Annotated in this window: 50 protein-coding genes and 1 pseudogene; 47 read left to right on the top strand and 4 right to left on the bottom strand. The window is 46.5% G+C overall.

Annotation, left to right across the window (positions count from 1 at the left end; translation table 11 throughout):
• Positions 1-186: 186 nt before the first annotated feature.
• The 10 genes from rimP to DWZ56_RS21585 all read left to right on the top strand — a co-directional run bounded on the left by rimP (position 187) and on the right by DWZ56_RS21585 (position 10,632).
• A complete protein-coding gene (rimP, locus tag DWZ56_RS21630) occupies positions 187-627 on the top strand; it encodes a ribosome maturation factor RimP (RefSeq protein WP_442911456.1) in 441 nt (146 codons plus the stop codon).
• A 55-nt stretch (positions 628-682) separates the two neighbouring features.
• A complete protein-coding gene (gene nusA, locus DWZ56_RS21625; RefSeq protein WP_118558703.1) occupies positions 683-1,909 on the top strand; it encodes a transcription termination factor NusA in 1,227 nt (408 codons plus the stop codon).
• A gap of 21 nt (positions 1,910-1,930) precedes the next feature.
• Complete coding sequence (gene rnpM / locus DWZ56_RS21620; protein ID WP_118558708.1) at positions 1,931-2,209, top strand: RNase P modulator RnpM; 279 nt, start codon at positions 1,931-1,933, stop codon at positions 2,207-2,209.
• The gene (locus DWZ56_RS21615) at positions 2,196-2,510 is read left to right on the top strand and encodes a L7Ae/L30e/S12e/Gadd45 family ribosomal protein (protein WP_118558702.1); all 315 of its coding nucleotides are present in this window, start codon (positions 2,196-2,198) and stop codon (positions 2,508-2,510) included. The genes rnpM and DWZ56_RS21615 overlap by 14 nt, the downstream gene beginning before the upstream one ends.
• 20 nt (positions 2,511-2,530) lie before the next feature.
• Complete coding sequence (gene infB, locus DWZ56_RS21610) at positions 2,531-5,962, top strand: translation initiation factor IF-2 (RefSeq protein WP_118558701.1); 3,432 nt, start codon at positions 2,531-2,533, stop codon at positions 5,960-5,962.
• Between the two features lie 35 nt (positions 5,963-5,997).
• Positions 5,998-6,390, top strand: coding sequence for a 30S ribosome-binding factor RbfA (rbfA, locus tag DWZ56_RS21605; RefSeq protein ID WP_118558700.1), 393 nt, complete (start codon positions 5,998-6,000; stop codon positions 6,388-6,390).
• A gap of 106 nt (positions 6,391-6,496) precedes the next feature.
• Positions 6,497-7,462 (top strand): DHH family phosphoesterase, encoded by a 966-nt coding sequence (locus tag DWZ56_RS21600; RefSeq protein WP_118558699.1) that lies wholly within the window; start codon positions 6,497-6,499, stop codon positions 7,460-7,462.
• Positions 7,463-7,464: 2 nt separating this feature from the next.
• Positions 7,465-8,343 carry a tRNA pseudouridine(55) synthase TruB gene (truB, locus tag DWZ56_RS21595; protein WP_118558698.1) on the top strand — a complete coding sequence of 293 codons (879 nt, stop codon included), beginning with the start codon at positions 7,465-7,467 and terminating at the stop codon, positions 8,341-8,343.
• An 18-nt stretch (positions 8,344-8,361) separates the two neighbouring features.
• Positions 8,362-9,282 carry a bifunctional riboflavin kinase/FAD synthetase gene (locus DWZ56_RS21590; RefSeq protein WP_118558697.1) on the top strand — a complete coding sequence of 307 codons (921 nt, stop codon included), beginning with the start codon at positions 8,362-8,364 and terminating at the stop codon, positions 9,280-9,282.
• A gap of 162 nt (positions 9,283-9,444) precedes the next feature.
• Complete coding sequence (locus tag DWZ56_RS21585) at positions 9,445-10,632, top strand: C40 family peptidase (protein ID WP_118558696.1); 1,188 nt, start codon at positions 9,445-9,447, stop codon at positions 10,630-10,632.
• 77 nt (positions 10,633-10,709) lie between these two features.
• Here DWZ56_RS21585 and DWZ56_RS21580 read toward each other — a convergent pair whose 3' ends face one another.
• Complete coding sequence (locus DWZ56_RS21580; protein WP_118558695.1) at positions 10,710-11,555, bottom strand: PHP domain-containing protein; 846 nt, start codon at positions 11,553-11,555, stop codon at positions 10,710-10,712.
• A 279-nt stretch (positions 11,556-11,834) separates the two neighbouring features.
• Positions 11,835-12,041: an alpha/beta-type small acid-soluble spore protein gene (locus tag DWZ56_RS21575; protein WP_118558694.1), complete on the bottom strand. Its 207-nt coding sequence runs from the start codon at positions 12,039-12,041 to the stop codon at positions 11,835-11,837.
• 330 nt (positions 12,042-12,371) lie between these two features.
• On the opposite strand from DWZ56_RS21575, the gene rsmD reads away from it, so the two are divergent.
• The 3 genes from rsmD (at position 12,372) to DWZ56_RS21560 (ending at position 14,121) form a co-directional block, all read left to right on the top strand.
• Positions 12,372-12,929 (top strand): 16S rRNA (guanine(966)-N(2))-methyltransferase RsmD, encoded by a 558-nt coding sequence (gene rsmD / locus DWZ56_RS21570; protein WP_118558693.1) that lies wholly within the window; start codon positions 12,372-12,374, stop codon positions 12,927-12,929.
• Between the two features lie 26 nt (positions 12,930-12,955).
• Positions 12,956-13,432, top strand: coding sequence for a pantetheine-phosphate adenylyltransferase (coaD, locus tag DWZ56_RS21565; protein WP_118558692.1), 477 nt, complete (start codon positions 12,956-12,958; stop codon positions 13,430-13,432).
• An 80-nt stretch (positions 13,433-13,512) separates the two neighbouring features.
• Positions 13,513-14,121 (top strand): vacuolar family H+-ATPase subunit H, encoded by a 609-nt coding sequence (locus tag DWZ56_RS21560; RefSeq protein WP_118558691.1) that lies wholly within the window; start codon positions 13,513-13,515, stop codon positions 14,119-14,121.
• 12 nt (positions 14,122-14,133) lie between these two features.
• On the opposite strand, the gene DWZ56_RS21555 is transcribed toward DWZ56_RS21560, so the two are convergent.
• The gene (locus DWZ56_RS21555) at positions 14,134-15,033 is read right to left on the bottom strand and encodes a nucleoside recognition protein (RefSeq protein WP_118558690.1); all 900 of its coding nucleotides are present in this window, start codon (positions 15,031-15,033) and stop codon (positions 14,134-14,136) included.
• A 343-nt stretch (positions 15,034-15,376) separates the two neighbouring features.
• On the opposite strand from DWZ56_RS21555, the gene DWZ56_RS21550 reads away from it, so the two are divergent.
• From DWZ56_RS21550 to DWZ56_RS21465, 18 genes are all read left to right on the top strand, one after another.
• Positions 15,377-16,831, top strand: a complete 1,455-nt coding sequence (locus tag DWZ56_RS21550; protein ID WP_118558689.1) for an aminoacyl-histidine dipeptidase — start codon at positions 15,377-15,379, stop codon at positions 16,829-16,831.
• A 72-nt stretch (positions 16,832-16,903) separates the two neighbouring features.
• The gene (locus DWZ56_RS21545) at positions 16,904-17,773 is read left to right on the top strand and encodes a M23 family metallopeptidase (protein WP_118558688.1); all 870 of its coding nucleotides are present in this window, start codon (positions 16,904-16,906) and stop codon (positions 17,771-17,773) included.
• 139 nt (positions 17,774-17,912) lie between these two features.
• Entirely contained in the window at positions 17,913-18,716 is an 804-nt protein-coding gene (locus DWZ56_RS21540; protein WP_118558687.1) for a GTP pyrophosphokinase, read from the top strand.
• Positions 18,717-18,733: 17 nt separating this feature from the next.
• Positions 18,734-20,137, top strand: coding sequence for an RsmB/NOP family class I SAM-dependent RNA methyltransferase (locus DWZ56_RS21535; RefSeq protein WP_279220330.1), 1,404 nt, complete (start codon positions 18,734-18,736; stop codon positions 20,135-20,137).
• 23 nt (positions 20,138-20,160) lie between these two features.
• On the top strand, positions 20,161-20,832 hold the full coding sequence (locus tag DWZ56_RS21530) for an HAD family hydrolase (protein ID WP_118558706.1): 672 nt from the start codon (positions 20,161-20,163) through the stop codon (positions 20,830-20,832).
• 19 nt (positions 20,833-20,851) lie between these two features.
• A complete protein-coding gene (locus DWZ56_RS21525; RefSeq protein ID WP_118558686.1) occupies positions 20,852-22,786 on the top strand; it encodes a YgiQ family radical SAM protein in 1,935 nt (644 codons plus the stop codon).
• A gap of 72 nt (positions 22,787-22,858) precedes the next feature.
• Positions 22,859-23,611, top strand: a complete 753-nt coding sequence (locus DWZ56_RS21520; RefSeq protein ID WP_118558685.1) for an SDR family NAD(P)-dependent oxidoreductase — start codon at positions 22,859-22,861, stop codon at positions 23,609-23,611.
• A gap of 45 nt (positions 23,612-23,656) precedes the next feature.
• The gene (locus tag DWZ56_RS21515) at positions 23,657-24,232 is read left to right on the top strand and encodes a hypothetical protein (protein ID WP_118558684.1); all 576 of its coding nucleotides are present in this window, start codon (positions 23,657-23,659) and stop codon (positions 24,230-24,232) included.
• Positions 24,233-24,306: 74 nt separating this feature from the next.
• The gene (locus DWZ56_RS21510) at positions 24,307-25,254 is read left to right on the top strand and encodes an RluA family pseudouridine synthase (protein ID WP_118558683.1); all 948 of its coding nucleotides are present in this window, start codon (positions 24,307-24,309) and stop codon (positions 25,252-25,254) included.
• Positions 25,255-25,256: 2 nt separating this feature from the next.
• Positions 25,257-25,790, top strand: coding sequence for a Holliday junction resolvase RecU (locus tag DWZ56_RS21505; RefSeq protein ID WP_118558682.1), 534 nt, complete (start codon positions 25,257-25,259; stop codon positions 25,788-25,790).
• A 188-nt stretch (positions 25,791-25,978) separates the two neighbouring features.
• Positions 25,979-27,241: an ATP phosphoribosyltransferase regulatory subunit gene (gene hisZ, locus DWZ56_RS21500; protein WP_243095417.1), complete on the top strand. Its 1,263-nt coding sequence runs from the start codon at positions 25,979-25,981 to the stop codon at positions 27,239-27,241.
• Between the two features lie 32 nt (positions 27,242-27,273).
• Positions 27,274-27,933, top strand: coding sequence for an ATP phosphoribosyltransferase (gene hisG, locus DWZ56_RS21495; RefSeq protein ID WP_118558680.1), 660 nt, complete (start codon positions 27,274-27,276; stop codon positions 27,931-27,933).
• Entirely contained in the window at positions 27,930-29,219 is a 1,290-nt protein-coding gene (gene hisD / locus DWZ56_RS21490) for a histidinol dehydrogenase (protein WP_118558679.1), read from the top strand. The genes hisG and hisD overlap by 4 nt, the downstream gene beginning before the upstream one ends.
• 39 nt (positions 29,220-29,258) lie before the next feature.
• Positions 29,259-29,846, top strand: a complete 588-nt coding sequence (gene hisB / locus DWZ56_RS21485) for an imidazoleglycerol-phosphate dehydratase HisB (RefSeq protein ID WP_118558678.1) — start codon at positions 29,259-29,261, stop codon at positions 29,844-29,846.
• Between the two features lies 1 nt (position 29,847).
• Positions 29,848-30,582 carry a 1-(5-phosphoribosyl)-5-[(5-phosphoribosylamino)methylideneamino]imidazole-4-carboxamide isomerase gene (gene hisA, locus DWZ56_RS21480; RefSeq protein ID WP_118558677.1) on the top strand — a complete coding sequence of 245 codons (735 nt, stop codon included), beginning with the start codon at positions 29,848-29,850 and terminating at the stop codon, positions 30,580-30,582.
• Between the two features lie 38 nt (positions 30,583-30,620).
• Positions 30,621-31,889 (top strand): bifunctional phosphoribosyl-AMP cyclohydrolase/phosphoribosyl-ATP diphosphatase HisIE, encoded by a 1,269-nt coding sequence (gene hisIE / locus DWZ56_RS21475; RefSeq protein WP_118558676.1) that lies wholly within the window; start codon positions 30,621-30,623, stop codon positions 31,887-31,889.
• 42 nt (positions 31,890-31,931) lie between these two features.
• On the top strand, positions 31,932-33,200 hold the full coding sequence (gene pepT, locus DWZ56_RS21470) for a peptidase T (RefSeq protein WP_118558675.1): 1,269 nt from the start codon (positions 31,932-31,934) through the stop codon (positions 33,198-33,200).
• Positions 33,201-33,208: 8 nt separating this feature from the next.
• Positions 33,209-34,279: an LCP family protein gene (locus DWZ56_RS21465; RefSeq protein ID WP_118558674.1), complete on the top strand. Its 1,071-nt coding sequence runs from the start codon at positions 33,209-33,211 to the stop codon at positions 34,277-34,279.
• 56 nt (positions 34,280-34,335) lie between these two features.
• Here DWZ56_RS21465 and DWZ56_RS21460 read toward each other — a convergent pair whose 3' ends face one another.
• Positions 34,336-34,740 (bottom strand): helix-turn-helix domain-containing protein, encoded by a 405-nt coding sequence (locus DWZ56_RS21460; protein WP_118558673.1) that lies wholly within the window; start codon positions 34,738-34,740, stop codon positions 34,336-34,338.
• Positions 34,741-35,049: 309 nt separating this feature from the next.
• Between DWZ56_RS21460 and DWZ56_RS21455 the strand changes: the two genes are divergently transcribed.
• The 16 genes and pseudogenes from DWZ56_RS21455 to DWZ56_RS21380 all read left to right on the top strand — a co-directional run bounded on the left by DWZ56_RS21455 (position 35,050) and on the right by DWZ56_RS21380 (position 52,383).
• Positions 35,050-35,775: a CpsB/CapC family capsule biosynthesis tyrosine phosphatase gene (locus DWZ56_RS21455; RefSeq protein WP_147369461.1), complete on the top strand. Its 726-nt coding sequence runs from the start codon at positions 35,050-35,052 to the stop codon at positions 35,773-35,775.
• A 95-nt stretch (positions 35,776-35,870) separates the two neighbouring features.
• Positions 35,871-36,623, top strand: coding sequence for a YveK family protein (locus DWZ56_RS21450; protein WP_158584687.1), 753 nt, complete (start codon positions 35,871-35,873; stop codon positions 36,621-36,623).
• Positions 36,624-36,638: 15 nt separating this feature from the next.
• The gene (locus DWZ56_RS21445; protein ID WP_118558670.1) at positions 36,639-37,355 is read left to right on the top strand and encodes a CpsD/CapB family tyrosine-protein kinase; all 717 of its coding nucleotides are present in this window, start codon (positions 36,639-36,641) and stop codon (positions 37,353-37,355) included.
• Positions 37,356-37,396: 41 nt separating this feature from the next.
• Entirely contained in the window at positions 37,397-38,191 is a 795-nt protein-coding gene (locus DWZ56_RS21440; RefSeq protein ID WP_118558669.1) for a hypothetical protein, read from the top strand.
• Between the two features lie 96 nt (positions 38,192-38,287).
• The gene (locus DWZ56_RS21435; protein WP_118558705.1) at positions 38,288-40,264 is read left to right on the top strand and encodes a polysaccharide biosynthesis protein; all 1,977 of its coding nucleotides are present in this window, start codon (positions 38,288-38,290) and stop codon (positions 40,262-40,264) included.
• A 73-nt stretch (positions 40,265-40,337) separates the two neighbouring features.
• Complete coding sequence (srtB, locus tag DWZ56_RS21430) at positions 40,338-41,198, top strand: class B sortase (RefSeq protein ID WP_118558668.1); 861 nt, start codon at positions 40,338-40,340, stop codon at positions 41,196-41,198.
• 154 nt (positions 41,199-41,352) lie between these two features.
• Positions 41,353-42,480 (top strand): LCP family protein, encoded by a 1,128-nt coding sequence (locus DWZ56_RS21425; RefSeq protein WP_118558667.1) that lies wholly within the window; start codon positions 41,353-41,355, stop codon positions 42,478-42,480.
• 71 nt (positions 42,481-42,551) lie between these two features.
• Positions 42,552-43,127: a hypothetical protein gene (locus DWZ56_RS21420; protein WP_118558666.1), complete on the top strand. Its 576-nt coding sequence runs from the start codon at positions 42,552-42,554 to the stop codon at positions 43,125-43,127.
• 938 nt (positions 43,128-44,065) lie between these two features.
• A complete protein-coding gene (locus DWZ56_RS21415; RefSeq protein WP_118558665.1) occupies positions 44,066-45,337 on the top strand; it encodes a DegT/DnrJ/EryC1/StrS family aminotransferase in 1,272 nt (423 codons plus the stop codon).
• A gap of 13 nt (positions 45,338-45,350) precedes the next feature.
• Complete coding sequence (locus tag DWZ56_RS21410; protein ID WP_118558664.1) at positions 45,351-46,040, top strand: sugar transferase; 690 nt, start codon at positions 45,351-45,353, stop codon at positions 46,038-46,040.
• The gene (locus DWZ56_RS21405; RefSeq protein ID WP_118558663.1) at positions 46,037-46,810 is read left to right on the top strand and encodes a glycosyltransferase family 2 protein; all 774 of its coding nucleotides are present in this window, start codon (positions 46,037-46,039) and stop codon (positions 46,808-46,810) included. Before DWZ56_RS21410 ends, DWZ56_RS21405 begins: the two co-directional genes overlap by 4 nt.
• Before the next feature lie 323 nt (positions 46,811-47,133).
• Positions 47,134-47,299: pseudogene (locus DWZ56_RS23875) on the top strand (DapH/DapD/GlmU-related protein); the annotation flags it as partial.
• 96 nt (positions 47,300-47,395) lie between these two features.
• Entirely contained in the window at positions 47,396-48,538 is a 1,143-nt protein-coding gene (locus DWZ56_RS21395; RefSeq protein WP_118558661.1) for a hypothetical protein, read from the top strand.
• Positions 48,531-50,006: a hypothetical protein gene (locus DWZ56_RS21390; RefSeq protein WP_118558660.1), complete on the top strand. Its 1,476-nt coding sequence runs from the start codon at positions 48,531-48,533 to the stop codon at positions 50,004-50,006. Before DWZ56_RS21395 ends, DWZ56_RS21390 begins: the two co-directional genes overlap by 8 nt.
• Positions 50,007-50,059: 53 nt before the next feature.
• Positions 50,060-51,505 (top strand): lipopolysaccharide biosynthesis protein, encoded by a 1,446-nt coding sequence (locus DWZ56_RS21385; protein ID WP_118558659.1) that lies wholly within the window; start codon positions 50,060-50,062, stop codon positions 51,503-51,505.
• A gap of 5 nt (positions 51,506-51,510) precedes the next feature.
• Positions 51,511-52,383, top strand: a complete 873-nt coding sequence (locus tag DWZ56_RS21380; protein ID WP_199679631.1) for an acylneuraminate cytidylyltransferase family protein — start codon at positions 51,511-51,513, stop codon at positions 52,381-52,383.
• Positions 52,384-52,402 lie beyond the last annotated feature (19 nt).

Raw genomic sequence — 52,402 nt, 5'->3', positions numbered from 1 at the left:
AATTTCCTATTGAATAAAAAAGTGCTTGCAATTTGATTATGATGTGTTATACTATATAGGATGAATATGAAATTTTATTAGAAAGAGTGGGCGAGAGTCCACTCTTTCAATATGTTTGGACGGATGTCGTGTGTTTTGACACTAAGAAAGGAAGATACCGTGACAAAGAAAGAGGATATTGAAAAAATGGCGGAGGAGCTCCTGCTTCCGATTATTGACGAAAACCATTTTGAACTGGTGGATGTGGAGTTCGTGAAAGAAGGAGGCAACAAGTATTTAAGAGCTTATATTGATAAACCTGGCGGGATCACGGTGGACGATTGTGAAACGGTCAGCCGCAAGTTCGGTGATCTGCTGGATGAAAAAGATTTTATTGAAGAAAGCTATATCCTGGAGGTGAGCTCACCGGGGCTGGGGAGACCTTTAAAAAAAGAAAAGGACTTTAAACGCAGTATCGGCGAAGAAGTGGAGATCCATCTGTATAAGCCATTAAACAGGCAGAAAGAATATTTTGGTATCCTTAGTTCCTATGATGAGGTAACTGTCACGATTGAATTGGAAGATGATACAAAACTGCAACTGAACAGAAAAGAAATCGCACTGATACGCCTCGCATTTGATTTCTGATTTCATAAGTGTACGGTTCAAAACGATAAACGATAATAAGGAGGATAACAGAAAAATGAATAAGGAGTTAATGGAAGCGTTAAACATATTGGAAAAGGAAAAAGACATAAGCAAGGATACGATGCTTGAAGCGATCGAAAATTCCCTTCTCACCGCATGCAAAAACCACTTCGGCAAGGCGGATAACGTTAAGGTGGTGATAGACAGGAACACCTGTGATTTTGAGGTGTATGCGGAGAAAGAAGTTACGGAGAATGTGGAAGACGATCTGCTGCAGATCAGCCTGGAAAAAGCGCGTGATATTGACGCGCACGCAAATCTGGGCGATACGGTTCATGTGGAGATTAAATCGAAGGAGTTCGGCCGTATCGCTACACAGAATGCGAAAAACGTGATCCTGCAGAAAATCCGTGAGGAAGAGAGAAAGGTGCTGTTCAACCAGTTCTATGGCAAGGAAAAGGAAGTGGTGACCGGTATCGTACAGAGATATGTAGGCAAAAATGTCAGCATAAATCTTGGAAAATGCGATGCGATGCTCAATGAAAATGAACAGGTGAAAGGGGAAGTATTCCGTCCTACGGAGAGAATTAAAGTATATATCCTGGAAGTAAAGGATACCACCAAGGGACCGAGAATACTGGTTTCAAGAACCCATCCGGAACTGGTAAAACGTCTGTTTGAATCAGAGGTGGCGGAAGTGAAAGACGGCATTGTTGAGATTAAGGGAATTGCGAGAGAGGCCGGGTCCAGGACCAAGCTGGCTGTGTACTCCAATGACCCTAACGTGGATCCTGTGGGCGCCTGTGTCGGCGTGAACGGTTCCAGAGTGAATGCCATTGTAGAGGAACTGCGCGGTGAGAAAATCGATATCATTAACTGGGATGAGAACCCCGCGCTTTTAATAGAGAATGCGCTGAGCCCGGCAAAGGTAATCTGTGTGGTTGCGGATGAGGATGAGAAGACGGCTCAGGTCATAGTGCCTGATTATCAGCTGTCCCTGGCAATCGGAAAGGTGGGGCAGAACGCACGGCTCGCAGCCCGTCTGACCGGATATAAGATTGATATCAAGAGCGAGACCCAGGCGAGAGAGTCCGGCCTGTTTGAGGAAATCGGCTATAATGAAGACATGGATGAAGAATATGCCGGTTATGAGGAATATGAAACCTATGAGGAGTATCCTGAAGGAGAAACTGAATACTCCGATGAGGATGAATACGACGAGGAAGGTTACGATGAGCAGGACGAAAACGGAGCCGACCGCGATGAGGAAACTGAAGAATAAGAATCTGTGGGAGTGACGCCGGTGAGTGTGAAGAAAAAGGTTCCTGTAAGACAGTGTGTCGGCTGTCAGGAGATGAAGAATAAGCGTGATATGCTCCGCGTAATAAAAACTGCGGATGGCGATATATTACTGGATGCTACCGGAAAGAAGAACGGAAGGGGCGCATATATATGCTTCTGCCGTGAATGTCTGGAGAAAGCAATCAAAAACAAGGGGTTGGAACGTTCCTTCAAGATGGCGATACCGAGGGAAATATATGACCAGCTTCGGGAGGAGATGACAGAAATTGAAAACGGATAGGGTGTTGTCTTTGCTCGGTCTTGCCATGAAAGCAGGCAGGATTGAGAGCGGCGAATTTTCCACGGAGAAGGCCGTAAAATCCCAACAGGCAGCATTGGTTATAGTCGCTTCAGATGCATCAGATAATACAAAGAAAATGTTTACCAATATGTGTACTTACTATCAGGTGCCTTTCTGCTGTTATGGTACGAAGGACGAACTGGGGCCGGCCATTGGTAAAGAAATAAGGGCTTCTTTGGCGGTGACAGATGAAGGATTCCGGGATGCAATCATTAAGGAAATGGATAACATTAACAGGTAGAATAGTCGGAGGTAGTAAGTATGGCAAAAACAAGAATACATGAATTAGCGAAAGAATTGGATAAATCAAGCAGTGAGATTGTGGATATGCTCGCATCCCGAGGAATTGCGGATAAGACTCCGCAGAGTTCCTTGGAGGATGATCAGGTGGCCATGGTGAAAAAGGCACTTGCTCCGGACCAGGCAGGACAGCCGGTACAAAAAAAACGTTCTGTGGTATTTCGTCCGCAGAACAGCGCTTCTAACAGAAATAAGCCGTCCGGCGGAAGAACATCAGGCGGTCAGGGCGGGCAGCGCAGACCTGCTCCGGGCCAGACGCCTGTTAAACCTGTGGGCCAGAGACCTGCACCTGTTAAACCTGCCGCTCCATCGCAGGCTCCTAAAGCTCCCGAACAGGTAAAGGTTCCGGAAACAAAAGCTGCGGCCGTTCCTAAAACTGAAGAAAAAAAGCCAGTAGTTACAGAAACGGTTAAGCCGGTGGTAACGGAGAACAAATTGAACACGGAAAAGAAGAATGTTGCAGCGCCGGCAGCGCCCGCACCGAAGACTGTAGAAACTCCGGCATCAGCCGCTGTTCCCGAAAAGACTGCAAATGAGAATACACTGTCAGCCCAGAGCACGGACAGACCGGTGAGAACTCAGGGCGACAGACCGGCTGCACAGCAGGAACGCGGCCAGAACCGTCCGCAGGGCGACCGCGCACAGAGCGGCTATAATAATAACCGGAATCAGGACGGCAGCTACAACAGCAACCGTCAGGGCGGCTATAACAATAACCGGAACCAGGACGGCAGCTATAACAACAACCGTCAGGGCGGCGGCTACAATAACAACCGTAACCAGGACGGAAGCTACAACAATAACCGTCAGGGCGGCTACAATAACAACCGTAACCAGGACGGAAGCTACAGCAACAACCGCCAGGGCGGCGGCTACAATAACAACCATAACCAGGACGGAAGCTACAACAACAACCGTCAGGGCGGCGGCTACAATAACAACCGCAATCAGGACGGAAGCTATAACAATAACCGCCAGGGCGGCGGCTACAATAACAACCGCAATCAGGACGGAAGCTATAACAATAATCGTCAGGGCGGCGGCTACAATAACAACCGCAATCAGGACGGAAGCTATAACAATAACCGCCAGGGCGGCGGCTACAATAACAACCGCAATCAGGACGGAAGCTATAACAATAACCGCCAGGGCGGCGGCTACAACAATAACCGAAACCAGGACGGCAGCTACAATAATAACCGTCAGGGCAGCGGCTACAACAATAACCGAAACCAGGACGGAAGCTACAACAATAACCGTCAGGGCGGCAGTTTTAACAACAACCGCCAGGGCGGCTATGCCGGCCGCAGTCAGAGCGGTCAGGGCGGTCAGGGCGGTTACAGCAATAACCGTCAGGGCGGCGGTTATAACAATACCAGAAGCCAGGATGGACGCAGTCAGGGTCAGGGCGGCCCCAGGACACAGGGACGCAGCGGCCAGAGCAGCGTGATCAAACAGGATTCTTATGTTAAGCCCAGTGTGATTCAGAACCAGAAGCAGACAAGTAAAAAGCTGGATAACAAGCAGAAGGACCGCTTTGATAAGCGTGAAAGAGACGATTTTAATAAGAAGGCAGATAAACTGGCTCCATCCGCAAGAAAGGCGATCAAGCAGGAACCTGTAAAACCTGCGGAGCCGGAAATCAAGAGCATCATTCTGCCTGAAGTGCTGACGATTAAGGAACTGGCGGATAAGATGAAGCTTCAGCCTTCTGCGATCGTGAAGAAACTGTTCCTGCAGGGAAAAATCGTGACGATCAACCAGGAAGTGGATTACGAAACTGCTGAATCCATCGCGCTTGAATTTGAGTATCTGTGTGAAAAAGAAATCAAGATAGATGTAATCGAAGAACTGCTGAAAGATGTGGAAGATCCGGAAGACACCCTTGTGACCAGGCCGCCTGTGGTCTGTGTTATGGGCCATGTAGACCACGGTAAGACATCCCTGCTGGATGCGATCAGGGAAACCAATGTGATCGCGAAAGAGGCGGGAGGAATTACACAGCATATCGGTGCATATGTGGTGGATGTGGACGGTCAGAAGATCACTTTCCTGGATACGCCCGGACACGAGGCCTTTACCGCTATGCGTATGAGAGGCGCCCAGTCCACCGATATCGCCATCTTGGTTGTGGCAGCGGATGACGGTGTTATGCCGCAGACGATTGAGGCGATCAGCCATGCCAAGGCTGCCGGTGTGGAAATTATTGTGGCCATCAATAAGATTGATAAGCCCAGCGCGAATGTTGAGAGAGTGAAGCAGGAGCTGACGGAATATGAGCTGGTTCCGGAGGATTGGGGCGGAAGCACAATCTTCGTTCCGGTATCCGCCCATACGAAAGAGGGCATCCAGACTCTTCTGGAAATGATACTGCTGGTGGCGGAAGTGAAGGAACTGAAGGCAAATCCTGACCGGAGCGCCCGAGGTCTGGTAATTGAGGCGGAACTTGATAAAGGCAAAGGCCCTGTAGCCACTGTACTGGTTCAAAAGGGTACGCTCCATGTGGGAGATTCCATCGCGGCCGGCGCATGTTTCGGCAAGGTAAGGGCAATGATAGATGACAGGGGAAGAAGAGTGAAGGAAGCGAAGCCTTCCGTACCGGTGGAGATTCTGGGCTTAAATGACGTGCCCAATGCCGGGGAGATCTTCGTCTCCACGAAGACAGAGAAAGAAGCCCGTACATTTGCGGATACCTTTATTAAAGAAGGACGTGAAAAGCTTCTGGAGGATACTAAGGCGAAGATGTCGCTGGACGATCTGTTCAGCCAGATCAAGGCGGGTAATCTGAAGGAACTCAATATCATCATAAAAGCGGATGTACAGGGCTCGGTAGAAGCTGTTAAACAGAGTCTGGTGAAGCTTTCCAATGAAGAGGTTGTCGTTAAGGTGATCCACGGAGGCGTAGGCGCCATCAATGAGTCCGATGTCAGCCTGGCAAGCGCGTCTAATGCAATTATCATCGGTTTTAACGTGCGTCCGGACGCAACCGCCCGTTCCATAGCGGAACGTGAAAAAGTGGATCTTAGGCTGTACCGCGTGATCTATCAGGCGATTGCCGATGTGGAGGCGGCTATGAAGGGAATGCTTGATCCTGTATTTGAGGAACAGGTGATCGGCCATGCGGTTGTAAGACAGACCTTTAAAGCTTCCGGCGTAGGAACCATTGCGGGTTCTTATGTAACAGACGGAAAATTTGTCAGAGGCTGCAGCTGCAGAATCACCCGGGATAAAGATCTGATCTTCGAAGGCTCGCTGGCTTCCTTAAAGAGATTTAAGGACGATGTAAAAGAAGTGAAGGAAGGCTATGAATGCGGTCTGGTATTTGAAAAATTCAACGATCTTTTAGAGGACGACCAGATAGAGGCCTATACGATGGTAGAAGTACCGCGCTAGAGGCAGATCTGTACCGAATCGCAGATAGGAGCAGAATGAGAAAAAACAGTATAAAGAATATCAGAATCAACAGTGAGGTTCAAAGGGAACTCTCCAACATTATCCGCAGCGAGGTCAAGGATCCGAGGATTCATCCCATGACCAGCGTGGTAGCGGTAGAAGTGGCTCCGGACCTGAAATACTGCAAGGCATATATCAGTGTTCTGGGGACTGAGGAAGAGGCGAAGGCAACCATAAGCGGCCTTAGGAATGCGGTTGGCTATATCAGAACCCAGCTGGCTAAAACGGTGAATCTTAGAAATACTCCGGAAATCACTTTCGTTCTTGATCAGTCCATCGAATACGGCGTGCACATGACACGTCTGATCGATGAGGTAAATCATGAAGACGGAACGGAAATCGGCGAAGAATTGTCCGAAGAAGAATAATGAAATGAATAAGAAACTGCTGAAAGTGCGCGTGGGCCATCAGCGGGCTGGTGGCCTTTAAAGGGGATGGATTGGCGCTAAGAGCGGCGCAGAAATGAGGGTAAGTATGGACAGAATCAATGAACTGATAAAAAATGCGTCTTCCGTAGCAGTGATCGGCCATGTGCGGCCGGATGGGGACTGTGTAGGTTCCTGTCTGGCTTTGCAAAATTATCTGAAGGATACCAACCCGGATCTTAGGACGGATGTATTTTTGGGCGCATTTTCCGATGTGTTCCGTTTCCTGAAGGGAGCGGATGAAATCCGCTCCGATTTTGAAACAAAGGAGACCTATGATCTCTGCATCAGCTTAGATGCCAGCGATTTGGAAAGGCTTGGCGAAGGAAGACAGATTTTTGAGGCGGCAAAGCGCACGGTCTGCCTGGACCACCATGTGACAAATCCCGGCTTTGCACAGACAAATCATGTGGAGCCGGACACCAGTTCCACCAGCGAAGTGCTGTTTTATCTGTTTGACTATGACAAAATCAGCATTGCGGCTGCAGAGTGCCTTTATGTGGGCATTATACACGATACCGGAGTCTTTAAACATTCCAATACCACCCAACGCACGATGCAGGCGGGCGGCATGCTGATAGACAAGGGAATAAACCATTCTCAGATTATTGATGACACCTTTTATAAAAAGTCTTATGTTCAAAATCAGATACTGGGAAGAGCGCTGATGGAAAGTGTGGTATTCCTGGAAAAGAAGTGTATTTTTTCCGTAATCAAACAGAAAGATATGGTTTTTTACGGGGTGAATGCCACGGATCTGGATGGAATTGTGGACCAGCTTCGCATCACGGAAGGAATAGAAGTAGCAATATTCCTTTATGAAATGGAAGCACACGTGTATAAGGTGAGCATGCGTTCCAACCATACGGTTGATGTCAGCAGGGTGGCATCTTATTTCGGCGGCGGTGGGCATAAAAAGGCCGCAGGCTGTACGATTACCGGCAGCGTATACGATGTAATAAACAATCTCTCACAACAGATTGTACTGCAGCTGCCGCTTGAAAGCGGGTCTTAAGTATGACGGACGGAATTATCAATGTATATAAAGAAAAAGGATATACCTCTCATGATGTTGTTGCCAGAATGAGAGGTATATTAAAAATGAAAAAAATCGGTCACACGGGCACGCTGGACCCGGAGGCGGAAGGCGTGCTGCCGGTCTGCCTGGGGAAGGGGACCAAGCTGTGTGATTTGTTTACAGATAAAGATAAAACTTATGAAGCGGTACTTCTGCTTGGATGCTCAACGGATACCCAGGATATGACGGGGAATATACTGTCCCGGCAGGAGGTTAGCATACAGGAGGAGCGGGTGCGGGAAGTGATCCGAGGTTTTGCAGGAGAATATATGCAGATCCCTCCGATGTATTCCGCGCTGAAGGTGAATGGGAAAAAGCTCTACGAGCTGGCCAGACAGGGCCGGGAGGTTGAACGGCAGCCGCGGCCGGTTCATATTTATGAGATAGAAGTGCTTAAGATGGAGCTGCCAAGAGTGCATATGCGAATTACCTGCTCAAAGGGAACCTATATCCGCACGCTTTGCCATGATATAGGCAGTGAGTTGGGCTGCGGAGGCTGCATGGAGAGCCTGCTGCGCACGAGGGTGGGACGTTTCAGGCTGGAGGAATCGCTGAAGCTGGACGCAATCGAAGAACTGGTCAGATCGGGTATATTGGAAAACGCTGTAACACCGGTGGATGCTGTCTTTGCTGATTATCCTAAGATTACTGCGGATGAAAGTCATGACAGACTGCTTCATAACGGCAACGCTGTGCCGGTGCAGTATGCCGGGCAGACTGTGCGCATGTATGACAGCTTTGGGCAGTTTATCGGGTTATATGCTGCATATGAGGATAAATCCGGATATAAACCGCTGAAAATGTTTTACAGCAGATAGGGCCGGACGGGTGTAAAAATGAAATATATATATGATACTGAGAACGTCCATTTAAACGCTCCCAGCGCGGTGACGCTGGGCAAATTTGACGGAGTGCACCGCGGGCATCAGAAACTGATGGAGCGGATCCTTAAAGCGAAGGACGAAGGGCTGTGCAGCGTGGTGTTTACGTTTGATCTGCCGCCGTCGGCGTCTTTAAGCGGCCAGCCGGCCAGCATGCTCTTAACGAACCGTGAACGCAGGTGTTTTCTGGAGAAAATGGGTATTGATGTACTGATAGAATACCCTTTTACAGAGCCGGTCAGCCATATGGAACCGGAGGTATTTGTGCGCCGTATTCTGTCCGAATCTCTGGACGCGAAAAAGATTGTGATCGGAGAGGACTTCCATTTCGGATACCGGCGCAGAGGTGACGGTGCCCTCCTAAAAAAAATGCAGGAGGAATGCGGCTATGACCTTGAAGTTTTGGAAAAGGAACGGATTGACGGCAGGATTGTGAGCAGCACATATATTAAGGAAGAGCTTCAGAAGGGAAATATGGAAACGGTCAACCGACTGCTGGGCTATCCTTATACAGTGCAGGGAGAGATTATACACGGTTTTCATATGGGCAGGTCCTTTGGATGGCCGACTATCAATCAGAGACCTTCCCAGACGAAAAAGCTGCCTCCGAACGGAGTCTATGTGAGCAGAACCAATATCGACGGCATTCTGTACCGGGGTGTGACAAATGTGGGAAATAAACCCACCATCGAAGGCGGTCTGCCAAAAGGGGTAGAAACCTTTCTTTTTGATGTGAATCAGGATTTTTACGGCAAAACTGCGGATGTCAGCCTGCTGTCCTTTTTACGTCCTGAGACAAAATTTGGGTCAAAAGATGAGCTGATGGCGCAGGTGGAGCGCGATAAAGCGGCCGCGGAAGCATATTTTCATAAATAACCTGTTGACAAAGAAATTGAAGCTTGTTATAATTGGTTTGTAATAAATTTAATAATTATGTAACAATTGTGGAGAGGGTATAAAACCGTGTTCCACCCCCAATTATGATGAGCAGATTATGGCGAATGCCACAAGAATTTGTCTATAGGAGAGAAAATTATTATGGAGAAAAGAAGCGTTAAAAAAGCGGCTATGGTTTCGTTATGCGCAGCGTTGGCAGCTGGACAAGTTGTTTACGCAGCTCCTGATGCTCCGGAAGATGTATATACACCTGACGAGAGCACCTCAGTTGCGGATGTCGCAGTAGCCGGTGTTGCCGCCACCCTGGATCAGTATTATCAGGCGCAGGCTTCCATGGTCGATTTATCGGACGGCACAGGCGTAGCCGGTGTGTCCGTAGCGCTGGACGGTTATTATAATGCATATGCCACAGGTGCTGTATCCAAATCTGTAGCGCTTGCCCTGACTACGATGACTTCTGCAGAGGCCGCATCCGTTTTGGACAACTACACCAATCTCGGTATTGCAAACGTAAACAGTTACCTCAATGTGCGCAAAGAGCCCAAGAAGAACGGTGAGATTATCGGTAAGATGATCCGTTTCAGCGGCTGTGAGATATTGGAGGATGCAGGAGACTGGTATAAGATCAAATCCGGTCCGGTTACCGGCTATGTGTCTAAGGAATATATTCTGACCGGCGAAGACGCGGAACTGATCGCAGTACAGGAAGCAAGGCTTAGGGCCATCGTGACGACGGAGTCCAATCTGAATGTCAGAAAGGAGCCTTCCGCCGATTCCAAGAAGATTACCAAGATCACTACCGATGAGAGATATGATGTGCTAAACCAGGTGAACGGATGGATTGAGATTTCCCTGGAGGGTAATGACGACGGCAAAGACATGAGCTCCGGATTTATATCCGCAGATTATGCAGAAGTGAAATACGCGCTGATTGAGGCATATGAGTTCTCGCCGGTAACGAGTTCCTCATCCTTGAGAAATTCGGTTGTAAATTATGCGCTGCAGTTTTTGGGCAACCGTTATGTATGGGGCGGTACAAGCCTGACTAAAGGAGCGGACTGTTCCGGATTTACGATGTCCGTATATAAGAATTTCGGAATCAGCCTGACGCATTCTTCCAGAGCACAGGCGAATCAGGGTAAGAAGATCAGCTCTTCAGAGATGAAGCCCGGAGATCTGATTTTCTACGGAAGCGGCCGGATCAATCATGTTGCCATGTATATCGGCAACGGACAGATCGTTCATGCGGCTAATCCCAGCGCCGGTATCAAAATTTCCAGATGGAATTATACGACTCCTGTTAAGATTGTGAATGTAATTGGCGACTGATGGGTCAGCCCTATGAATATCAAAAAGCAACGCAGATTCCTGCGTTGCTTTTTGATATTCATAGAAAAGTTTTTTCATTACATATATTTCAGACGACGAAGGTCATTCAGTATTTCTTCCGGAATGCACAGACTGCCGCAGCCGGTTCCCATATCGATGTGAGGTTTATTTGAGCCGTGAAAATCCGAACCGCCGGAAACGGCCAGGTGATAGCGGGAAGCCAGCCTGCGCACATAGCTTTCTTCCGCCTGGCTGTAGGTGGAGTATATGGCTTCAATCGCCAGGAGCCCGTCCGCCTTCAGATCCCTGACCATTTCTTCCAGAGCTGCATCCTTCATATGATAGAGCATTGGATGGGCGAGTACAGGCACACCCTTTGCCTTAAGTATATAACCTATGGCGGTGGCCGGTGTGATATATTTTCTGGGCACATAACAGCATTTACCGGGATTTAAATATCGGACAAAGGCCTGCTGGATGGAGGTGACATACCCGCAATCCAGCAGATAGCGGGCAAAATGTGCTCTGGTGATAATCGCATCCGGAAAGGCATCGGCGATCGCTTCCTCATCCATAGGTATTCCGTTTTCATTAAATCTGCGGATGATTTCCAGATTTCTCTGATGCCGGGTGTCCTGGCAGACATTCAGATACTGCAGCAGATCCCGGTTTTGTTCATCGATCATGAGCCCGACGATATGGACCTCCACACCGCGATAGGCGGTGGAAAGTTCAATACCGGGTATCACCTTCAAAGATTTCCCCTTGGCCGCTTTCCGTGCCGCGGCTATTCCGGCGGTCGTATCATGATCTGTCAGCGCATAGGCGCTTAACCCCTTCTCAATAGCATAGGCGGTACATTCTTCCGGCGATAGTGTTCCGTCGGACATGTTTGAGTGTACGTGTAAATCAACTGTATTCATAGATTCTCCTTTAATACAAATCAGCGCATGTATAATGTCTGTCGACATTATGCCATGTCAGCGAGCTGACATGTCCCCGCTGGGGGGGATGCGCATGATTTTCAATGGTAATTGTCTGCTTTGCAGACAAAAATCAGCGCACGTATAATGTCTGTCGACATTATACAATAGGATCGCGGATATTTCTATCGGATTTGAGTTTTGAAAGAAGTATTACAGTAAATGTAAAGAACAAAAAATTCCCCCGGCGCATAACGCCGGGGGAACGCAGGTTAAAACTTATTTGCCAGCCATCTGTTTCTCTTGGGCTTCGATCATCTTCTTAACCATATATCCGCCAACGGAACCGTTCTGGTAAGAAGTCAGGTTACCATTGTAACCGTTGCTTAACGGAACACCCAGTTCTCCTGCTACTTCCATTTTAAATCTGTCCAGAGCTTCTTTTGCTTCAGGAACTTCAATTCTGTTTGAGCTATTGCTTGCCATTGTAATGTCCTCCTTGAGTATTATTTGCATCTCACTTACCGGCTGGTGCCGGGCGCCTTGTGGCTTTGTAAGATGTTACGCTGATAGTATATGCCGGGAGGAGGATAATACACTGGTAATTTTTGTGCTCTTTAACAGGAATTTCATTCAATTGGAAAAACGATTTTTGGGGGCAGGAGCCGGCTGCTCAAAAACATTTTTAAAGCATTTAGACGGGAAATGCGATAAATAGACAGAATTCGACTCATATTTTTGTGAATTTTATCTTGTGGAAATTTAGGAAGCATACTATAATAATTAGGAATAGTATGTGCATATAAGGAGTATAAAATGAGAGTAATTGCAGGAACGGCAAGAAGTCTTCCTTTAAAAACGATAGACGGCCCGGAAACGAGGCCGACAACGGACCGAATTAAGGAAACATTGTTTAATATGCTGCAGATGGATGTGCCGGGATGCCGTTTTCTGGATCTATATGCTGGCAGCGGTGCGATTGGAATTGAAGCATTGAGCAGAGGCGCCAGGCAGAGTGTGTTTGTTGAGCATAATCCCAAGGCAGCGCAATGTATACGCGAAAATCTGGAATTTACCAAATTAGCGGACAGGGCGGTGGTGATGAATACGGAGGTGCTGACAGCTTTGCAGCGTCTGAAGGGAAAAAACGATGTCTTCGATATTGTTTTTATGGACCCTCCCTATCAGGACGGTGCGGAACCGGAAGTGCTAAGGCTTCTAAAGGATGCCGGGATTGCGGATGCCGGGACGCTGATCGTGATCGAGGCTTCTCTGGATAACCGCTTTTTGTGGCTTGAGGAAAGTGGGTATCACATGGAACGGGCCAAAAAGTATAAGACGAACCAGCATGTACTTATCCGCATGACAGAGTAAGAGCGAAAGCATAGGAGGAGAATAGGATGCAGGTGGCGATTTATCCGGGCAGCTTTGATCCTGTAACATACGGGCATTTGGATATTATTCACAGAAGTGCCAAAATTTTTGAGCATTTAATCATCGGTGTACTGCGCAACAGTGCAAAAAATCCTTTGTTTTCTGTAGAGGAACGTGTTACAATGTTAGAGGAAACCACAAAGGATCTGTCGAATGTGGAAGTCAGGGCATTCAGCGGCCTGCTGGCGGATTTTGCCGGCGAGTGCGGCTGCCATGTGGTGGTGAGGGGATTGAGAGCGATTACTGATTTCGAATATGAACTTCAGCTCTCCCAGACAAACCGCATAATTAATAAGGAACTGGATACGGTGTTCTTAAATACCGATCTAAGGTATTCGTATTTGAGTTCCACTACGGTCAGAGAAATAGCAATGTATCATGGAGAACTGAAAGAATTCGTTCCGGAGTATGTGGCGGAAAGGCTTCAGGAAAAGTTTCGGTGAGGAGTACATCCACACTGCTCACATGATCATGTATATACAAAGGACAGACAGATTGAAGAAAAGCATGGAGGATCAGTTTTATGAGCAAAATCGAACAGTTAATCAGCGAAATTGAAGCATACATAGACGAATGTAAGCCGCAGCCCTTCACAAACAATAAAAAGATTATAGTGGAAAAGGATGTGATCGATGAGCTCCTGGTGGAGCTTCGCATGCGCACGCCTGATGAAATTAAAAAATATCAGAAAATCATCAGCAATAAGGATGCCATACTCTCCGATGCCAAGATGCAGGCGGACAGCATGTTAAGCGAAGCGAGCAAGCAGACAACGGAACTGATCAATGAGCATGAGATCATGAGAAGAGCATATGAACAGGCCAATCAGCTGATGGAACAGGCGTCTGCACAGGCGCAGGCTATTGTGGACAATGCGGTGAAGGATGCCAACAATATCCGGGAAGGCGCAGTGAGATATACGGATGAGATGTTAAAGAGCCTGCAGACTATCATCAGCCATACGATGGAAAATACTCAGAGCAAATTCCAGTCCTATATGACTTCCATGCAGGGAACCTATGATATAGTGACCGCCAACCGCCGTGAGCTGCGCGGAGATGAAACAGCAGAGGCGGCGGCAACCACAGAGTCCATACAGATGGAGCCGCAGACCGCTTCCGAAGAGCAGTAGCAGTGATGCCGGCTACCAGAGAAAATACATGAGCACGCAGCTTAGCAGCACGTGGCACAGTTTCCAGCCGGTATAGTGAAGCAGTGAGAAACCGGCCTTGTTCATGACGCTGTTTGTCTGCGCTAATCCGGAGCATCCTCCGAACACGCTGATACCGGTACAGAGAATAGCTTTTAGCTTCGCGCTGCAGGCCATGCCGGACGCATAGTGGATGCCGGTGGTGATTTCAATCGTGCCCAGCAATATTCCTTTTGGAAGCTGGTGTGCGAAAGGAACAGTCTGTATGTAAGCGGACAGGATGGAAAAGAGGATGATATAACCGCCGATCTTTGCGATCAGCTCCAGCCCGTCCATAATGGAAGATTCGAATATATACATGAGTGTGGGAGCCTTTTTTGGAGTCTGTTCCAAAAGAGGCTTCTTAGTTTCCTCTGTGGATGTTTTGTAAAAGCCTCCGGACAGCAGCGCCAAAACGAGTACCGGCAGATAAACGGCTGCGGCAATATGATTTACCGCAACAAAACCGATCAGGAACATAGGGCTTGGAAGATTGCAGAACGAGATCAGCCACTGCCCTTCTTTTTTACTGATCTGACCGCTTTCCACCAGATCCGCGGCGGCCTTTGCGCCCATGGGATAACCGCAGAGCAGGCCCACCACGACAGCATAGGCGCAGCTGCCGCTCTTATGGAATATGCCGGATATTAAAGGTGCTAAAAGCCTGCGGAAATATTTCACACATCCGGATGATACAAGAATATTGGATAAAATAATAAACGGAAGCAAAGTGGGCACAATTGTCTGGAACCATAGAACGAGTCCTGCGCTGGCGCCCGCCACGCTGGTTTTGGGATTTAGCAGGGATAAGATCAGAAACACTATAGCAAAAGCGCGGAATAAACGAAGTTTCATATTCGGAGTCCTCAAGGGTATTTGGCCAAGGTGCACAGGCGGCTGCAAACTTTCATACCTGTGTTTAGCCGCTAGTTATATGTATGAAATTGATATCACGATTATTACAGACCCCGCACTCTTTGATTTTGAATGGGGATGTGGTATAATATCGACAGATATTATACCCGCGTTGATTTCCTTCCGCGAAGCGGACAATTTCCTTAGGAAATCATGCGCATCCCCCGAAGGGGTCATGTCAGCCTGCTGACATGGTATAATGTCGACAGCATTATACCTGCGCTGATTTTCGTCTGCGCAGCGGACAATTTATTGCGTAAAATTACTTTAGGAGGATTTATTTATGAATAACAGGTTAGAGGGGTTACAGCCTGAGCGCGTATTTTATTACTTTGAGGAGCTCACCAGGATTCCTCACGGTTCAGGGAACACTAAAAAGATCAGCGATTACTGCGCTGATATGGCCAAAGCGCACGGGCTGGAATATTATCAGGATGAGCTGAACAATCTCATCATTATAAAGCCGGCGTCCGCAGGGTATGCAGAAAGTCCGGCTGTCATGCTGCAGGGACATCTGGATATGGTGAATGAAAAAACAGATGAATCTGCGCACGATTTCTCAAAGGATCCGCTGGATATCGATGTGGATGGGGATTGGATCTATGCCCATGATACCACGCTGGGCGGTGATGACGGCATAGCGGTGGCCATGATGCTGGCCATATTGGAGGATCAGAGCCTTGCACATCCGAGGCTGGAATGCGTGTTTACCATCGATGAGGAAGTGGGTATGGAAGGCGCGGCCGGCATTGATTTGTCCATGTGTAGAAGCCGGTATCTGCTGAATCTGGATTCGGAAGAGGAGGGCATCATGCTTTCCAGCTGTGCGGGAGGCGTGCGCTACGATCTGCAGCTGCCGGTGCGCTATGCAAAGGCGAAAGGTGTCCGTGCGGATCTGGTGATAAGCGGCCTTAAGGGAGGCCACTCCGGCGCAGAGATTGACAAACAGAGGGCAAACGCCAATATTTTGATGGGAAGGCTTTTGTTCCGCCTGGATCTGGAAGGCGATTACAGCCTGATTTCTCTGGAAGGCGGAAGCAAGGACAACGCGATCACAAGAACCTGCAGGGCTGAACTTTTGGTAGACGAGGAAGCGGTGCAGACGCTGGAGAAGGAGACAGCGGACTTTCTGGCGGAGATTCGCAATGAGTACCAGACTGTAGATCCGGATATCGATATAACACTGGAGTTTAAGACGGCACAACAGGCACAGATCCTAAATCCGCTGGATCAGGAAAAGGTCATATTCCTGCTCATGCAGGCTCCGTACGGCGTGCAGGCTATGAGCACGGATATAGAAGGGCTGGTGGAGACCTCTCTTAATCTGGGTGTGATGAGGCTTACTGAAGATCATTTCATGATGCGCTATTCCATACGCAGCTGTATAAATTCAAGAAAAAAGCTGCTGTGTGATAAGCTGGAGTATCTGATTCAGTTCTTAGGCGGCGATTTCACTTTTACCGGTGATTATCCGGAATGGGAATATAAGAGAGACTCCAATTTCCGCGCTCTTTTAGCCGATGTATATGAGGAAAAATACGGAAGCAAAATGCAGGTGCAGGCGATTCACGCAGGGCTGGAATGCGGCATCATAGGCAAGAAGCTGCCCGGCATCGATATGGTTTCTATTGGACCGGACATGAAGGATATTCATACGCCTCAGGAACGCTTAAGCATTTCCTCTACGGCCCGAACCTATGACTTCGTATGTGAGGTATTAAAGCGGATGCAGAATTAGTCCGTACATTCTCAATTCATAAAAAGAATCCCGCCGCATAAAGTGTAGTAAGATCGTTTTGGGGGTCTGTCCATGGTACCCATCCGACGTTTTCTGGCACGCTATGTAAGCGCTGTGATTTTGCTGGCCTGTCTGATCTGTGTGCTGCATCAGTATCTGGTAGGAAATCCGAATTTCTACCAGCTGGATGCTTACACCGGTGAGTCCGAGGCATTTCGGAGCCTATCCTTTGGGACGGCGGTTTCTAAGCTTTGGGAGTTCGCCGGAAAGGAAGGTCTGGACCCATACGATGTCCTGGCCGTATATATGATTACAAACGGATATTCACTGGAGGGGACAGACCTGTATCTGTCCCTTTCCACTTATAAGGAAAATTATGAAAGCCTGACGGCGGTGAAGCCGGTGGAATTTAAAAAGCTGCGCAATGCTTATGAAACGGTGCTGAAGGATCTGAAATACTTTCCTGTTCCGGAGAACACGGACGGACAAAGCCCCTATGTGCATTATGATAATTCCTGGGGAGCGAAGCGCACCTATGGCGGAGAGCGGCACCATGAGGGGACGGATGTGATGGCCGACAACAATGAACGGGGCTATTTTCCGGTGGTCAGCATGAGCGACGGAACGGTGGAAAAGATCGGCTGGCTGGAGCAGGGCGGATGGCGGATCGGCATCCGTGCCCCGGGAGGCGCTTACCTTTATTATGCCCATATGCACAGCTACGCCAGGCAGTTTGAAGCGGGGGAAACGGTGAAGGCTGGACAGCTGCTGGGTTATATGGGGGACAGCGGCTATAGTACGGTGGAGGGCACCACCGGCAATTTCGCTGTGCATCTGCATGTGGGAATCTATCTGCGTACGGACCACAACGAAGAGCAGAGCGTGAACCCTTATTGGGTGTTAAAGTTCTTAGAAGGCAGGAAGCTTGTCAGCAGCTATTGATTTTTGTTGCCAAACGCCCGTTTTGGCCGTATAATAGATGGGGAGTATCGGGGTAAAAGTCTGAAGGTATAGGTCTGTATGTGGGGACTATACCTTTTTCTATGATAGGCTGTGAGCGATTAGACAAGGAGGGGACCGTTTGGAAATACAACTGTGGAAGGAAACACTGGCGCCGTATGAGCTGGCCGTACAGGAACTGATTGTGAAATTTCAGTATATGATCAGGGAATACCGTCAGGCGGGGCTGTATTCACCTATTGAACAGGTGGACGGCCGTGTAAAGACCCTGTCCAGCATATTGGAAAAGGCGAACAAGAAGGGAATACCGGTGGAAGAGGCGGTGGACCGCATCGAAGATATAGCGGGTATACGGCTGACCTGCCAGTTTGTGGAAGATATTACAAAAGTGTCGGATATCATCCGAAGCCGCCGCGATATGGCGGTGGTGGACGAGGTGGACTATATCACCAACCGGAAAAAGAGCGGATACCGCAGCTACCATATGATTGTGAATTATGAGGTGCAGACCATTTACGGCATCAAGCGGATACCGGTGGAGATACAGATCCGCACCATGGCCATGAATTTTTGGGCGACCATTGAACATTCCCTGCAGTATAAATATAAGGGAAATGTGCCTGAGCACATCCGGGAGCGCCTAAGCAGTTCCGCGGAGGCGGTGCTTTCGCTGGATTCGGAGATGTCCTCCATCCGCGAAGAGGTTATGGCCGCCCAGCAGCTCTTCCGTGAGAAGGCCAATGTGGTGGCGGATATCCTGAACAATATACAGGCGCTTTACCGTTCCGAGAATAAAGAGGCCATGTTAAATATACAGGATGAGTTTTACAATCTGTATAAGACGGGTACTCTGGAGGAACTGGAAGATTTCTGTAGCCGTCTGGATGCGATCGCAGCCAGGAGAAATGTACAGAAGCTGAATTAACCTGAAGGGAGATACCGTTGGAACTGCTGAATCAATACCAGGAAGCGATGCGAAAGCTGCTGGGAGAGGAATACAACGATTATATTGACAGCTTTACTCAGCGGCGGGTATATGGGCTTAGGCTCAATGCGCTGAAAGCATCGGACTGCAAGGAGCATATCTTAAAGGAGCTTTTTGGGGAGGAGGAGGCCAAACCCGTGCCGTGGGCGCCTTACGGGTACTATTACCCCGAACAGCTGCGCCTGTCCAGACACCCTTATTATTACGCAGGCCTGTATTATCTTCAGGAGCCCAGCGCCATGGCTCCGGCCGCTTTTCTGCCTGTAAAGCCCAATGACCGTGTGCTGGACCTGTGCGCTGCCCCCGGAGGCAAGAGCACACAGCTGGCGGCCAGATTAAATGGTGAGGGGTTTCTGCTATCCAACGATTACAGCCATTCCCGTGCGCTGGCGCTGCTTAAAAATATGGAGCTTGCCGGTGTGACCAATGCGTTTATATCCGCCGAAACGCCGGAGAAGCTTTCTTCTGTTTATCCGGAGTATTTTGACAGCATCCTGGTGGATGCGCCCTGTTCCGGAGAGGGGATGTTCCGCAGGGATCCGGATATGGTCAAAAGCTGGACAGAGAAGGGGCCGGCATATTACGCGCCTCTGCAGAAGCGGATCCTTAAGGAGGCCGTAAAGATGCTAAGACCAGGCGGTTACCTGCTGTATTCCACCTGTACCTTTTCAACCGAAGAGGATGAGGAATGCATTGCCTGGCTTCTTATGAGGTATGACAGCCTTTCTCTCGCTTCTTTGGATGTCCCTCCAGGATTTGAACAGGGACGGTGCGGGCTGGAGCGGTGTGTGCGCCTGTTTCCCCATAAGATCAAAGGAGAAGGGCATTTCATGGCGCTGCTTCATAAAGCGGGAAACGCTGACGGGCTGGAGAGTCAAACTAAGCGGGAAGATGCAGAGCCTTCCTGCAGCGGTGAGGCAGAGCTTCCTGCGGCGGTGCGGGAATTTCTGGAGCTGACCGATACGGATTGGAATCGCTGCAGATTTATGTTCCGTGACGGAAGACTCTATGCTCTGCCGAAGGAAAGCCCGCTGCGCCAGGGAATCCGTTACCTAAGGACCGGATGGTTTTTGGGGGAGCTTGCGGGACGCCCGGGAGGCAGGCAGCGTTTTGAACCCGGACAGGCTCTGGCGATGGGGTTAAAGGGCGGTGAGTTTAAAAATACCGTAAATCTGTCCGCAAAAGATCCGCGCACGGTCAAATATCTGAAGGGTGAAACGCTGGATGTGTCAGGAGCCGAGATACGAGGGGAAAGTGGATGGTGCCTGGTGCTCTGTGACGGCTTTCCGCTGGGATTTGCAAAACGTGACGGAAGCCGGCTGAAGAACAAATACTGCCCGGGATGGAGATGGCAGGGATAAAAGAAACAAAGATTCAGGCTATCATGACGAGGATTGAACGGTTGAAAAATAAACTATTAAATACAGAGGCGGTTATCTTCGATCTGGACGGAACCCTGGTGGACTCCATGTGGATCTGGAAGAGCATCGATGAGGAATTTTTAGGCATGCATGGCCTGGCGCTGCCCCATGATCTGCAGAAAAGCCTGGGAGGCATGAGCTTTACGGAAACTGCGGTATACTTTAAGGAACGTTTCCGCTTAACGCAGACGCTGGAGGAAATCAAGGACTGCTGGAATGCGATGGCATTTGAGAAATATGAAAAAGAGGTGCCGTTAAAACCCGGTGTGAAAGAATTTTTGGATGTACTGAAGCAGAGAGGCATCCGGATGGGAATCGCTACCAGCAACTCCAGACAGCTGGCGGAGCTGGTGATTGTATCCCGTGGAATCAGCGGCTATTTTGAAGTGATCACCACCGGCTGTGAAGTGGCAAGCGGAAAGCCTTCACCGGACATCTATCTGAAGACCGCAAAGCATCTGTCGGCAAATCCGTCTGCCTGCGTTGTGTTCGAGGATATCCCGGAAGGAATCCTGGCCGCAAAGCGCGCGGGGATGTTTGTCTGCGCGGTGGAGGATGAGGCTTCCAGGGAGCTGCGGCAGGAAAAATACGATCTGGCAGATGCCTTTATCAACAATTACTATGAAATACTATGAACATGCATAGGGTGAGCGAATGAATGACTTTTTACCGATAAACAGAAAAGAAATGGCGGACAGGGGATGGGAACAGGCGGATTTTGTCTATGTGATCGGAGACGCCTATGTGGATCATCCCTCTTTTGGCCACGCAATTATCAGCCGGATTCTGGAGGCCCACGGCTACCGTGTCGCCATCCTTTCCCAGCCGGATTGGAAGGACGAGAAAAGCATACAGGAATTTGGCCGGCCGCGCCTGGGATTTCTGGTATCCTCCGGCAACATGGATTCTATGGTCAACCATTATACGGTGTCCAAAAAACGGCGTTTACAGGATGCCTATACGCCGGGAGGCGCAACGGGAAAACGGCCGGACTACGCCTGTGTGGTATACTGTAATCTGATACGGCGCGTTTATAAAAATGTGCCTGTGATCATCGGCGGGATTGAGGCCAGCCTGCGCAGGCTTTCCCATTACGATTATTGGTCCGATAAGGTGAAGCATTCGATTCTGGTGGATTCCCAGGCGGATCTGATCAGCTACGGTATGGGCGAGCACTCCATTGTGGAGATTGCGGACGCGCTGGAGAGCGGGCTTCAAATTAAAGACATCACCTTCATAGATGGGACGGTGTATAAGACTAAGAGTCTTGAGAACCTGTATGAGCCTGTCGTGCTTCCTTCCTATGAGGAGATCTGCAGGGATAAGCGGGTGTTTGCCGAAAGCTTTTATACTCAGTACTGCAATACGGATCCTTTTTCGGGAAAGCTGCTTGCGGAGCCCTGCGGGGAGCAGCTGTTTGTGGTGCAGAATCCGCCGGCTAAGCCGCTTTCGCAGATGGAGATGGATGATGTCTATGCTCTGCCCTATAAACGGAGGCCGCATCCTTCCTATGAAAGCATGGGAGGCGTGCCGGCCATGTCGGAGATTAAATTCAGCCTGACAAGCAACAGAGGGTGTTTTGGCGGCTGTAATTTCTGCGCGCTCACCTTTCATCAGGGCAGGATCATACAGACCAGAAGCCATGAATCCCTGTTAGAAGAGGCCAGACAGCTGGCGGAGGAACCGGATTTTAAAGGCTATATACATGATGTGGGCGGCCCCACGGCCAATTTCCGGCAGACCTCCTGTGAAAAACAGCTTACAAAGGGTGTATGTGTGAGAAAGCAATGCCTGTTTCCCCAGCCCTGCAAAAACCTGCGCGCCGATCATCGGGATTATGTGGAACTTCTTAGGAAGCTTCGGAAGCTTCCTAAGGTTAAGAAGGTTTTCATCCGTTCCGGCATCCGGTTTGATTATGTACTGGCGGATAAGAGCCAGGAGTTTCTAAGGGAACTCTGCGCCTATCATGTCAGCGGGCAGCTGAAGGTGGCTCCCGAACATGTTTCGGATGCGGTCCTTCAAAAAATGGGCAAACCATCCAATCATATCTACCAGAAATTTGTGGAACAATATAATAAGATGAACGCGCAGCTGAATAAGGACCAGTATCTCGTCCCCTATCTGATGTCTTCCCATCCAGGATCCACGCTGAAGGATGCGGTGATCCTGGCGGAGTATTTAAGGGACCTTGGCTACATGCCTGAACAGGTGCAGGATTTCTATCCCACGCCTTCAACCATTTCTACCTGCATGTATTATACCGGGCTGGATCCAAGAACGATGGAGGCGGTGTACGTGCCGGTAAGCCCCCATGAAAAGGCGATGCAGCGGGCGCTGATCCAGTACCGGAATCCGAAGAACTACGATCTGGTCAGGGAAGCCCTTATAAAATCCGGACGCCAGGATCTGATCGGTTTTGGAAAGAAGTGCCTGATTCATCCGAGAAAAGAGGCGTGGATGGAAAAGACCGGCAAGGACAGGCCGAAAAAAGGAAACGGGCCGAAAGTTGGCGGCAGAGGGGATAAGAGCAAAAAGGCTTCTTCCGGATCCGGAACCAAGGCAGGACCCGGCCGGGGCGGGCGCAGGTAATATCAGGAAGGAACACACTGAAGTGTGCGTAGGTCATCAGCCTGCGGTTGGTGACAGGAAAGAGGTATGATGATGAAAATAGCAGTGGTGACCGGAGCGTCTTCCGGGATCGGAAGGGAATTTGTAAGACAGATGGACCGGAGGTATACCGGGCTGGATGAAATATGGGTGATCGCAAGGAGACAAAACCGCCTGGATGAATTAAAAGCGGCCTGCGGCACCAAAATACGGGTGCTTCCTCTGGATCTTTGTGAAAAAGAGAGCCTGGATATCCTCACGCGTCTGCTTGAGAATAAGCATCCGGAGGTGAAACTGCTGGTCAATGCCTCCGGATATGGAAAGATCGGTACGGTTGCAGATCTGACGGCGGATGAACAGACCGGCATGGTACGCTTAAACTGCGAAGCTCTGACTGCTGTCACGGCGGCGGTGATCCCGTACCTTAGCCGCAATTCCCGCATTATCCAGATGGCCAGCGCCGCGGCGTTTCTGCCCCAGCCTAAGTTCGCAGTTTATGCGGCTACCAAGGCCTATGTGTTCAGCTTTTCCAGGGCCCTTAGGGAGGAACTTAAGGGGCGCAAAATCCTGGTCACCGCAGTCTGCCCCGGCCCGGTCAAAACGGAATTCTTTGATATAGCGGAATCAAAGGATGAGATTCCGGCATATAAGATTCTTTTTATGGCGGATCCTGTCAAGGTGGTGAAGCGGGCGCTTAGGGACGCGGAAGCGGGAAAATTCCTCTCCGTGTACGGCCCTGCCATGAAGCTTGCATATCTCGCCGCCAAGGCCCTGCCGCACGGGCTGCTGCTTAAAGTATACAAATGAGACAGTTGCCAAGGTTACAAACTCTGAAGAAAGTATGGTTGAAATATGGATAAGAAAAAAGTACGCAAGGGCGATTACGGATATATAAAAAAGCGCAAGCTGGTGCAGCTGGCCAAGGTTGCATTCATCTTGCTGGATATCATACTTGTGATGCTGATCGGCATCTATATCAGCGGGAGCAGAAAAAATCTGCTGACCGTTGTCGCAGTGTTAATGGTGCTGCCCATGGCTAATTTTGCCGCAAGCCTGATCGCACTGTTTCCCCATAAGTCCGCGCCGCTAAATGAATATGAAGAATTTCAAAAGCATTCCGGCGGGCTTATCACCAGCTGTGACATGGTCATTACATCCAGGACGCTGGTTGTTCCGCTGGAGTTTTCTGTGGTGCATTCCAGCGGTGTTTATGCCTACAGCGCTTCCAAAGATCTGAAAGTGAAGGACGCGCAGGAGTATGTGGAGAACATGTGCGCTGCCAACCAGCTGAATACAAAAGTACATATATTTAAGGATTTGGGACCCTTTTACCGCCGGCTGGATGCCCTGGAGAGGGAGAAGCCGGACGTGGAGAAAGAGGATGAGCTGCTGCACATTAAGGCATGCATGCTGGCAATTTCATTATAGCTGCATAAGCGGCTGGCGCGGCTAAGGCGTACCGGGTGACAGGCTGCGCATGGATCATAAGAGGCGGTAAGAGGATGAGACAGATTGAAATTCACAGCAATGAAGCGGGACAGAGGCTGGATAAATTTCTGGGCAAATATTTAAATAAAGCGCCCAAAAGCTTTCTGTATAAGATGCTTCGGAAAAAGAATATTACCAGAAACGGTAAAAAGGCTGACGGAGCGGAGCTGCTGGCCACAGGGGATCAGATCCGTTTCTTCTTAGCGGACGATACGATTGAAAAGTTCAGGGAAGAAGTGCCGGAAATTCGGGCCGGAGGAATGCTGGACATTATCTATGAGGATGCGGATATTTTGGTCATTAACAAGCCGGTTGGAATGCTGTCACAGAAGGCGAAGGAGGGGGATGTATCCCTGGTGGAAGAGGTGATGGCCTATACGCTCGCGTCGGGCAGGCTGACCGATGAGCAGCTTCGGACCTATAAACCCGCGGTCTGCAACCGTCTGGACAGGAATACCAGCGGTATCGTGATCGCCGGCGTATCTTTATACGGTCTGCAGCATATGTCGGCTCTGCTTAGAGAACGGGGCCTTGATAAGTATTACTGGTGTCTGGTCTGCGGCGAGGTGAAAGAAAGCGCTCTGATCCGCGGATATTTGAAGAAGGATGAGGCTTCGAATAAGGTGGAGGTGCTCCGGTCAGAGAGGGAAGGGGCGGACCCCATTGAGACGGAATACCATCCGCTTAAGACCAATGGCCGCGTCACACTGTTATCTGTGAAGCTGATTACCGGCAAGAGCCACCAGATCCGGGCCCATTTAGCGAGCATCGGTCACCCGGTTGTGGGGGATTACAAGTACGGAACAGAGACTGTAAACCGCCGCTTTTGCAGCAAATATGGGGTAAGAAGCCAGATGCTGCACGCCCGTACAGTGAAGGTGCCGGGTTATCCGGAATGGACAGCGCCGTTACCGGAGCTGTTTGCGCGCGTTTTGGAAGCGGAAGGGCTGGGAGGAATGTAAAGATGGCTACCTGGAATTCCAGAGGGCTTAGAGGGTCGACTCTGGAGGATTTTATCAATCACACCAACGAAAAATACAGGGACAGCGGGCTGGCTCTGATCCAAAAGATTCCAACCCCGATCAAACCGATTAATATAGATAAGGAAAACAGACATATCACCCTGGCCTATTTTGACCAGAAAAGCACCGTGGACTATATAGGCGTGGTACAGGGGATTCCCGTCTGCTTCGATGCTAAGGAGTGTGCCACGGACACTTTTCCGCTTCAGAATATACACGAGCATCAGGTAGTCTTTATGGGAGATTTTGAAAAGCAGGGAGGAATTGCTTTTCTGATTCTGTATTATACGAACCGTGATGAAATGTATTACCTGCCGTTTCTAAAGGTGCAGGAGTTCTGGGAGAGGGCGAAACAGGGCGGCCGTAAGAGTTTTACATTTGATGAGATTGATCACGGGTATCGGATCGCATCCAGGAGCGGAGCGCTGGTGCATTATCTGGAAGCGCTTGAGAAGGACCTGGAGGGCCGTCAGTGAATGGGCGTTGTATGTGTTTCAGTTCATATCAAGCGGTCACCGTCAGGCGGGTTTATAACCTTGGGACGTTTGTTTTGTGTTGACAGGGATACGTTCTTGTGCTACTATGTTACCACGTTATCACAGTAAAGCGAAACCGGGGATTTTTAACGCCTGCGGTTACATATCGGGAAGGAATGAGGTAGATTATGAAGCAGCTGCTCCATACGCCGGAAGGGGTCCGGGATATTTACAATGCGGAATATGCGAAAAAGCTGGAGGTGGAACGCCGTATTCGCAAGGCCATGGAGCTCTTCGGATACAGAGGGATCGAACCGCCCACGTTTGAATTCTTTGATATTTTTCGCAAAGAGAGGGGGAGCGTGTCTCCCAGAGAGATGTTTAAGTTTTTTGACCGCGACGGGGAAACGATGGTGCTGCGTCCGGATTTTACGCCGTCCATCGCACGCTGTGCTTCCAAATATTATATGGAAGAATCCCTGCCCGTGCGTTTGAGCTATATGGGCAATGCATTTATCAATGAATCAAGCCTGCAGGGACGTCTGAAGGAATTTACACAGGCAGGGGTGGAGCTGATCGGAGATGCAAGCGCCGATGCGGATGCTGAGGTGGTGGCGCTCCTGATTCATTGTCTGCTGTCCGCCGGTCTGGAGGACTTTCAGATTGAGGTGGGCCATGCAGGTTTCCTGCGCGGCCTGCTGGAAGAGGCCGGCATGGATGAAGAAGCTGAGGAGCATTTCCTCGAGCTGATGGAAAATAAGAATTATTTCGGCATTGAGAGCCTGGTGCAGTCGGTTCCGATGAAAGATTCGTTAAGACACCTGTTTGAGAATCTGCCGGAACTGTTTAATTCTTCGGAACAGCTGGCAGCAGCGAAATCCATGACAGAAAATCCCGGGGCTATCGAAGCGATTGAGCGCATGGAGGAGCTGTACCGTATCCTGGAACATTACGGGGTGCAGCGCTATGTTTCCTTTGATCTGGGAATGGTGGTCAAATACCGTTATTATACCGGCATCATTTATCAGGGTTATACCTATGGCACCGGTGAAACCATCGTGTCCGGCGGCCGCTACGATACGCTGTTGGAACAGTTTGGAAAGGATGCCCCGTCAGTGGGCTTTGCGATACAGGTGGACGGTGTGATGCGGGCCATTGAGCGGCAGCATATCGCGGTTACCACGGACAGCGTGGAGACCATGATCCTGTATGAAAAAGAGCAGAGAGAACTGGGAATTTCCCTGGCCGGCCATTTCCGAAGCACCGGCATGGCATTGCTGCTTATGTGCAGGGAAGAAGGCCATACGCTGGAGGAATATATCGAGTATGGCAGGAGAGAGGAGATCGGCGGTATTCTCTACATCGAACAGCAGGGAGAAGAGGTGCAGGTGATTAATATCGCGGACGGGAGCCGGCAGACGGCAAAGTTGTCTGATCTGATGATAGGATAGAAATACAGTGCTATAAAGAAGGGAATTTAAGTATGAGATATATTACATTTGCGCTCCCAAAGGGCCGCCTTGCCAAGCAGACCATGGCTCTGTTTGAAGAGATCGGCATCACCTGTGAGGAGATGAAAGATGAAAAGACGCGCAGGCTGATTTTCACCAATGAGGAGCTGAAACTTAAGTTTTTCCTGGCAAAGGCCACGGATGTACCGACCTATGTGGAGTATGGGGCGGCGGACATCGGCATTGTGGGCAAGGACACGATCCTGGAGGAAGGCAGAAAGCTGTATGAGGTTCTGGATCTGGGGCTTGGAAAGTGCAGGATGTGCGTCTGCGGACCGGCATCCTCCGCAGAGAAGCTCAAGCACCGGGAGCTGATCCGCGTGGCTACAAAATATCCGAAGATCGCAAAGGATTACTTCTATAATAAAAAACATCAGACGGTGGAAATTATTAAGCTGAACGGTTCCATCGAGCTGGCGCCCATAGTAGGACTGTCTGAAGTGATCGTGGATATCGTGGAAACAGGAACAACACTTCGTGAAAACGGCCTGGAGGTGCTGGAGGAAATCTGCAGCCTGTCCGCCAGAGTGGTGGTCAATCAGGTCAGCATGAAGATGGAAAATGAACGTATTACCAGAATGCTGTCGCAGCTTCGTGAGAAACTTCAAAGCAAGGAAGGAAACAGACTATGAGAAAAGTATATCTGGACCCGGAGTCCAAAAAGAACCTGTTGGAAAACCTTTTAAAGAGAAGCCCCAATCAGTATGAATCGTATGCGCAGAGTGTAAATGAAATTGTATCCAATGTGAAGAATAAAGGGGATGAGGCGCTGTTTGCCTACACCGCACAGTTTGATAAGGCGATGGTCAGCGAGGATAACGTGTTGGTGACGGAAGAGGAGACTGCCGAGGCGTACCGTCAGGTGCCGGAAGAACTGCTGGCAGTGATCCGCAAAGCCCTTGTAAATATCAGGGAATATCATGAGAAACAGCGTCAGTACAGCTGGTTCGACAGCCGCCCTGACGGCAGCATATTAGGGCAGAAGGTAACTGCCCTTAGGAAAGTCGGCGTCTATGTGCCGGGCGGCAAGGCGGCCTACCCTTCTTCTGTTTTGATGAATGTGGTACCCGCTAAAGTGGCGGGAGTGGAGCAGATCATCATGACAACGCCTCCCGGAAAGGACGGCAAAGTGAATCCGGGCACGCTGGTCGCGGCCAAAGAAGCCGGAGTGGATGCGGTGTATAAGGCAGGCGGCGCCCAGGCCATCGCAGCCCTTGCCTTTGGTACTAAATCCATACCTAAAGTGGACAAGATCGTGGGGCCTGGAAATATCTATGTGGCTCTGGCGAAAAAGGCGGTTTACGGGCATGTGAGCATCGATTCCATCGCAGGGCCCAGCGAGATTCTGGTTCTGGCGGATGATACGGCAAACCCCAGATATGTGGCGGCGGATCTGCTGTCCCAGGCAGAGCACGATGAACTGGCTTCGGCGATCCTGGTCACCACTTCAGAGAAGCTGGCGGATCAGGTATCGGAAGAGGTGGACCGCTTTGTCCAAAGCTTAAGCAGGAAAGAAATCCTTGAGAAATCCCTGGATAATTACGGATACATACTGATTGCAAAGGATATGGACGAAGCCATTGAGACCGCCAACGAGATCGCTTCGGAACATCTGGAGATTCAGACAAGAGAGCCCTTCCAGGTGATGACGAAGATCAGAAATGCGGGGGCGATTTTTATCGGGGAATACAGCTCTGAGCCTCTGGGAGATTATTTTGCAGGCCCCAACCATGTGCTGCCCACCAACGGCACCGCAAAGTTTTTCTCGCCTTTAAGCGTGGATGACTTTATTAAGAAATCCAGCATCATATCCTATTCAAGGGAAGCGCTGGAGCCCATACATGAAGACATCATCCGGTTTGCGGAATCTGAGAGCCTGACAGCCCATGCCAATTCAATCAAGGTACGTTTTGAATAACTGTTAGTGAGCGCTATGGCGCGGATAGGAGCGAGAAGAATGGAAAGAACTGCAATTGTAAACCGTTCTACAAAGGAAACTGTCATCTCAATTGAATTGAATCTGGACGGCAGCGGCAGGGCGGCGGTGAATACGGGAATCGGATTTTTTGACCATATGCTGGAGAGCTTTGCCAGACACGGTTTTTTCGATTTGCAGGTTACCGTTAACGGAGATCTGGATGTGGATACGCATCATACCGTTGAAGATACCGGAATCGTGCTGGGTAAGGCCATTTCCCAGGCACTGGGAGACAAGCGTTCGATCCGGCGGTACGGCTCTGTGATGCTGCCCATGGATGAGGCGCTGGTGTTATGCGCGCTGGATCTGTCCGGCCGGCCTTATCTGGTCTATGACGCCTCCTTGGCTGTGGAGCGGATCGGGGCGTTTGAGACCCAGATGGTGAAGGAATTTTTCTACGCAGTCACCGTTTCAGCAGGCATGAATCTCCACATCAAACAGATCCACGGTGACAACGCCCATCATATAGTGGAAGCCATGTTCAAGGCGTTTGCCAAGTCGCTGGATCAGGCGGTTTCTTTAGACGGACGTATCAAGGATGTGCTTTCTACGAAAGGAGCGTTGTGATATGCAGATGTATCCCGCGATTGATATAAAGGACGGCCGCTGCGTGCGGCTAAGACAGGGGGCCTTTGATCAGGTCAATATATACAGTGAGTCACCGGCTGAGGTGGCAAGGCAGTGGGAGAGTCAGGGGGCGACCTGGCTGCATCTGGTGGATCTGGACGGCGCGGCCGCAGGGCGGAGGGTGAATGCCCAGGTTATCCGTGAGATTGCCTCTGCGGTCAGCATGCCCATACAGCTGGGCGGCGGCATTCGCTCCATCCAGGATATGGAGGCCGTATTTGACTGCGGCATCCGGCGCGTGATCATCGGTACAAAGGCGGTGCAGAATCCGGGATTTGTTAAGGAAGCGATCTCCGTATTCGGCGCGGACCGCATCGTGGTAGGGGTGGATGCGAAAAACGGTTTCGTGGCCACGGACGGCTGGGAAAAGGTGAGCACCCATACCGCTGTGTATACTTGTCTCCAGATGGAACAACTGGGAGTAAAAACCATTGTATATACGGATATTTCCAGAGACGGGATGATGGGAGGTCCGAATCTGTCACAGACAGAGGAGTTGAACCGGATTACCGGCATGGATATTATTGCCTCTGGCGGCGTATCCTCCATGATGGATCTGGAAGCATTAAGCAGAGCCGGAATCCATGGGGCGATCATCGGTAAGGCTCTTTACGAAAATAAGATCAGCCTTCGCCAGGCTGTTGCGCAATTTCAAATGCCGCCAACCGCAGAGTGATGACCTGCGGTTGGTGACAGGAAAAGTGAGGGATAGATATGTCTGGAAATAAGAAACTGATACCGGTATTCCGGCTCAAAGAGGGGAAAGCCTGGCTGGAGGATGAGATCCTTTCAGAAAATCCTGCACAGCTGTGCAGATCCTACAGCGACAACGGAGCTGACATGATTATTATCATGGAAGACAGCTTAAATGACGAGGAACATGAAAAAGCCATTGCCTGTATGAAGGAGATGAACCGGGTGGTGGATATCCCGCTGATGGTGGGCGGGCATATCCACAGAACGGAAGATGTGAAGAAATACCTCTATACCGGAGCAAAATATGTATTTTTCTACGATACAGAGGAAAACATGAGAATATTGAAGGAATGCTCCAACCGATTCGGCAGGGATAAGATGGCGGTTTATACCGATGACCTCTCCGATGCGTTTTCCTATACCGGAGACGGGGCCGGTCTGCTGTTTTATTTCGGAAATGTGATGGATCACATGCAGGAAATCAAAGCATGCCCGCTTCCGCTCATTCTGCCCGCAGGATTGGATGATGCCGCTGCGGTGCTGGATCTTTTGAAGCTGCCCATGATCACCGGCGTTTCCATGTGGGTGCATGAGAATGAGACGGATCTGCTGATGGAGCTGAAACATGTGCTGAAATCCGAAGGCGTGGAAGTGAATACCTTTGAGAGCAGCATGGACTGGAGTGAGTTTAAACTGGGCTGCGATGGGCTGCTCCCGGTCATTGTACAGGACTATAAGACAGATGAGGTGTTAATGCAGGCTTATATGAATGAAGCCGCCTTTCGCAATACGCTGCATACAGGTAAAATGACTTATTACAGCCGAAGCCGCCAGACCCAGTGGGTGAAAGGGGAAACTTCCGGCCATTACCAGTTTGTCAAATCCCTCTTTCTGGACTGTGACAACGATACCCTGCTTGCCAAGGTGTCACAGGTCGGCGCGGCCTGCCATACCGGAGCGCGTTCCTGCTTTTTCAAGCAGCTTGTGAAGAAGGAATATGATGAAACGAATCCTTTAAAGGTGTTTGAAGAGGTCTTTTCCGTCATTTTGGAGCGGAAAAAATACCCTAAGGAAGGCTCCTATACAAACTATCTGTTTGACAAGGGGATCGATAAGATACTGAAAAAGGTCGGTGAAGAGGCGACTGAGATCGTCATTGCCGCTAAAAATCCGGACAATGAGGAACTGATTTATGAAATATCGGATTTTCTGTATCATGTGATGGTTCTGATGGCGGAGCGCGGCGTAAACTGGGAGGATATCACCAGGGAACTGGCCAACCGCTGATCACATAGCCCTAACTGATCCTATAAAAGAGGAGGATTTTATATGGAACACACATCAGTGTTAGAACGGTTTTTACGGTATGTAAAGATTGATACGCAGTCAGAAGAATCCGATCAGGTGCCGAGCACCGGGAAACAGTGGAATCTGGCCAGGCTGCTGGCAGAGGAACTGAATCAGATCGGCGCTTCAAATGTGCGTCTGGATCCGGAGCACGCTTATGTATATGCAGAGATTCCTGCCAGCGGGAATCTGCCGGAAACAAAGGCCAGGCTGGAGGCGGGGGCAAAAGCGCCGGTGCTGGGATTTATCGCCCATATGGATACCTCCAATGCGGTGTCCGGCGCCGATGTGAATCCGCGCATTGTGAAAGATTATGACGGCGGCGAGATTGTTTTAAACGCAGTAAACGGGGTGGTGTTAAGCCCTTCGGAATATCCGGATCTGCTGAAGTACCGTGGCAGGGACCTGGTGGTGACCGACGGCAATACGCTGCTGGGCGCAGACGATAAGGCCGGCATAGCCGAGATTATGGCTATGGCGGAGTATCTGCTGTCCAATCCTTCAGTTCCACACGGAGAGATACGGATCGGTTTTACACCGGATGAGGAAGTCGGCCGCGGTGTGGATTATTTTGATGTACCCGGTTTTGGCGCCGATTATGCTTATACGGTGGATGGAGGAGAAGTGGGCGAGATTGAGTATGAGAACTTCAACGCAGCTTCTGCCCGCCTGCATATCCACGGCACCAGCATCCATCCAGGATCCGCCAAAGGAAAGATGATAAACGCGATCCTTTTAGCTTCTGAATTTCAGAACCTGCTGCCGGTATACGAAAATCCATCTTCTACAGAAGGATACGAGGGCTTTTACCATCCGGATTCCATCGCCGGAAATGTGGATGAGGTTCAGGTGGACTATATCATCCGCGACCATGATATGGAAAAATTTGAACAAAAAAAGGATTTTTTCCGGAAAACCTGCGATTTTCTCAATGAAAAATATGGGAAAGGCACATTCACAGCGGAAATTTCGGACTCCTATTACAATATGAAGGAAAAGATCCTTCCCCATATGCATCTGATTGACAATGCAAAAAAGGCGATGGAAGAGGCAGGCGTAAAGCCTATCATCCTGCCGATCCGCGGCGGTACGGACGGAGCCAGACTTTCCTACATGGGACTGCCCTGCCCCAATCTGTGTACCGGCGGTCAGAACTGCCACGGCAGGTATGAATATGTCTGTGTGCAGTCCATGGAAACAGTAGTTGATATTTTGCTTAATCTTGTACAGCGTTACACGGCTGCAAAGTAAGGAGGCCTATGGACAGCAAAAAGAGGAAGTGGCCTATTGTGCTGGCCGTGGCCGCCATCATTTTATGCCTGTGCATTCTGTCGGCTTATCTGGTGTTCCATCATTATGCGGGCCTGATGAAGCGCCCGTCCCAAGGTACAGCTGCGGTGATACAGGAGACCATTGAACCGGAGACGGAGGAGACCGTGGCCGGTACAGATACCGATGAAGAGGATATCAGGGCCCTGGAGGAGCAGCTTAGAGCTAATCTGGAGAATGATGCGGAGGAACTGAAGTTTGATAAAAATGTACACCATATACTGCTGATCGGCACCGATACCCGGGAAAATGACAGCAGCGGACGTTCGGATTCCATCATTCTGATGTCCATAAACCGCAAGACCCGGCAGATCGTGCTGACCTCCATCATGAGGGATATCTATGTCTCCATTCCCGGAGTGGGCAATAACCGCATCAATACCGCGCATGCATATGGCGGTCCTGACCTGCTCTTAAAGACTGTAAACGAGAATTTCAAGCTGAAGGTGGATGACTATATCCGCGTGAATTTCTATGCCTTCATGGATGTGATCGATGAGATCGGGGGCGTTCTGATCGATGTGGACGCGGATGAGCAGCAGATCATGAACAACTATATCCAGGACATCAATGATACGATGGGAATATTGGATAATGAAGAACTGCTAAGCCCCGCAGATGTGGGACTGCTGCGTTTAAACGGCAAACAGGCCCTGGCGTATTCCAGAGTGAGGTATGTGAAGGGAAGCGATTTCCGCCGTACGGAGCGTCAGCGGGAGGTTTTGATGCAGGTGTTTGAAGAGATGAAGAAGCTGAACCTTCTTGAGATGCACAATGTGCTGGAGACACTGCTCCCGGAGATAGCCACGAACCTGGATGAAGGGGAACTGCTGAACCTGCTGCTTGGCGCGCCGGATTATCTGGGCTATGAGCTGATCTCCTTCAGGATCCCGGTGAACGGCGGATATGAGAATATAACGATTGACAGCAAATCTATGCTGGGAATTGATATTGAGAAAAACAGAAATGCGCTGATTGAGACAATATATGGTGATAAATAGTTGACAAATTAAAACGGAAAAGGTGTGACCTTATGCGGCCTGATGAACGCATAGGGTCACACCTTTTTTTCTTTTTTAGCGGTAAACTCTTCCGGGGAATCCGTACCTTCCGGTTCTGTTCCGCCTTTACGGATGATCTGATAGTCGTTGATAAGACGGGCCTGCCGGATCAGGAGCTTTAACTGATCGTCCGACATAACTCTCGCTTCCTTAAGCAGAAGACGTATGTAATAGTCGTAATCCGCTGTACAAAAACTGTGTGAAGGGTGATGATCCAGCAGATAGTCCGCCGATACCTCAAAGAGGTCGGCTATTTTGGTCAGCATATTCAGATCCGGCTCACGATTGCCCCGAACATAGCCATTAAGAGTGTTGGGCGATATGTTCAGTCGTTGTGCGGCTTCCTTTTGTGTCAGCTGATGTTCGTCTAACAGCTCCTGCAGCTTATCAACTAGTCCCATAGCAGGCCTCTCCTTTACGTAAGGTAAAAATAACTATTAATAGTATATATTTCCTATAAGGGGTACATTGTAAATAAATCGCAAAACGAGTTGACACAACTCAAAATGCGTTTTATAATAACCTCTAGCGATGTAAAAATATTCCGTAACCGGTGTATCCCTGCGTATAATTCGGCAGAAATGCTCATAACAATGCATTTCGGAACGGTATAAGCATCCAAAAAATAAATGCATATAGGCGGGGATGGGTAATTTTAAGCCGATCCCCTATATTTTTATATTAGAGCAGACTCTTTTTTAGGAGGCTTTATGGAAGGGCTAACCGATATACATTGTCACATGCTTCCTCATGTTGACGACGGAGCGCGGAGTGAAGAAGAGGCAATGGCCATGCTGAAAGCGGCATACGCGGATGGCATACGCACGATCATTCTTACGCCCCATTTCCGGCCCGAACGCTGGAAGTGGACAGCCGGTGATTTTCTCCATGCGTGGGAATCGCTGGCCTGGAAAGCGGTAAAAAAATGGCCGGATCTGAAGCTGTTTGTTGGAAACGAACTTTATTACCGCCAGGAGATACAGCAGATGCTGTCTGACGGTCAATGCCTTACAATGGCGAAGACCAGATACGCATTGACGGAGTTTTCTCCGTCGCAGCATTTTCCTTATATGCGCGATGCTGTCTGTGAACTGACCGCTCAAGGGTATCTGCCCATACTCGCCCATGTGGAACGCTATGAATGCCTGGAAGGCAGGATGGACCGGATTGAAGAGCTGTCGGACCGGGGGGCTTACCTTCAGGCAAATGCGGACAGCATTTTGAAAACAGCCGGCGTGTTCGGCAATAAATTTTTGAAGAAATTGTTAAAAAAGGAATATATTGACTTTATCGGGAGCGATTCTCACGATCTGAAATCACGGCCGCCCAGCTTAAGCAGATGTGCCGATTATATACAAAAAAAGTTCAATAGGGAATATGCTGAACGAATTTTATTTCAAAATCCGAAGCGCCTGTTGGAGGATAAAGAGCTGTGACTTATTAAGTCAAAAGCAATAAACACTGTCTGCGCGCAGCCACGGAAGCGGTGGAAAGGAAGGAATCGTCATGCGTTGCGGAAATGAGGAGAAGCATGGAAGAAGAATACAAAGAGATTGATCTGAAAGAACTGTTTTTTGTCCTGTTGGACAAGATCTGGATTATATTGCTGACCATGGCGCTGTTTATACTGGGGGCGGTCCTGATCACAAAGCTGTTTATGACGCCTATGTATGTGTCCACCACCAGCGTGTATGTAATGAACAGACAGAATAATGAAGGTGTGGCCACAAGCGCAGATCTGTCGGCTGCCAGCCAGCTCACCAAGGACTATGAGGCCATGGTGACCAGCCGGTACGTGCTGGAACAGGTAATTGAAAAGCTGGGCCTGAACATAGAGGTGGGCGGGTTAAAAAAGATGGTATCCGTATCCAATCCCGTAAACACCCGTCTGCTGGAAATCTCCGTTACGAACGAAGATCCCTATTTGGCAAAGAACATTGCGGATGCTATAGCGTTAATCAGCGCGGACCGCATTGTGGAGATTATGGGAATCGAAAAGGTAAATGTATGGGATGAAGGAAATATACCCAACGGTCCGTCCAGCCCAAGCTTGTCAAAAAACGCGGCCATTGCCGGCGTTTTGGGTCTGGTGCTGTCCTGTGCAGTAATTCTCATCATCTTTATCCTGGATGACCGTATTAAGAATTCGGAGGACATAGAAAAATATCTGGGCTTGAGCGTCCTGGGTATGATTCCGCTGGATGAAAGCATGCAGGCTTCGAAGAAAAAGAAAACAGTCAAAACGAGACAAAAGCCGAGAAATACGGTCAGTGACAGGAAGTAAGGAAGAGAGGATACCATGCCAACAGTTAAAATAACAAGTCCTATATCAGAATCGGATTTCCGGCTGCAGGAAGCTTACAAATCCTTAAGGAGCAACCTCCAGTTCTGCGGTCCGGATTTTAAAGTAATCGCATTTACGAGCTGTATGCCCAATGAAGGCAAGTCCAGCGTATCCCTTCAGGTGGCAATTTCCCTTGCAGAACTGGGCAAAAAGGTGCTGTTAGTGGATGCGGATCTGCGCAAGTCCGTGCTCATGAGAAAGCTTAAGGTGACGAGTAAGGGAGTCAGAGGATTGAGCCACTATCTGTCCGGCCAATACCCGCTGGATGAGGTGCTCAATGCTACGAATATTGAGAATTTAAGCATCATTTTCGCCGGCCCGGTGCCGCCTAATCCGGCAGAGCTTTTGGGAAGCACGCTGTTTCAGAACCTGGTGACCGCGTTTCGCAGTGTCTACGATTACGTGATCATTGATACGCCGCCTTTAGGCAGTGTCATAGACAGCGCAGTGGTGGCGCAGAACTGTGACGGAGCGGTTATGGTGATCGGTGCCAACACCATCAGTTACCGTTTTGCCCAGGAAATCCGAGACCAGCTGGAAAAGAGCAACTGTAAGATTCTGGGAGTTGTCTTAAACAAAGTGAACGTGAAGAGCCGCCGCTACTATGGCAAGTATTACGGAAAATATTACGGCGGATACGGGGATTATTACGGTACTGCCGAGGGCAGATAAACTGATGTGAAATACATACAAAAGATTAAACAGGTGAGAAAATGAACCAGAAAACGATAACGATCGTTCTTGCAGGTATAACAGCAGTGCTGTTTTCGTTCTGTGTTTTCCTGTTAGCGACAGATGACCGCCGCCCACCGGTTATAAAGATTGGCGGGGGCGCCGTATCCGATTACCGGGAGGGTGAAGGAACGGACAAGCTGCTTGCGGATGTGTCCGCCTTTGATGATGAAGACGGGGACGTGACGGATACTCTGGCTGTGGAAGCGGTGATCCCTCTTGCGGACGGTGCCAGTGCAAAGATCTATTTTGTGGCAATGGATAAAAGCGGCAATATAGGCAAGGAAAGTATGATTGTTTCTTATACTCCTTCGGATGAGCACAGAGTTTCTGCAGAAGGCCAGAACACAGGGGAGCCCGGAGCGGACAGCTCTGAAAGCGCAGAGGAGGTGCCGGCGTCCGAGACGAAAACGGAAGAGACAAAAGGTGATCCTTCCGGGGAGACCCTTCCGGAAAGTGAAAGTGAATCGGAGAGCGGCAGCGAGACCGTGCAGAGTACGGAAAAGCCGACTACTCCGGATGCAGAGATTCCGAAGCTGACTCTGAAGACGCATGAAATAACGCTGACAAAGGGTTCAAGACTCATTGTTCAGAACCAAATTGAAGACATCACGGATGATACAGACACGAGGGAGGAACTGTTCCGAAGGATAGGTACACGCAATGATCCGGATCTTAACACACCGGGAACATACGAGATGGAGATTTATGTTACGGACAGTGACGGCAATATTTCAAACCGTGAGAAACTGAAGGTGATTGTGACGGACAATTAGTATACCAAAGAAAACGCAGTTTTAATAACAGCACACTTAAAGGGGATTCCTGCTTACAGCAGGAACGTGCTGGGGGATAAGGAAGGACTGAATGATATGATAGGGTATCTGAAGGACAGGCAAAAAACAGTAAGGGTTATCCTGCTGATTCTATGTGATATTCTGATACTTAATATAACGCCTCTGATGGCGCTGCTGCTAAGGTTTGATCTTAAGTTTTCTACCATACCGGCAGAGTATCTTTCAATGGCCGGGGATTACGCGCTCATCAATACCGCGGCCGGCTTATTCATCTTTGCCCTGTGCAAGCTCTATTCCAGCCTGTGGCGTTATGCCAGTGTGGAAGAAGTGATTCTTCTGGTGGAGGCGGTATTGCTTGATTCGCTGATCCGCTGTGCGCTCATGCTGCTTATGGGACTGAATATGCCCAGAAGCTATTATATCCTCTGCGGACTGTTTGAACTGATACTGGTAACAGGAGAACGTTTCACCTACCGGTTTCTGCGCTATATTATAGCGCGTTTCCGGCAGCACAGCGAAAAGGGCGGGGCCATCATCCGTAATACCATGCTGGTAGGAGGCGGCGACGCCGGCAGGATGCTGGTGCGCGAACTGTTAGGAAGCCGGTACCTGAATAATCACCTGAAATGCATCATAGACGATGACCGTCAAAAGCATGGAAAATATATCAGCGGCATACAGATCGTTGGCGGAAGAGATGTAATCATGGAGATGGTGAAGAAATATCACATCAACGATATCATCATCGCTATACCGTCTGCTACTAATAAAGAACGCCGCGATATACTTAACATCTGCAAGGACACCGGATGCAAACTGCGGATACTGCCCGGCATGTACCAGATGGTCCGGGGAGATATTAAAGTCAGCCAGCTCCGTGAGGTCCGCATAGAGGACCTATTGGAAAGAGAGCCTGTAGAGGTGGACTTGGACGGCATCATGGATTATGTAAAGGGCCGCGTGGTGCTTGTGACAGGCGGGGGCGGCTCCATCGGAAGCGAGCTCTGCAGGCAGATCGCAAAGCACAGCCCCAGGCAGCTGATCATATTTGATATTTACGAAAACAATGCCTACAGCATTCAGCAGGAACTGATCAAGACTCATCCAAAGCTCAATCTCACGGTACTGATCGGCTCGGTGCGGAATGAAAACAGGTTGAAAGATATCTTTGAACTGTACCGCCCTGAGATCCTGTATCATGCAGCGGCCCATAAGCACGTGCCGTTGATGGAAGACAGCCCCAATGAAGCCATTAAAAACAATGTGTTCGGCACACTTAAGACGGCTCAGATGGCGGACCGATACGGGGTGTTGAAATTTGTGCTGATTTCCACGGATAAGGCTGTGAATCCGACCAATATCATGGGCGCGTCCAAGCGAATCTGCGAGATGATCATACAGGCTATGGACAGGCACAGCCAGACCGAATTCGTGGCGGTCCGGTTCGGCAACGTGCTGGGCAGCAACGGCAGCGTGATTCCGCTTTTTAAGGATCAGATCGCTCACGGCGGTCCGGTGACCGTCACCCATCCGGATATCGTGCGCTTTTTTATGACGATTCCGGAAGCCGTATCTCTGGTGCTGCAGGCGGGCGCTTATGCCAAGGGCGGGGAAATCTTTGTGCTGGATATGGGAGAGCCTGTCAAAATTCTGGATTTGGCTAAGAATCTGATCCGTTTATCCGGCTACGTGCCGGACGAGGACATTAAGATAGAATTTACAGGCCTTCGCCCCGGCGAGAAGCTCTATGAAGAGGTGCTGATGGAAGAAGAGGGCCTGCAGGAAACCGCTAATCACAGGATACATATCGGAAAGCCATTGATGATAGACGAGCAGTGGTTTTTAGACAAGCTGAAGCATCTGGATGAAGCCTCTTACAAGGAGTACAAAGACATCCGCCGTCTGGTAAAGGAGCTGGTGCCGGAATACCATTATAAGGATGAGGCTGATGCTGATACAAAGCTTCAGAATGTTCGAAGTGGAGAACCGAAGGATGTTCAAATTCCGGTGAGAGAGGCCATGCAGGAGGCAGCGGCCGCCAGGATGGGATAACGTGTAAAAACAGAAAAGAAGCTGATCATAGAAAGCAGTAAATAAAGAGCATAATTGGGAGGACAGATACCGCATGGGAACGCCGCAGAACAAACATGGCAAAAAGAATAAGAAAAGCATGCCCTGGATCATCCTGATGCTTGTGATGCTGATCCTTATGGTAATGTGTGTAGTTTATATTGCGAACTACTACCGGTCCAGGAATGAATCGGAAAGGCAGTATGAGAAGCTGAAAAACCAGGTTACCTCAGAGGCTTTTACAGAGGGTGAAACTCACCCTGCCGCTGAATCCGGTTATTCTAAGCCCTCTGAAACGGCTGAACCGACCGAGCCGCTGGCAGAAAATCCGATTGATTTTAAGGAGCTTAAGTCCGTCAATGACGAGGTGTATGCCTGGATCAGCATACCGGGAACAAAAGTGGACTATCCCATAGCCCAGAGCGCGTCGGACAACAGCTATTACCTGCATCATACAATCGAGGGAAATTATCTGTTTGAGGGTACGATTTATTCGGAAAACTATAATTCAACGGACTTTGAAGATCCCAATACAGTTCTCTACGGACATACCATGAGAAAGAATGATGCGATGTTCACATCCCTGCACAATTATACGGACAAGGATTTTTTTGACAGCAACAGGACGGTTTATATCTATATGCCCGGCCAGGTGCTGGAGTATAAGATTTTTGCGGCATATGCCTATGACGACAGGCATTTGATGCTAAGTTTTGACTTTGAGGATAAAACCGTATTTAAGAACTACTTAGACAGCATCTTCGCTGTCCGGGATATGACCGCCAATATTGATAAAACGGTGGAAATCACAGAGAATGACAGGATTATCACGCTGTCCACCTGTATCGACGGACAGGATACGAAGCGGTTTCTGGTACAGGCAGTGTTGGTACAAAGCACTCCAAGCGCGCGTTAGTGTGCCGGAGGTCTGGCACATCGATATCCGGCACTGATTGGTGGGATATCAGCGTGTCAGCATGTCGACACACTTGCCAGCACGCAAGAAAGGACATTCGGCACTGACTGACGGGGCATTAGTATGTCGGCATACAGGAAAGGATATGTAAGAGATGGATGATTTAATTCGGGCCGGCGTGGAAGCCAGAAAAAAAAGGCAGAAAAAGAACCGGGTTATGAAGCGGGCGGCTATTGTGGCTGCAAGCGTTCTGCTGGTCATTTTTATTGCCGTAGTGGCGGGAAGCATCGCCTTTGCCTGGATGAAAAGCGCGGGGCGCGGGACGCTTCTGAAAGGCGCTTCCAATCAGGCTCCGTCCTTAGCCCTCATTGAGACGGAAAGCGCCGGCGCGGATCAGCCGGCCCAAAAGCCCTTAGAGGAAGGATATGTCCGCTATAATGGCAAGGTATACTGTTACAATGAGGATATTATAAATATCTTGTGTCTGGGTGTGGACAATAAAGGCGAGGTGGAGCAGAAGGACGAGATCGGACTGGCCGGTCAGGCGGATACTCTGTTTCTGCTGTCCATGGATACCAGGAACAAGACGATGAAGCTGATCAGCATCAACAGGGATACCATGACCGATATCGCTGTCTACGATTTTTTTGGCAATTACGTCTCCAATGCCACTGCGCAGCTGGCGCTGGCATATTCCTATGGGGACGGTGCCGCAAAGAGCTGTGAGCTTACAGTAGAGGCTGTATCCAATCTGCTGTACCAGCTTCCGATACATGCTTACTGTTCCATAAACATGGACGCGATACCGGTGATCAACGACATGGTCGGCGGCGTGCAGGTTACGATAAACGATGATTTCAGTAAGGTCAGCAAACGGATGAAGCAGGGAGAAACGATGACCCTGAAAGGTGAGGAAGCCCTTATCTTTGTACGCAGCCGTATGGACGTGGGCAACGGAACCAATGAAGAGCGCATGGCCAGACAAAAGCAGTATATGTTAAGCTTCGTTGGCAGCGCGAAAGCAGCAATGAAGAATGACCTTACTTTTCCGATAAAGCTCTTTAACGGCGTTTCCGAGTATCTCGTAACAGATATATCGTTAAATGAGATCACCTATCTGGCAGCACAGGCTTTAGAGAGTGAATTTACTTCCGACAGCATGCTGAATATCCAGGGCACTTCCCGGATGGGTGAGCGCTATATGGAGTTCTACGTAGACGACGAAGCGCTGTACGATCTGATCATAGACGTCTTCTATGAAGAGGACAATAGCTATGAATAAGCAATCTCAAGTGGATATTAATTGCCCTAAAAGGCATTAATATAAATTTTTAAGAAAGGAGGTAGACGCCAATGAAAAAGTTATATGCAATGCTGCTTACCGCAGTTCTGTGCCTTTCCATGGGAATGAGCGCATTAGCTGCAGGCAGCCCGCAGGGCGGCGCTACCGCTTTAACAGCGGATGGTGTATCCGCAACAATCACTTCTGTAAACAAGGAGTTAGCTGATTCCGTAACTCCTGCTAAAGTTGCAGAGGTTGTAAAGCCTGCTAGCAATCAGAAAGCGGAATTACTGGGCTTAGTAGAAGTTTCCGTAGATCCGAAAGACAGAGATGCTGACGGCAGTGTAACTTTGACATTCAACGTGAATGGTGTAAAGGCCGGCGAGAATATCGTCGTTATCCATTACAACAATGACAAAGCAGAATGGGAAGTAGTTCCTACTCTGAAGGTAGAGGACGGTAAGATCACTGCTAAATTTACATCCCTTTCACCGGTTGGATTCGTCAGAGTAAGCGCATCAAGCGCTTCGGCGGCAACATCTCCAAAAACAGGCGAAGCTAATGCAATCGTATTAGTAGAGCTTTTGGTAGTGGTTTGTGCTGCTACGGCGTTGTACGCTGGAAAGCGTGCAAAAGTCTCCAGATAATTTAACTGGGGATTGATGGTATGCGTCCGCCCGGGAGGGCGGACGCATATTTATCATTAGATTATAGATCGATAATTTAAATACATGTGTTGATCTATGGAGAGTGATTTTTACCGTATGAACATGAATTGAAATCTATGTCTTTGTATGGAATTCCAGAACATGGGAACATCTTGATAGGTGCTGGACCTATAATAGGAACAATCGAGAAAAAATTGAAAGTGCTTGTATTAATGGATTAATCGAATCTTGTTATGATAATTTTTGTAAAAGAGAAGGAAGTTGTAATACAGGTATAAGAATGCTTCAGAGGTGCTCTGTGGCCTAATCCTAAATAAGTAAAAATTATGATAAGGGTGTTCGATTAGCTTGTGGATGGCGTTGTCATTGCAGGATAATTGTCGTTATATTAATATATCTAAATTGCTGAATAGGCAAGAATAAAAAAGTGCAACAGGAGAGGAATTAGAATGTTTAGTTCAGTAAAATGTAATTTTAAGAAGTTTGGAAACAAAATATAGACAAACGGGCCACACATCCCAACTTCAAAATACGGCCACGAGCCAAGTTAAGCCATATGAAATGAAACACTACTAAGAAAGAACAGATCGCAGAGGTCGAAAAAAAGAAGTTAAACATAAATGACAGAAAAAGGAGGGTCTAGGTCAAGCCCTGATTATGTATTTTCTATGGATTTGAGTTGGATTCGAGAACCGGAGAGCTTAAGATGGCTTCTTGGGTACTCTGAATTGACCCACAATGTAGAGTAGAAAAATAAAGGGAGGTAATTGACCAGGCTCAGCGTGATTGTCATCGCGGTGAGCCATTGGTCATTTTTTATCCTGTAAATACTTAAAAAGAGACATAAATATCTGTATAAAGATGCATAGATTTAAAACAAAAATAAACACTTTACAATGAACGAGAGGGACATAGATATGTTTAATTCAGAGAATCATCAATTTCAAAGATTTCATAATAAAATTTGGCTTAGCAGTCCTACAATGCATGGAGAAGAGCTGCAATATATCACAGAAGCATACCGGACTAATTGGATGTCAACTGTAGGTGCAAACATAAACGAAATTGAAAAGAAAATATGCGAAAAAGTTGGGTGCAAATATGCGGTAGCACTTTCAGCTGGAACAGCAGCACTCCATATGGCAGTCAAGTTAGCAGATATATCTCAAAATGATAAAATTTTTTGCTCAGATGTAACTTTTGGAGCAACAGTGAACCCTGTCGTATACGAGGGTGGAGTTCCTATTTTTATTGATACAGAATGTGACACATGGAACATGGATCCGGTTGCGTTGGAGAAGGCATTTGAAATTTATCCGGAAGTGAAATTGGTTGTGATAGCACATTTATACGGGACACCTGGTAAGATTGATGAGATTAAGGCTATATGCGATAAGCACGGTGCAGCAATTATTGAAGATGCGGCAGAATCTTTGGGAGCTACATATAGAGGAAGACAGACGGGGACATTCGGAGATTACAATGCAATCAGCTTTAATGGAAATAAAATCATTACTGGTTCTGCAGGGGGTATGCTCCTTACAGATAGTTTAGAGGATGCTGAGAAAGTAAAAAAATGGTCTACTCAGGCACGTGAAAATGCACCATGGTATCAACACGAAGAGGTAGGATACAACTATCGAATGAGCAATGTTGTTGCTGGTGTTGTTAGAGGTCAGATTCCTTATTTAGCAGAACATATTGCACAGAAGAAAGCAATTTATGAAAGATATAGAGAGGGATTTAAAGGACTTCCGGTAAAGATGAATCCATTTGACAAAGTAAATAGTGAACCTAATTATTGGTTGAGTTGTATGAGTGTTGATCCAGAAGCAATGTGCGAGCAGGTGCGTGGAGAACATAAGGCTTTATTCAAGGCAGAGCATGGAAAAAGCTGCCCAACAGAAATTTTGGAAACTCTTGCTAGATATAATGCAGAAGGAAGACCAATTTGGAAACCAATGCATAAGCAGCCAATCTACGCAACACATGGATTCGTAACGAGAGAAGGTAATGGACGTGGCAAAACGAATGCGTATATTGCAGGAGGTGAAAATGGGAAAGATGGCAATCCGCTTGATGTTGGTATGGATATCTTTGAAAGAGGGTTGTGTTTGCCAAGTGATAATAAAATGACGCCGGAGCAGCAGGATATAATTATAAAAATGATTAGAGAATGTTTTGAATAGGCGGGTATGAACCATGTATAGAAATTGTTTTAAAAGAGTATTAGATTTCTGCTGTAGTTTATTTGCCCTTATTGTATTGGGTCCATTTTTTTTATTATTAATAATATTAGGAGTATGTTTTATGAAAGGGAATCCTTTCTTTACACAGCCTAGACCAGGAAAAGATGAGAAGATTTTTAAACTTATTAAGTTTAGAACAATGAGTAATGTGAAAGACAGACAAGGAAAATTATTGCCTGATGAAATGCGTCTTAATAGTTATGGAAGATTTTTACGAAGTACATCTGTAGATGAACTCCCCGAACTGCTCAATATCCTAAGAGGTGATATGGCGGTCATTGGGCCAAGACCTCAACTTATTAGAGATATGGTATTTATGAGTTCAGAACAAAGAAAAAGACATAGTGTTAGACCAGGGTTATCTGGATTAGCGCAGGTGAATGGGAGGAATGTAATCACATGGGAAGATAAGTTTTCATGGGATTTAAAGTATATAGAAAAAATCACTATTGTTGGTGATGTAAGAATTATTTTTGAGACTATTGGTAAGGTTTTCAAAAGAGCGGATATAAATCGTGAAGGCACTGTTTCAGATATGGATTTTGGAGACTATTTACTTCAGAAGAATGAAGTGAGTCAGGAAGAATATGACAAGAAACAAGCTGAAGCAAATGAATTATTGAGAAGAGAGAAGAAGAAATGAACGAGCTAGTTTCGATAATCACACCATCATATAACACTGCGAAGTTTATTAGAAAGACTATTGAGTCGGTTCAGGCACAGACTTACCAAAACTGGGAAATGATTATCGTAGATGATTGTTCTTCTGATAATACCGATGATGTTGTTGCAGGTTATCTGTATGATAAAAGAATTAAATATATAAAGAATAAAAAAAATTTTGGTGCAGCGGTCAGCAGAAATCGAGCATTGAGAGAAGCGCAAGGAAAGTGGATAGCATTTCTTGATTCTGATGATCTGTGGAGTCCGGAAAAGCTGGAAAAACAGATTGACTTTATGCAGAAGAATGGATACCACTTCTCATATTCATGCTATGAGGAAATGAATGAGGATGGATACAAAACCGGTGTAAAAGTTACCGGTCCGAAGAAAATCACTAAGACGGGAATGTTTAATTATTGTTGGCCTGGATGTTTAACAGTAATGTATGATAGAAATGTAGTGGGTGATATACAAATTAAAGATATTAAAAAGAATAACGATTACGCTATATGGCTTAAAGTTTGCAAAATAGCAGATTGTTATTTGTTAGATGAATTTTTAAGTATATATCGAAGAGGAAGAACCGGAAGCATAAGTTCAAAAGGTATCGTTAAACTAGTAAAATATCATTTTCAATTGTTTTATTTTGCTGAAGAAAAGAATTTTATTAGTAGTATTTTGAATACTGTAAGGAATTTGTTTTTTGGATTTGTTAAAAGATTATTTTACATTAGGAAAGAGGGGGAGTAATGCAAAAATTAATAAGTTTATTTCAGAAACTTGTTTTTCGGATTTGGCGACGAATACGTTATAGGGCTGCAATTTATGGGAAAATGGGTAAGGCAAACGTGTTTAATCATAGTGTTGTTATTGATGAATTAAGCACAGTAGGTAATTATAATTATTTTGCAAGGAATACTCACATTAACAATACCACAATCGGTAATTACTGCTCTATCGCTTCAAATGTAACTATTGGTCCCGGTGATCATGATTACAAAAATGTTAGCACATGTGTACGTGCAATGAAAGCTGCTGGAATAGAATTGAATTTATTGCGTAAAAAGGTGGTTATTGGTAGTGATGTTTGGATTGGAGCAAATGTGGTGATTTTGCAAGGAGTAACTATTGGTAATGGTGCTGTAATAGCAGCAGGTGCAGTAGTGAATAAAGATGTTGCTGATTACACAATAGTAGGAGGCGTTCCAGCAAAAGTTATTAAACTTAGATTTTCGAGTGAACAAAAGATGGATATAGAAAAAAGTGAGTGGTATTTAAAAGATATAAAAGAGGCTGGAAAAAACATAATACAACTTAAAGAGATGGAATATAACCATGTTAAGGATTAAAACGAAAAATTTGTTTTTAAATAGTGTATTGCTTATTTATTGTTTAGTAGTAATTGCAGAATTTTATGGTGTTTTTAGTATTAGAACTTCACAAATAATCATGATAATTTTAGGTGCTGCTTCTATGGCTTATTATTGTGTATTAAGAAGAGATTTGAAAAATTTAACAACCAAATATATGGTTTTTGTTTCTATATATATATTGGGTGGATTTATGTCCTGGATTTTTAATGGTAATGCGGATTTTGTAGAACTGTTCTGGCCATTCGCATTTATGGGGATGAGCACAGTATTATTATTTGGAAGAGTATCTACGAAAACTACTAGCATAGTTTTTTATATCTATTGTATACTGACTGTTATTCTGATTTTTCAGAAAGGGGGTGCAGATTATTTAGGGGGTACCAGTAGTCGAAATTCAGTAAGTATATTTGTCGTATTTTTCTTAACGATGCATATGGTAACGTCTTTTCAAAATAAAAAAAGTATTTCGATATATTATGCTTTTGTGGCATTTATTACTTGTTTTTCTGCAATTGGTAGAAGTGGAGTCATTACATCTGTTATAGTTATTTGTATTTTTTGTATTTTTAGGTTTGAAAAGGGGCAATCATATATAAGAAATATAAAAATTTTTTTAGGAGCTGTATTAGCAACAATTGTCTTATATCAATTGATTATGTATTTCGAACCAGAGTTAATAGAAAATGCAATTAGTAATATCTTATGGAGAGGTCTCGAATCTAAAAGAACAGCTATTTGGAGTGATTATGTAAGCAAATCGTTTTCAAGCTTTGGAAATTGGTTTTTTGGATCGCACATTTCAGGAACACAGCTACTAAATTTATACAGTGAAAATCTTCATAATTCATTTTTGATGCTGCATGCAAAATATGGAATGGTTGTTTTTTTGATGGTAATTATATTGATAATAAAATCAATCGTAGCTTATGTTAAAGATAGAAATTTCTATTTCTTGTCAGCAATGTTTATATGTTTATTTAGAATGTCTTTTGACTATACTAATTTTAACGGATTATTAGATACTATATTTTTAGTATTACTATTGTATCCTTCATATTCGAAGCAGGTTATTAAGTATAGAACAGAGGGAAGTTATTATGATTGATTTTTTACGTATGGAAGAAATGTCAGAATTGTTGAATGATGATATAGATGGATTTGGATATTGGTTTTTTATACGCGATAAAGTTTATTCTAAAATATCGGAGTTAGAGCCGAAAAATTCAGGCAATCATCAAAGTGTAACATCTAAAATAGATCAAACTTTTGGAACCAATGTGATGGGATTAACCAATAGAAAAATTGTAGCATCAGACATATTTTATTTAATTAAAAATATTATATGGAGTAACCCGATTTTTTATAAAAAACACCATGACATTCTTTTTTTTACTTCCCCGAGGCGAACTTTTATTGATGGTAAATACTTTGAATATTGGACGGATGAATTGGCTGAGATTTACAAAGAAAGAGGTATTACTGCAGAGTTTTTAAATATAACAAGTCATATGAGACCATACTGGACTGAAAAAGTATTAGAATTAGATGCGGTAGATGTGTTGCCGGTTCTTACATATAAAGTTTTTGGTTTAAACAGTAGAGAAAAAGACAAATGTAAGATAAAGGCTAAAAGAGTAGTTAGAGCTATACATGATTATTTAGATTTTGATATTCAAATTAGTTGGGTTTATTCTCTAATCTGTTCAAGGTATTATTGGTATAAGAAGAAAGCTAAATATTTCACTAAAATGCTCGAAAATATACGTCCGAAGGTTATTGTTGAGATATGTGGATATAGTACTAATTCAATGATTATTAATGAAATCGCAAAGAAACATTGTATACCAACTATAGAACTGCAACATGGAATAATTGGGAGAGAGCATATAAGTTATAATTTTCTTGTTAATAGAAAATACAACTATTTACCGGATAAGCTGTTGGTTTTTTCAGATTATTGGAAAAATACATGTAATTTTCCAATTGGAGATGAAAACATAATATCGTGTGGATATCCATTTGCTGAAATGCAAAAAAAAAGATATCCAGTGGATAAAAGCAAGGATAAAAAGGTTATATCTATATTAATTCTATCGCAGCCAATATTCCATGATAAATTAGTGCCCTTTATTGAAAAAACACTACATCTATTAAAAGAAACAGATTTGTTGTTTTCTGTTATATACAAATTACACCCGACAGAGTATAGCAAATCATTAGATGAATGGTCAGTTTTAACAAGATATCAAGAAGTATCAATATGTGGTAATTCTGACATACAACTGTATGAGTTGTTTGCTACTTCTGATATTCAAATAGGGATGACATCTACATCTATTTTTGAAGGTTTATTATATGATTTAGATACTTGTATATTAGATATAGGGAATTCTAAGGAAAGAATGAAAGACTTGTGCGATGAAGGATATGCAAAGTTCATTTATTCAGCTAAGGAATTATCAGATTATTTACTTGAATATAAACGAAGTAAAAATACACGAAATAAGACTAATTTTTTTAAGCCGAATGCTACCAAGAATATTACTAATGAAATTAACCGCTATCTTATTTAATGCATTAATGTGTTTGTAATAATAAATTATATAAATAGACAGGTGTGCCGAGTATGAGCAATGACAATAAAGTATTTAAAGCTGGAGTATGGTATGTTATTGGTAATTTTCTGGCAAAAGCAACAGTATTTATAACCACTCCTTTTTTTACTCGATTATTAACTAAAGAAGAGGTAGGGAATTTTGCAAATCTTACTTCTTGGATAGAAATATTTGCGGTAGTTTTTACATTAAATTTGACTTCTTCTGTAATGATTGCAAGATTTGATTACAGCGATGAGTTAAATGATTATATTGCCTCAAATTTGGTTCTTGGATCGTTCGTAACGCTAGTAGCATATTGCATAGTAATACTAAATAAAGGTTTTTTTATTTCCTTACTTAGTCTTTCAGAATATGAAATACATATGATCTTTTTGTATTTATCTGTTTATCCTGCTTTACAGATGTATTTAATTAGCAGCAGAATAAAATATGAATATAGAAATGCAGTTTTAATTTCGTTGTTTTCTACAGCTGCATCAACAGTTTTATCATTAATATGTGTTTTCATATTTTCTAACAAACTGATAGGGCGAATTACAGGTTATTATGGAGCTTTATTTATTATTAATCTAGTGATATATATATATAGTTTTGCAAAAGCAACAAAAATAAAGTGTAGTTATTGGAAATACGCAATAGCTATTTCATTGCCTTTAGTATGGCATACTTTAGCAGGTAATATACTAGGATCTAGTGATAGAGTAATGATTACATATTTTTGTGGGGATGAATCCACAGCTTATTATAGTGTTGCATATTATTGTGGGTTAATGCTTTCTGTGTTTTGGTCAGCAGTTAATAATGCATGGTCCACTTGGGCATATGAAAAAATGGAGCAGCAGAGTTATTATCAATTAAAACGCGCTTCAAAACCATTGCTCTTATTGATGGGAGGCATTATTTTTATCATTCTTCTATTTGTACCGGAGATTATGTTTCTTATGGGTGGAACAGCATATATGGAAGCAATTTACGTGGTACCGCCAGTTGTAATTGCGTATGCATTTCAAGTGGTTTATTCATTATATGTGAATATAGAGTTTTTCTCAAAGAAACAGAAGTATATAGCATTGGGGACAACAATTGCAGCAATTGTAAATATTGTTTTAAATATTGTTTTTATCCCTATTTTTGGCTATCTAGCAGCGGCGTATACTACTCTAGCTGGGTACATTCTATTATTCTTTATTCATTTTTATTTTGTAAATAAAATGAAAAAGACTGAGTGGTATGATACAAAATTTAATTTGATTTTTTTGAGTGGTTCATTGCTGTTATTGCCGTTGTCTATTGTTTTATATAGATTTTATATAATAAGGATAGGCATAATATTAATACTTGGAATTTGTATTTTCTTCATTGCGTTTTTGCTTAGAAAAAAAATATACAGTTCACTAAAACTTCGAAGTGCAAAACCTTTATTAGATACAATCGAAACATTAAGGAGGAAATGAAAATTATGAAGATTCTTGCAGTAATTCCAGCTAGAGCAGGGTCAAAAGGGATTCCAAATAAAAATATTCGAATTATAGGCGGTCATCCCTTGATTTATTATTCTATAAGAAATGCAATTAGATCAGAAATGATTACAGATGTAATAGTAACAACTGACTCACCAGATGTTCAAATTATTGCTAAACAGATGGGAGTGAAGTGCCATTGGCGTGATGCATCCTTATGTGGCGATGCAGTAACTCTTGATGCAGTTATTTATGATGCAATTCCTAAAGGGCAGGAATGGGATTTTGTTGTTACTATGCAGCCGACTTCACCTACACTTACTGTACCAACGTTGGATACTGGTATTAAGTATGCTATTGGAGGTGATTACGATACTGTTATTTCTGCTATCAATGCACCTCATTTGTCGTGGGGAGAAAAACATGGAAAAATCGTACCAAATTATACAGAAAGATTGAATCGTCAATACTTACCACCATGCTATAGTGAAACTGGTGCTTTCTTTGTGTCGAAATATTCGGTATGTACCCCAAAAACTAGAATTGGTGAGAAGGTTAGTCTGTTTGAAATACCAGAAAAAGAATCAGTTGATGTAGATACATTTGCTGATCTTCAAGCAGCTGCATATGCCTTAAATCAACAGAAGGTTGCAATCTATGTAAATGGCAATAATAAGAGAGGCATTGGGCACATCTATCGTGCACTTGAGATGGCGGATGAATTTTATGTTAAGCCAGATATATACTATGATTCAAATCAGACAGAACCCGAAGTATTTGGAAAGACAACGCATAATCTCATTCCTGTAAACGGAATTACAGAGCTGTTTGATAGATGTTATAGTGGTTCAGTTGTCAAGACAAAAATCTAAGCTTTTTATAATGAACTGA

Source organism: Lachnotalea sp. AF33-28 (assembly GCF_003477885.1).
In the GTDB taxonomy this organism is placed as follows: domain Bacteria; phylum Bacillota; class Clostridia; order Lachnospirales; family Lachnospiraceae; genus AF33-28.
This window is presented reverse-complemented; position numbering and strand designations above follow the sequence as displayed.

What these genes read in the sequence shown, in the direction of transcription:
- DWZ56_RS21410 (WP_118558664.1), top strand. Translation starts at nt 45,351, where the DNA reads ATGTATAGAAATTGTTTTAAAAGAGTATTAGATTTCTGCTGTAGTTTA.
- DWZ56_RS21420 (WP_118558666.1), top strand. Translation starts at nt 42,552, where the DNA reads ATGAAAAAGTTATATGCAATGCTGCTTACCGCAGTTCTGTGCCTTTCC.
- coaD (WP_118558692.1), top strand. Translation starts at nt 12,956, where the DNA reads ATGCAGGTGGCGATTTATCCGGGCAGCTTTGATCCTGTAACATACGGG.
- DWZ56_RS21515 (WP_118558684.1), top strand. Translation starts at nt 23,657, where the DNA reads ATGGATAAGAAAAAAGTACGCAAGGGCGATTACGGATATATAAAAAAG.
- DWZ56_RS21600 (WP_118558699.1), top strand. Translation starts at nt 6,497, where the DNA reads ATGGACAGAATCAATGAACTGATAAAAAATGCGTCTTCCGTAGCAGTG.
- DWZ56_RS21560 (WP_118558691.1), top strand. Translation starts at nt 13,513, where the DNA reads ATGAGCAAAATCGAACAGTTAATCAGCGAAATTGAAGCATACATAGAC.
- DWZ56_RS21545 (WP_118558688.1), top strand. Translation starts at nt 16,904, where the DNA reads ATGGTACCCATCCGACGTTTTCTGGCACGCTATGTAAGCGCTGTGATT.
- DWZ56_RS21385 (WP_118558659.1), top strand. Translation starts at nt 50,060, where the DNA reads ATGAGCAATGACAATAAAGTATTTAAAGCTGGAGTATGGTATGTTATT.
- DWZ56_RS21585 (WP_118558696.1), top strand. Translation starts at nt 9,445, where the DNA reads ATGGAGAAAAGAAGCGTTAAAAAAGCGGCTATGGTTTCGTTATGCGCA.
- truB (WP_118558698.1), top strand. Translation starts at nt 7,465, where the DNA reads ATGACGGACGGAATTATCAATGTATATAAAGAAAAAGGATATACCTCT.
- rimP (WP_442911456.1), top strand. Translation starts at nt 187, where the DNA reads ATGGCGGAGGAGCTCCTGCTTCCGATTATTGACGAAAACCATTTTGAA.
- DWZ56_RS21405 (WP_118558663.1), top strand. Translation starts at nt 46,037, where the DNA reads ATGAACGAGCTAGTTTCGATAATCACACCATCATATAACACTGCGAAG.
- DWZ56_RS21450 (WP_158584687.1), top strand. Translation starts at nt 35,871, where the DNA reads ATGGAAGAAGAATACAAAGAGATTGATCTGAAAGAACTGTTTTTTGTC.
- DWZ56_RS21395 (WP_118558661.1), top strand. Translation starts at nt 47,396, where the DNA reads ATGTTAAGGATTAAAACGAAAAATTTGTTTTTAAATAGTGTATTGCTT.
- DWZ56_RS21415 (WP_118558665.1), top strand. Translation starts at nt 44,066, where the DNA reads ATGTTTAATTCAGAGAATCATCAATTTCAAAGATTTCATAATAAAATT.
- DWZ56_RS21510 (WP_118558683.1), top strand. Translation starts at nt 24,307, where the DNA reads ATGAGACAGATTGAAATTCACAGCAATGAAGCGGGACAGAGGCTGGAT.
- DWZ56_RS21575 (WP_118558694.1), bottom strand. Translation starts at nt 12,041, where the DNA reads ATGGCAAGCAATAGCTCAAACAGAATTGAAGTTCCTGAAGCAAAAGAA.
- DWZ56_RS21530 (WP_118558706.1), top strand. Translation starts at nt 20,161, where the DNA reads ATGACGAGGATTGAACGGTTGAAAAATAAACTATTAAATACAGAGGCG.
- DWZ56_RS21435 (WP_118558705.1), top strand. Translation starts at nt 38,288, where the DNA reads ATGATAGGGTATCTGAAGGACAGGCAAAAAACAGTAAGGGTTATCCTG.
- DWZ56_RS21380 (WP_199679631.1), top strand. Translation starts at nt 51,511, where the DNA reads ATGAAGATTCTTGCAGTAATTCCAGCTAGAGCAGGGTCAAAAGGGATT.
- hisIE (WP_118558676.1), top strand. Translation starts at nt 30,621, where the DNA reads ATGTCTGGAAATAAGAAACTGATACCGGTATTCCGGCTCAAAGAGGGG.
- DWZ56_RS21550 (WP_118558689.1), top strand. Translation starts at nt 15,377, where the DNA reads ATGAATAACAGGTTAGAGGGGTTACAGCCTGAGCGCGTATTTTATTAC.
- rbfA (WP_118558700.1), top strand. Translation starts at nt 5,998, where the DNA reads ATGAGAAAAAACAGTATAAAGAATATCAGAATCAACAGTGAGGTTCAA.
- infB (WP_118558701.1), top strand. Translation starts at nt 2,531, where the DNA reads ATGGCAAAAACAAGAATACATGAATTAGCGAAAGAATTGGATAAATCA.
- DWZ56_RS21590 (WP_118558697.1), top strand. Translation starts at nt 8,362, where the DNA reads ATGAAATATATATATGATACTGAGAACGTCCATTTAAACGCTCCCAGC.
- hisB (WP_118558678.1), top strand. Translation starts at nt 29,259, where the DNA reads ATGGAAAGAACTGCAATTGTAAACCGTTCTACAAAGGAAACTGTCATC.
- DWZ56_RS21460 (WP_118558673.1), bottom strand. Translation starts at nt 34,740, where the DNA reads ATGGGACTAGTTGATAAGCTGCAGGAGCTGTTAGACGAACATCAGCTG.
- hisD (WP_118558679.1), top strand. Translation starts at nt 27,930, where the DNA reads ATGAGAAAAGTATATCTGGACCCGGAGTCCAAAAAGAACCTGTTGGAA.
- DWZ56_RS21525 (WP_118558686.1), top strand. Translation starts at nt 20,852, where the DNA reads ATGAATGACTTTTTACCGATAAACAGAAAAGAAATGGCGGACAGGGGA.
- DWZ56_RS21505 (WP_118558682.1), top strand. Translation starts at nt 25,257, where the DNA reads ATGGCTACCTGGAATTCCAGAGGGCTTAGAGGGTCGACTCTGGAGGAT.
- DWZ56_RS21390 (WP_118558660.1), top strand. Translation starts at nt 48,531, where the DNA reads ATGATTGATTTTTTACGTATGGAAGAAATGTCAGAATTGTTGAATGAT.
- DWZ56_RS21465 (WP_118558674.1), top strand. Translation starts at nt 33,209, where the DNA reads ATGGACAGCAAAAAGAGGAAGTGGCCTATTGTGCTGGCCGTGGCCGCC.
- DWZ56_RS21455 (WP_147369461.1), top strand. Translation starts at nt 35,050, where the DNA reads ATGGAAGGGCTAACCGATATACATTGTCACATGCTTCCTCATGTTGAC.
- DWZ56_RS21555 (WP_118558690.1), bottom strand. Translation starts at nt 15,033, where the DNA reads ATGAAACTTCGTTTATTCCGCGCTTTTGCTATAGTGTTTCTGATCTTA.
- DWZ56_RS21520 (WP_118558685.1), top strand. Translation starts at nt 22,859, where the DNA reads ATGAAAATAGCAGTGGTGACCGGAGCGTCTTCCGGGATCGGAAGGGAA.
- DWZ56_RS21580 (WP_118558695.1), bottom strand. Translation starts at nt 11,555, where the DNA reads ATGAATACAGTTGATTTACACGTACACTCAAACATGTCCGACGGAACA.
- hisA (WP_118558677.1), top strand. Translation starts at nt 29,848, where the DNA reads ATGCAGATGTATCCCGCGATTGATATAAAGGACGGCCGCTGCGTGCGG.
- pepT (WP_118558675.1), top strand. Translation starts at nt 31,932, where the DNA reads ATGGAACACACATCAGTGTTAGAACGGTTTTTACGGTATGTAAAGATT.
- nusA (WP_118558703.1), top strand. Translation starts at nt 683, where the DNA reads ATGAATAAGGAGTTAATGGAAGCGTTAAACATATTGGAAAAGGAAAAA.
- srtB (WP_118558668.1), top strand. Translation starts at nt 40,338, where the DNA reads ATGGGAACGCCGCAGAACAAACATGGCAAAAAGAATAAGAAAAGCATG.
- hisZ (WP_243095417.1), top strand. Translation starts at nt 25,979, where the DNA reads ATGAAGCAGCTGCTCCATACGCCGGAAGGGGTCCGGGATATTTACAAT.
- DWZ56_RS21440 (WP_118558669.1), top strand. Translation starts at nt 37,397, where the DNA reads ATGAACCAGAAAACGATAACGATCGTTCTTGCAGGTATAACAGCAGTG.
- rsmD (WP_118558693.1), top strand. Translation starts at nt 12,372, where the DNA reads ATGAGAGTAATTGCAGGAACGGCAAGAAGTCTTCCTTTAAAAACGATA.
- DWZ56_RS21425 (WP_118558667.1), top strand. Translation starts at nt 41,353, where the DNA reads ATGGATGATTTAATTCGGGCCGGCGTGGAAGCCAGAAAAAAAAGGCAG.
- hisG (WP_118558680.1), top strand. Translation starts at nt 27,274, where the DNA reads ATGAGATATATTACATTTGCGCTCCCAAAGGGCCGCCTTGCCAAGCAG.
- DWZ56_RS21445 (WP_118558670.1), top strand. Translation starts at nt 36,639, where the DNA reads ATGCCAACAGTTAAAATAACAAGTCCTATATCAGAATCGGATTTCCGG.